The organism is Arthrobacter sp. TJ-263, assembly GCF_058269155.1.
In genome coordinates, this window is the sequence record NZ_JBZCNE010000002.1 from 166,820 (window position 1) to 224,303 (window position 57,484).

50 protein-coding genes (1 of these 50 only partly in view) are annotated in these 57,484 nt (G+C 71.1%); 23 read left to right on the top strand and 27 right to left on the bottom strand.

Features of this window, described 5'->3' with window-relative positions; genetic code table 11:
* Positions 1–3: 3 nt before the first annotated feature.
* Positions 4–645 carry a VOC family protein gene (locus AC4D2F_RS11440; RefSeq protein ID WP_104168328.1) on the top strand — a complete coding sequence of 214 codons (642 nt, stop codon included), beginning with the start codon at positions 4–6 and terminating at the stop codon, positions 643–645.
* A 7-nt stretch (positions 646–652) separates the two neighbouring features.
* On the opposite strand, the gene AC4D2F_RS11445 is transcribed toward AC4D2F_RS11440, so the two are convergent.
* The gene (locus AC4D2F_RS11445) at positions 653–1,456 is read right to left on the bottom strand and encodes a CPBP family intramembrane glutamic endopeptidase (protein WP_490910671.1); all 804 of its coding nucleotides are present in this window, start codon (positions 1,454–1,456) and stop codon (positions 653–655) included.
* A gap of 190 nt (positions 1,457–1,646) precedes the next feature.
* Between AC4D2F_RS11445 and AC4D2F_RS11450 the strand changes: the two genes are divergently transcribed.
* From AC4D2F_RS11450 to AC4D2F_RS11475, 6 genes are all read left to right on the top strand, one after another.
* Positions 1,647–1,931 carry a DUF1540 domain-containing protein gene (locus tag AC4D2F_RS11450; RefSeq protein WP_104168330.1) on the top strand — a complete coding sequence of 95 codons (285 nt, stop codon included), beginning with the start codon at positions 1,647–1,649 and terminating at the stop codon, positions 1,929–1,931.
* 363 nt (positions 1,932–2,294) lie between these two features.
* Entirely contained in the window at positions 2,295–2,996 is a 702-nt protein-coding gene (locus AC4D2F_RS11455) for an ATP-binding cassette domain-containing protein (RefSeq protein ID WP_490911095.1), read from the top strand.
* A complete protein-coding gene (locus tag AC4D2F_RS11460) occupies positions 2,993–3,796 on the top strand; it encodes an ABC transporter ATP-binding protein (protein ID WP_490910672.1) in 804 nt (267 codons plus the stop codon). Before AC4D2F_RS11455 ends, AC4D2F_RS11460 begins: the two co-directional genes overlap by 4 nt.
* A gap of 32 nt (positions 3,797–3,828) precedes the next feature.
* The gene (locus AC4D2F_RS11465) at positions 3,829–5,121 is read left to right on the top strand and encodes an MFS transporter (protein ID WP_490910673.1); all 1,293 of its coding nucleotides are present in this window, start codon (positions 3,829–3,831) and stop codon (positions 5,119–5,121) included.
* Positions 5,118–6,644, top strand: a complete 1,527-nt coding sequence (locus AC4D2F_RS11470) for an ABC transporter substrate-binding protein (protein WP_490910674.1) — start codon at positions 5,118–5,120, stop codon at positions 6,642–6,644. The genes AC4D2F_RS11465 and AC4D2F_RS11470 overlap by 4 nt, the downstream gene beginning before the upstream one ends.
* Positions 6,641–8,434, top strand: coding sequence for an ABC transporter permease subunit (locus AC4D2F_RS11475; RefSeq protein ID WP_490910675.1), 1,794 nt, complete (start codon positions 6,641–6,643; stop codon positions 8,432–8,434). Before AC4D2F_RS11470 ends, AC4D2F_RS11475 begins: the two co-directional genes overlap by 4 nt.
* 212 nt (positions 8,435–8,646) lie before the next feature.
* Here AC4D2F_RS11475 and hutI read toward each other — a convergent pair whose 3' ends face one another.
* Genes hutI through AC4D2F_RS11500 form a run of 5 tightly spaced genes read right to left on the bottom strand, consistent with a single transcriptional unit; the run spans position 8,647 to position 14,900 of the window.
* A complete protein-coding gene (gene hutI, locus AC4D2F_RS11480; RefSeq protein WP_490910676.1) occupies positions 8,647–9,849 on the bottom strand; it encodes an imidazolonepropionase in 1,203 nt (400 codons plus the stop codon).
* On the bottom strand, positions 9,849–11,294 hold the full coding sequence (locus tag AC4D2F_RS11485; RefSeq protein ID WP_490910677.1) for a formimidoylglutamate deiminase: 1,446 nt from the start codon (positions 11,292–11,294) through the stop codon (positions 9,849–9,851). Before AC4D2F_RS11485 ends, hutI begins: the two co-directional genes overlap by 1 nt.
* Positions 11,291–12,508 (bottom strand): allantoate amidohydrolase, encoded by a 1,218-nt coding sequence (locus AC4D2F_RS11490; RefSeq protein WP_104168337.1) that lies wholly within the window; start codon positions 12,506–12,508, stop codon positions 11,291–11,293. Before AC4D2F_RS11490 ends, AC4D2F_RS11485 begins: the two co-directional genes overlap by 4 nt.
* A gap of 29 nt (positions 12,509–12,537) precedes the next feature.
* Positions 12,538–14,214, bottom strand: a complete 1,677-nt coding sequence (hutU, locus tag AC4D2F_RS11495) for a urocanate hydratase (RefSeq protein WP_490910678.1) — start codon at positions 14,212–14,214, stop codon at positions 12,538–12,540.
* Positions 14,211–14,900, bottom strand: coding sequence for an IclR family transcriptional regulator (locus AC4D2F_RS11500; protein WP_490910679.1), 690 nt, complete (start codon positions 14,898–14,900; stop codon positions 14,211–14,213). Before AC4D2F_RS11500 ends, hutU begins: the two co-directional genes overlap by 4 nt.
* 101 nt (positions 14,901–15,001) lie before the next feature.
* Here AC4D2F_RS11500 and hutH point away from each other — a divergent pair, with 101 nt between their 5' ends.
* Together hutH and AC4D2F_RS11510 are read left to right on the top strand one after the other, a co-directional pair.
* Positions 15,002–16,585, top strand: a complete 1,584-nt coding sequence (gene hutH / locus AC4D2F_RS11505; RefSeq protein ID WP_490910680.1) for a histidine ammonia-lyase — start codon at positions 15,002–15,004, stop codon at positions 16,583–16,585.
* A gap of 46 nt (positions 16,586–16,631) precedes the next feature.
* Complete coding sequence (locus tag AC4D2F_RS11510) at positions 16,632–17,477, top strand: siderophore-interacting protein (protein WP_490910681.1); 846 nt, start codon at positions 16,632–16,634, stop codon at positions 17,475–17,477.
* 27 nt (positions 17,478–17,504) lie between these two features.
* Here the strand turns inward: AC4D2F_RS11510 and AC4D2F_RS11515 are convergent, their stop codons facing one another.
* The 11 genes from AC4D2F_RS11515 to AC4D2F_RS11565 form a co-directional block, all read right to left on the bottom strand.
* Positions 17,505–18,698 (bottom strand): cation:proton antiporter, encoded by a 1,194-nt coding sequence (locus AC4D2F_RS11515; protein ID WP_104168342.1) that lies wholly within the window; start codon positions 18,696–18,698, stop codon positions 17,505–17,507.
* Positions 18,699–18,707: 9 nt separating this feature from the next.
* Positions 18,708–19,190 carry a cation:proton antiporter regulatory subunit gene (locus AC4D2F_RS11520; protein ID WP_104168343.1) on the bottom strand — a complete coding sequence of 161 codons (483 nt, stop codon included), beginning with the start codon at positions 19,188–19,190 and terminating at the stop codon, positions 18,708–18,710.
* A gap of 123 nt (positions 19,191–19,313) precedes the next feature.
* Complete coding sequence (locus tag AC4D2F_RS11525) at positions 19,314–20,411, bottom strand: NAD(P)/FAD-dependent oxidoreductase (protein WP_490910682.1); 1,098 nt, start codon at positions 20,409–20,411, stop codon at positions 19,314–19,316.
* 64 nt (positions 20,412–20,475) lie between these two features.
* Entirely contained in the window at positions 20,476–21,714 is a 1,239-nt protein-coding gene (locus tag AC4D2F_RS11530; protein WP_490910683.1) for a glycine C-acetyltransferase, read from the bottom strand.
* A gap of 14 nt (positions 21,715–21,728) precedes the next feature.
* Positions 21,729–22,772 carry an L-threonine 3-dehydrogenase gene (gene tdh, locus AC4D2F_RS11535; protein WP_490910684.1) on the bottom strand — a complete coding sequence of 348 codons (1,044 nt, stop codon included), beginning with the start codon at positions 22,770–22,772 and terminating at the stop codon, positions 21,729–21,731.
* 179 nt (positions 22,773–22,951) lie between these two features.
* Positions 22,952–23,857, bottom strand: a complete 906-nt coding sequence (locus tag AC4D2F_RS11540) for an aminoglycoside phosphotransferase family protein (protein ID WP_490910685.1) — start codon at positions 23,855–23,857, stop codon at positions 22,952–22,954.
* A gap of 103 nt (positions 23,858–23,960) precedes the next feature.
* Positions 23,961–25,475, bottom strand: coding sequence for an Asp-tRNA(Asn)/Glu-tRNA(Gln) amidotransferase subunit GatB (gene gatB / locus AC4D2F_RS11545; RefSeq protein ID WP_490910686.1), 1,515 nt, complete (start codon positions 25,473–25,475; stop codon positions 23,961–23,963).
* Entirely contained in the window at positions 25,475–26,980 is a 1,506-nt protein-coding gene (gatA, locus tag AC4D2F_RS11550) for an Asp-tRNA(Asn)/Glu-tRNA(Gln) amidotransferase subunit GatA (protein WP_490910687.1), read from the bottom strand. The genes gatB and gatA overlap by 1 nt, the downstream gene beginning before the upstream one ends.
* Positions 26,981–26,983: 3 nt before the next feature.
* Positions 26,984–27,280 carry an Asp-tRNA(Asn)/Glu-tRNA(Gln) amidotransferase subunit GatC gene (gatC, locus tag AC4D2F_RS11555; RefSeq protein WP_104168350.1) on the bottom strand — a complete coding sequence of 99 codons (297 nt, stop codon included), beginning with the start codon at positions 27,278–27,280 and terminating at the stop codon, positions 26,984–26,986.
* Between the two features lie 108 nt (positions 27,281–27,388).
* The gene (locus tag AC4D2F_RS11560; RefSeq protein WP_104168351.1) at positions 27,389–27,922 is read right to left on the bottom strand and encodes a GNAT family N-acetyltransferase; all 534 of its coding nucleotides are present in this window, start codon (positions 27,920–27,922) and stop codon (positions 27,389–27,391) included.
* A 74-nt stretch (positions 27,923–27,996) separates the two neighbouring features.
* Positions 27,997–28,467: an Hsp20/alpha crystallin family protein gene (locus AC4D2F_RS11565; protein WP_490910688.1), complete on the bottom strand. Its 471-nt coding sequence runs from the start codon at positions 28,465–28,467 to the stop codon at positions 27,997–27,999.
* Between the two features lie 194 nt (positions 28,468–28,661).
* Here AC4D2F_RS11565 and AC4D2F_RS11570 point away from each other — a divergent pair, with 194 nt between their 5' ends.
* Complete coding sequence (locus AC4D2F_RS11570) at positions 28,662–30,119, top strand: peptidase M16 family protein (protein WP_490910689.1); 1,458 nt, start codon at positions 28,662–28,664, stop codon at positions 30,117–30,119.
* A 488-nt stretch (positions 30,120–30,607) separates the two neighbouring features.
* Here AC4D2F_RS11570 and AC4D2F_RS11575 read toward each other — a convergent pair whose 3' ends face one another.
* A complete protein-coding gene (locus AC4D2F_RS11575) occupies positions 30,608–30,838 on the bottom strand; it encodes a hypothetical protein (RefSeq protein ID WP_490910690.1) in 231 nt (76 codons plus the stop codon).
* A 105-nt stretch (positions 30,839–30,943) separates the two neighbouring features.
* Here AC4D2F_RS11575 and AC4D2F_RS11580 point away from each other — a divergent pair, with 105 nt between their 5' ends.
* Together AC4D2F_RS11580 and AC4D2F_RS11585 are read left to right on the top strand one after the other, a co-directional pair.
* Positions 30,944–32,371, top strand: a complete 1,428-nt coding sequence (locus AC4D2F_RS11580; RefSeq protein ID WP_490910691.1) for an HNH endonuclease — start codon at positions 30,944–30,946, stop codon at positions 32,369–32,371.
* A gap of 379 nt (positions 32,372–32,750) precedes the next feature.
* Positions 32,751–34,256 carry a glycosyltransferase family 39 protein gene (locus AC4D2F_RS11585; RefSeq protein WP_490910692.1) on the top strand — a complete coding sequence of 502 codons (1,506 nt, stop codon included), beginning with the start codon at positions 32,751–32,753 and terminating at the stop codon, positions 34,254–34,256.
* A gap of 45 nt (positions 34,257–34,301) precedes the next feature.
* Here the strand turns inward: AC4D2F_RS11585 and AC4D2F_RS11590 are convergent, their stop codons facing one another.
* From AC4D2F_RS11590 to AC4D2F_RS11625, 8 genes are all read right to left on the bottom strand, one after another.
* Positions 34,302–34,766, bottom strand: coding sequence for a DUF2087 domain-containing protein (locus AC4D2F_RS11590; protein WP_490910693.1), 465 nt, complete (start codon positions 34,764–34,766; stop codon positions 34,302–34,304).
* Positions 34,763–35,722 carry an inositol monophosphatase family protein gene (locus tag AC4D2F_RS11595; protein ID WP_490910694.1) on the bottom strand — a complete coding sequence of 320 codons (960 nt, stop codon included), beginning with the start codon at positions 35,720–35,722 and terminating at the stop codon, positions 34,763–34,765. Before AC4D2F_RS11595 ends, AC4D2F_RS11590 begins: the two co-directional genes overlap by 4 nt.
* Entirely contained in the window at positions 35,719–38,046 is a 2,328-nt protein-coding gene (gene ligA, locus AC4D2F_RS11600; RefSeq protein ID WP_490910695.1) for an NAD-dependent DNA ligase LigA, read from the bottom strand. Before ligA ends, AC4D2F_RS11595 begins: the two co-directional genes overlap by 4 nt.
* Positions 38,047–38,052: 6 nt before the next feature.
* Entirely contained in the window at positions 38,053–39,012 is a 960-nt protein-coding gene (locus AC4D2F_RS11605) for a PP2C family protein-serine/threonine phosphatase (RefSeq protein WP_490910696.1), read from the bottom strand.
* Between the two features lie 137 nt (positions 39,013–39,149).
* Positions 39,150–40,391 (bottom strand): adenylate/guanylate cyclase domain-containing protein, encoded by a 1,242-nt coding sequence (locus AC4D2F_RS11610; protein WP_490910697.1) that lies wholly within the window; start codon positions 40,389–40,391, stop codon positions 39,150–39,152.
* Entirely contained in the window at positions 40,388–40,984 is a 597-nt protein-coding gene (locus AC4D2F_RS11615) for a PH domain-containing protein (RefSeq protein WP_490910698.1), read from the bottom strand. Before AC4D2F_RS11615 ends, AC4D2F_RS11610 begins: the two co-directional genes overlap by 4 nt.
* Before the next feature lie 3 nt (positions 40,985–40,987).
* Positions 40,988–41,869, bottom strand: a complete 882-nt coding sequence (locus tag AC4D2F_RS11620) for a biotin--[acetyl-CoA-carboxylase] ligase (RefSeq protein ID WP_104168359.1) — start codon at positions 41,867–41,869, stop codon at positions 40,988–40,990.
* A gap of 41 nt (positions 41,870–41,910) precedes the next feature.
* Positions 41,911–42,771: an SDR family oxidoreductase gene (locus AC4D2F_RS11625; protein ID WP_490910699.1), complete on the bottom strand. Its 861-nt coding sequence runs from the start codon at positions 42,769–42,771 to the stop codon at positions 41,911–41,913.
* A gap of 251 nt (positions 42,772–43,022) precedes the next feature.
* On the opposite strand from AC4D2F_RS11625, the gene AC4D2F_RS11630 reads away from it, so the two are divergent.
* Positions 43,023–44,606 (top strand): acyl-CoA carboxylase subunit beta, encoded by a 1,584-nt coding sequence (locus AC4D2F_RS11630; RefSeq protein ID WP_490911096.1) that lies wholly within the window; start codon positions 43,023–43,025, stop codon positions 44,604–44,606.
* Positions 44,603–44,854, top strand: a complete 252-nt coding sequence (locus tag AC4D2F_RS11635) for an acyl-CoA carboxylase epsilon subunit (RefSeq protein ID WP_104168361.1) — start codon at positions 44,603–44,605, stop codon at positions 44,852–44,854. The genes AC4D2F_RS11630 and AC4D2F_RS11635 overlap by 4 nt, the downstream gene beginning before the upstream one ends.
* Positions 44,855–44,884: 30 nt before the next feature.
* Here AC4D2F_RS11635 and AC4D2F_RS11640 read toward each other — a convergent pair whose 3' ends face one another.
* Complete coding sequence (locus tag AC4D2F_RS11640; RefSeq protein WP_490910700.1) at positions 44,885–46,054, bottom strand: serpin family protein; 1,170 nt, start codon at positions 46,052–46,054, stop codon at positions 44,885–44,887.
* A gap of 136 nt (positions 46,055–46,190) precedes the next feature.
* On the opposite strand from AC4D2F_RS11640, the gene AC4D2F_RS11645 reads away from it, so the two are divergent.
* From AC4D2F_RS11645 to AC4D2F_RS11685, 9 genes are all read left to right on the top strand, one after another.
* Positions 46,191–48,296 carry a copper-translocating P-type ATPase gene (locus tag AC4D2F_RS11645; RefSeq protein WP_490910701.1) on the top strand — a complete coding sequence of 702 codons (2,106 nt, stop codon included), beginning with the start codon at positions 46,191–46,193 and terminating at the stop codon, positions 48,294–48,296.
* A gap of 14 nt (positions 48,297–48,310) precedes the next feature.
* Positions 48,311–48,973, top strand: a complete 663-nt coding sequence (locus AC4D2F_RS11650; protein ID WP_490910702.1) for a DUF305 domain-containing protein — start codon at positions 48,311–48,313, stop codon at positions 48,971–48,973.
* Between the two features lie 93 nt (positions 48,974–49,066).
* Positions 49,067–50,782: a DUF885 domain-containing protein gene (locus AC4D2F_RS11655; protein WP_490910703.1), complete on the top strand. Its 1,716-nt coding sequence runs from the start codon at positions 49,067–49,069 to the stop codon at positions 50,780–50,782.
* A gap of 167 nt (positions 50,783–50,949) precedes the next feature.
* Entirely contained in the window at positions 50,950–52,365 is a 1,416-nt protein-coding gene (locus AC4D2F_RS11660) for a dicarboxylate/amino acid:cation symporter (protein WP_490910704.1), read from the top strand.
* A 178-nt stretch (positions 52,366–52,543) separates the two neighbouring features.
* The gene (locus AC4D2F_RS11665) at positions 52,544–53,089 is read left to right on the top strand and encodes an AMIN-like domain-containing (lipo)protein (protein WP_490911097.1); all 546 of its coding nucleotides are present in this window, start codon (positions 52,544–52,546) and stop codon (positions 53,087–53,089) included.
* Between the two features lie 103 nt (positions 53,090–53,192).
* Positions 53,193–53,825, top strand: a complete 633-nt coding sequence (locus tag AC4D2F_RS11670; protein ID WP_490910705.1) for a Maf family protein — start codon at positions 53,193–53,195, stop codon at positions 53,823–53,825.
* 108 nt (positions 53,826–53,933) lie between these two features.
* Positions 53,934–55,775, top strand: coding sequence for an acetyl/propionyl/methylcrotonyl-CoA carboxylase subunit alpha (locus AC4D2F_RS11675; RefSeq protein WP_490910706.1), 1,842 nt, complete (start codon positions 53,934–53,936; stop codon positions 55,773–55,775).
* A gap of 91 nt (positions 55,776–55,866) precedes the next feature.
* Positions 55,867–56,799 (top strand): NADP-dependent oxidoreductase, encoded by a 933-nt coding sequence (locus AC4D2F_RS11680; RefSeq protein WP_490910707.1) that lies wholly within the window; start codon positions 55,867–55,869, stop codon positions 56,797–56,799.
* Between the two features lie 614 nt (positions 56,800–57,413).
* On the top strand, positions 57,414–57,484 hold the 5' end (the start) of the coding sequence (locus tag AC4D2F_RS11685) for a DUF3060 domain-containing protein (RefSeq protein WP_181033673.1). The gene runs 253 nt beyond the window's last position; the window shows 71 of its 324 coding nt (coding positions 1–71); its start codon is at positions 57,414–57,416; the stop codon falls past the right edge of the window.

The following is a 57,484-nucleotide window of genomic DNA, read 5'->3' on the forward strand; positions in this document are numbered from 1 at the left end:
CGCATGCGCCTGGACCATGTATCTTATGCCTGCGAACCCGATGGACTTGCCGCGACGGCCGATCGAATCTCGGCCAAGCTCGGCGTGGAGCCGGTGAAGGGTGGTGTGCACCCCCGCTTCGGCACCCGCAACATGATCTTCCCCCTGGTCAACGGCCAGTATCTGGAGGTCGTCGAGGTGCTGAACCACCCGGCGTCGGACAAGGCTCCGTTCGGCCAGGCCGTCCGCGCCCGCTCCGAGGCCGGCGGAGGCTGGATGGGCTGGTGCGTCGCCGTCGACGATCTGGCACCGTTCGAGGAGCGCCTCGGGCGCAGCGCGGTGCCCGGCAACCGGAAGTTCCCGGACGGCCAGGAGCTCACCTGGCAGCAGATCGGCATCAAGGGACTCATCGCGGACCCCCAGGTCCCCTACCTGCTCCGCTGGGACGACGGCACGGAGGACCTCCACCCCTCGAAGGCCCGCCCCGCCTCGGTGAAGCTGGACTGCCTCACCATCGCCGGCTCGTCCGAGCGGGTGACCGACTGGCTCGGGACGGACGTCGAGAGGACGCTCGACGGCGTGCAGGTCCAGTGGATCGCCCCCAACGGGACGCCCGGGGTCATGTCGGTGACGTTCGAGACCGACAGCGGTCGCGTCGAGATCTAGGCTCCGGTCACGTGCCGATCCCCAGGGCCGGCCCGAGCAGCGCGTAGCCGACGAAGCCCGTGATGTCGATGAGCGCGTGGGCGATCACGAGCGGCATGACCCGTCGTGTCCGCGTGTAGAACCAGGCGAACAGCAGGCCCATCAGCACGTTCCCGATGAACGGCCCGAACCCCTGGTAGAGGTGGTAGCTGCCCCGGATGAGGGCACTCGTGATGATGATTGCGGGGGTGGACCAGCCGAGGTCCCGCAGGCGGATGAACAGGTACCCGACCACGATGACCTCCTCGAGCACCGCGTGCCGGAGCGCGGACAGCACGAGTACCGGGATGGTCCACCAGTAGTCGTCGAGCGCGGCCGGCACGAGCGCCGTCGTGATGCCGAGCGCGCGGCCTCCCGCGTACACCCCGAGCGTTCCGACGGCGATGATCGCGGCGAGCCCCACCCCGAAACCGACGGTGCGCAGCGGCTGCTCGAAGGTGAGGCCCAGGCGCCGGACGGCCGAGACGCCGGGACCGCTGAGCAGGAACAGGACCAGGGCCACGGGCATCAGCGCGAAGAGGATGTCCAGGAGCTGGTAGGCGAGGTCGAAGTACTCGCGCTCGTTCAGCACCGGGTTCAGGGTGGTGGTCTGGCCCGCGAGGGGTCCCCGCGTGAGCTTGTCCGCGAGGCTCACGACGGCGTACACGCCGGACTGCCCCAGGGAGAGCCCGAAGACGATCAGCAGTTCTGCGGTGATCCGCCGCCTCGGGAGCGGATCCACGGAACCTCCCGCTGCGGACGGGGCGGTGGAGGACGAGGACTCGGCAGTCATGACGCTATCCTGCCAGCGGGAAGGACGGCCTGTCCCCGGATCCCGTCGTCGTCGGTCAGGCGATAGAGATGCGCCACCCCGAGCCGCGGATTACGTCACCCGATTGGGTCTTTTTGATCGCCTCCATCAGGCCTACCGTGGACGCAGGATGCAGCCCGGCCGGGCAGCTGAACCAGGGAGGACCTTCGTCATGAGCACACAAGTTGCAGAATGCAGTGTCGCCAGTTGTTCCTTCAACGACCATTCCCATTGCAACGCAGCCGCCATCACAGTAGGCGGAGAAGAGGACCACGCAGCGTGCGCCACCTTCATCGACATCGGTGTCCACGGCGGCCTGCCCAAGGTCCTGGCCGGCGTCGGAGCGTGCCAGCGCACCGAATGCGCCCACAACGATCATCTGATGTGCAACGCGCCCGAAGTCCGCGTTGGCCCAGGACCCGACAACGCCGACTGCCTCACCTACAGCCACCGGTAGCGCGAATCACCCTCCGGCAACTCGGTCAGTCCCATCACTGCGGCGGCGTGCCTGACCCCTCGCGCCTGTCCCGCAGGAATCGTCCGATGGCCGCACCCGCTCTGCCTGCCGTGCCCATCCCGCCACGAGCCGGCACCAGGTGGGATTCCTCCTGTCGTTGACGCGGTGGCCGTCTGCAGGCAGATCGCTGGTGTCCGGGGCAGGACGTTACCCGGCTCGAGTGACCGACCCGGTTTTGAGAACCATACTCATCTCGTTATCGTTGGTGAGAACGGTAGTCAATAACGGGAGGGTGGGTGTGGGGTGGATCTTGCCCTCAGTGGTCTGTCCGTGCGGATCGGGGACCGGCGGATCATCAGGGATGTGACCCTGGCGGTTGCTCCTGGTGAAGCAGTGGCCTTGATCGGGGCTTCCGGGTCGGGCAAGTCGATGACTGCCGCGGCCATCACGGGATCCCTCCCGCGAAGCGCACACGTCACCGGTCGCTTGGAAATTCGGGGTCGGGACGTTCGTCCTGCCACGAGGCTCCGCCCGGAGGTGGCCGCGGTGCGTCAGGACTCCCTGACTGCTCTTCATCCGTTGGTGCGGATCGATCGGCAACTCGTGCCCGTTCTCCTTCGATCAGGTGCCGCCACGACCCGGGAAGCGGCGACCGGCCGTGTTGCGTCGATGCTCGAGGAGGTCGGTTTCGCCGACCCACTGCGGGTCCTGCGCAGCTTCCCGATGGAACTCTCCGGCGGACAGAGGCAACGCGTCTGCATCGTTCAGGCGCTGGCCTGTCGTGCCTCGTTCCTGGTTGCGGATGAACCGACGACGGCCCTCGACGTCGTGTCACAGCAGCTCGTGCTCTCGGCGTTGCGGACAGCAGCCCGAGCCGGCACCGGCATCCTGCTCATCACCCATGACGTCCCGGCGGCCGCTTCCCTGTGTTCCCGGGCAGTGGTCATCGATGACGGGATGGTCGTCGGTGAGGGTTCCTTCGTCGACCTCGCCGGCAGTACCGCGCATGCGCTGATGCAGTCCGTACGGCATGCGCCCGGCGGGGAAAGCATCACGGCCGCATGACTTCCACTCCTACCGGGACGCTCACGGCACGGGAACTACGGCTCTCCCTGTCGCGTCCCGGGCGGTCCTTCAGCAGAAGTGTGCCCACGGGCATCCTCCACGGGGTGTCGCTGCAGGTCTCCAGCGGCAGCAGCATGGGACTTGTCGGCAGCTCCGGCTCCGGGAAGTCGACGCTTCTGCGCACACTGCTGGCCCTCGAGACACCGGACTCCGGATCGGTGACCCTGCAGGACCAGGCGATCCGGCCCGGGTCGCTGAAGTCGCTCCGCTGGTACCGGCAACAGGTGCAGTACGTACCCCAGGATCCCGCGAGCAGTCTCGATCCCAGGATGACCGTCGACCAGCTCCTGCGTGAACCCCTGGTGTGCCTCGGCGTCGACGGACAGCACACCACCCGGATCCGCGATGCACTGTCCCGGGTCGAGCTTCCCGCGGCGGCTTCCGGGAAGCGGCCCTCCGAATTGTCCGGCGGGCAGAACCAGCGTGTGGCGATCGCCCGCGCCCTCGTGGTCTCCCCGATGATCCTCCTCGCGGACGAGCCGGTGAGCGGGCTGGACCTGCCGTTACGCAACCAGGTGCTCGATGTCCTGAACATGCTGATCAGCGATCAGGAGATGGGGCTGCTGTTCGTATCCCATGACCTCGACGCGATCGCCACCGTGTGCGCCAGGACCGCGGTCCTCGCCGATGGCCGGATCGTGGAAGAAGGACCCACCGAGCGGATCCTCGATGATCCGCAGCACGAGGCGACCCGCGCACTCAATGCCGCACGACTGTCGCGGGGTGCTGTTACTCGATGACCCCCTCCTTTCCTCCGAGGACCCACACCTCGGTGTCCTTGCTTCTGCCCACCCAACTGGTGTTCAACATCGGTTTCTACGCGGTCGTCCCCTTCCTCGCCCTCGTCATGAGCGAGGACCTCGGTCTTGGCGCCGCGGCGGTCGGCCTCGTCCTGGGTGCGCGCACCTTCAGCCAGCAGGGCATGTTCCTCCTCGGCGGGGTCATCGCCGACTGTTGGGGGCCACGCCGCAGCATCCTCACCGGCTGCGCCATCCGCGCCGCCGGATACTTCGGGCTCGCGGCCTCCGACAGCTTCTGGCCCTTCCTGCTCAGCGCCGTGCTCACTGGTGTTGGCGGTGCTTTCTTCTCACCGGCCATCGAAGGGCTCGTCGGCACGCTCGATCGTGCCCGCACCTCAGCGACCACGACAGACAGCGGAGGACAAGGCACCCCGCCGCGGAACGTGTTCGCCTGGCTCGTGCTGTTCGGGGAGGTCGGCGCTGTCGCCGGGCCTCTCATCGGCCTCGGTCTTCTGTCCTTCGGGTTTCCCGTGGTCGCAGTATCGGCCGGGGGCCTCTTCCTCATCGTCGGCATGGCGCTGTGGCTCCTCCTGCCACACCACGCCGGCTCGACCGGGAACGGTGCCGAACCCGAGCCTGACAACTCAGGGATACGCGGTGCCTTCGCCTGCCTGGAGGATCGCCGGTTCATCCTCTTCGCCGCGCTGTTCGGCGTGAACCTGCTGGCCTACAACCAGCTGTACTTCGCCCTCCCGCTCGAACTGGGTCGAGGCGGCGCCGGGACACTGGCCAACCTGTTCGCCGTTGCCTCGGCCCTGACCATCGCGTTGCAGCTGCCGATGTCCGCCCTGGCAACCCGCCTCGGCCCGGCTGCTGCTCTGTGCGCCGGCTTCACCTGCATCGCGGCGGGATTCGCGGCGATCGTCCTCCTCGGAAGTGCCGGACTGCATCTTGTGCCAGGGCTTCCCGTCCTGACCGGACCGGTCGCTCTCGTCACGCTTCTCAGCCTGGGGCACATGCTCGTCGGACCCGCCGGGCTGCAGCAGGTCCACCGGTTCGCAGGCCACCGGCGATTGGGCGCCTACTACGGCCTCCTCGCCAGCTGCGGTGGCATCGCCGTGCTGATAGGTAACGGCCTGACCGGTGTCCTCCGCGACACCCTCGGCAGCACCTCCAGCTGGGTGCTCCTCATCCTCCTGGCCCTCGTCAGCGCGACGCTGCTTCCCCGCTTCCTTCCCGCCACCTCCGTGCATCCCGGACGTCCTGCACGTCCCGTTCTTCCGCCCGTTCTTCCGTCCGTTCTAGATCAGAAGGTTCAGTCATGACCCACCGCCACTCCCTTGCCCTTGTCGCTGTCTCGACCATCAGTTGCCTGGCCCTGACGAGCTGCTTCTCGACCGGGCCTTCCGAGTCGGCCCCTGCTACGGACGAGGCAGATGGCGGCCGTCTTTCGATCGTCCATATGCAGCCACCCCGCTCGGGCCTCACCCCGCTCAGCGACGATGCGTTCAAGCTCTCACGCTGGTCCGCAGCCGAGACGCTCGTCATTCTCGATGACCTGGGAGAGGCCCAGCCCTCCCTGGCGTCGGAGTGGGAACAGACCGCTGCGACGGAATGGACGTTCACCATCCGCGACGGGGTGCGCTTCCACGACGGCACCCCGCTGACCGCCGAGGACGTCGCCCGGTCCCTGACCGCGGCCGCGGGCGCGTCACCCACCCCGCGGATCCTGGACGGCGTCGACCTGGCCGCTGCGGCCACCGATGAGATGACGGTGACCGTCACAACGGCGGTCGAGGACCCGCTCGTGCCGCAGCGCCTGTCCAGCCCCCAACTCTCCATCCTGGCCGCCAGCGCCTACGACGGCGACACCGTTGACTCGCTGGGTACCGGCACCGGCCCGTTCGTCCTCACCGCGGTGGACGGCACCTCCAGTGCGACCCTGGACCGGAACAAGGACTACTGGGGGGAACTCGCTGCCTCGTCCGGCATCGACGTCCAGTTCGTGCCGGACGGCACCGCCCGCGCCGCGGCCCTGCGTGCAGGCACCGCTGACGTCGTCGAGTCCATCCCGGTCAGCCAGGTCGCGCAGATCGACGAGGACTTGGTCTTCGAGGTACCGATGCCGCGCACGAACACCCTGTACCTGAACACGGAATCGGGCCCGTTCGCGGACCCCGCCGTGCGTGCCGCCGCCCGGGAGGCCATCGACCGGGCGACCATCGTCGCGAACGTGTACGAGGGCCGTGCGGACGTCGCCGAAGGACTCCTCGGCCCCGCCCTGCCCTGGGCTGCGGAGGAACGCGACGACGCCTACCAGGGAATTCTCGAGGGCCGGCCCGAGCCGGCACCGGTCGACGGGGTGCGGATCAGCCTGGGCACGTTCACGGATCGTGCCGAACTCCCCGAGGTCGCCGTGCAACTCGAGCAGCAGCTCGAAACCGCCGGCTTCGTCGTCGAACAGGACGTGCGCGAGTACCAGTTCATCGAGGCCGACGCCCTGGACGGGGCCTTCGACGCCTTCATCCTCTCCCGGGCCACCGTCCTCGACTCCGGGGATCCCGTGGCCTACATGCACAGCGACTTCGCCTGCGAAGGGTCCTTCAACATTTCCCAGTTCTGCGACCCGGCCGTCGACGAAGCCCTGCAGAAAGCCGCCGCCACCCCGGCGGGCGCCGAACGGCGGGAGGCGATCATCGCCGCCGAGGCGGAGATCCTTGCTCGGGATGCCGCGATCCCGATGCTGCACGAGCGCGTCATCCAGGGCGAAGCGGCAGGCGTGGACGGCGCGGCCCGGGACCCCCGGGAGCGGTCGCTGGTGACCGGCGACACCCGCGTCGAGCAGTGACGCGTTTCCCTCCCAGGGTGTTCCCGGCCAGTGCCATCCTGGTCGGCCTGTCCCGGGCGGGGGCCCTGCTCTCCGTCATCATGGTGATCGGGATGCTGCCCTGGCTCTCCGGACAGAGCCCTGAATACACGGTCCTGCGCGCCCGGTACACCGACCTGGAAGCAACACCGGCGGCATTGGCGATGGTCCGTGCCGAACTCGGCCTGGACCGGGGCCCGCTCCTGGCCTTCCTCGACTGGTTCGCCGGGATCCTCACCGGGGACTTCGGCCGATCCTGGATCTCCAACTCCCCGGTGCTGCCGGGAACCCTCACAGCCCTCGCTGTGTCCGTGACGCTCATGATCTGCGCCGGTGTGATCGCACTGCTGATTGCCGGGTTGTTCGCACTGCCCTCGCTCCTGCGCGGCTCCCGGGGTGAGCGGCGGCGAGGGGCCGGGCTCCTCGCGACGACGGCGACCTCCCTGCCCGATTTCCTGCTGGCCTCCCTGTTCCTGGTCATCGGCGCCGTCTGGTTACGCTGGTTCCCGCCGTCGGGGTGGCTGGGACTGCACTACGCGGTCCTGCCGTCCCTCGCCCTGGGCCTGCCGGCCGGAGGGCTGATGGGCAAACTCCTGGCCGACGCCATCAGCTCCGCCGGCGATGAACAGTGGGTGTCCGCGTGGCTGTCGGCCGGTCTTTCTCGCCGCCAGATCGCTGCCGGTCTCCTGCGGCGGGCGTTGCCGACAGTCTCCAGCCAGGCGGCCCTGGTCGTCGTCGGGCTCACCGGCGGGGCGGTCGCCGTCGAACGGGTCTTCGCCATCCCCGGAATCGGCAGGGCCACCCTCGGTGCCGCCACGTCGCAGGACATCCCCGTGCTGCAGGCCGGCGTCCTCGCCCTCCTCGTCCTGGCGATCATGGCCGGCATCGCCGCGGCACTGATCCGCACGGCGCTCCTCGGGCCGGCCGGACGGCTGGGCGTGATCCCCGTCGCCGTCGTCCCTCCCGTCTTCCACCGGCGAGACCTCGTCGTGCCCCTCGGGGCAACGACACTGCTCGGCCTGATCACCATCGCCGGGATCCTCCGCGACCCGTTCGCCTCAGCCCACCCGCGCCTCGACCCGCCGAGCTGGGCTCTACCGTTCGGGGCCGATGCCAGCGGCCGCGACCTGCTCGCCCGCGTAGGACACGGCACCGTGACCACCGTGGGCACCGCCCTCGTCGTCGTCCTCGTGTCCCTGCTGATCGGCATCCTGATCGGTTCCCTGCCACGCCTGGGAACAGGGCCGCTCGAGGTCGCCAACGCCGCCCCTCCCGTCATCGCGGGGATCATCGTCGCCGCGATCTCCGGGGCATCCATTGGAGGCGCCGCCCTCGCTGTCGCCCTGGTGAGCTGGGCGCCCCTGGCAGCGCACACCTCCGCCCTGACCCTGCAGGCCCGCAGCCTGCCCTTCGTCACCGTCCTCCCGGTCCTCGGCGTCGGGCCGGCCCGGATCCTGCTCCGGCACATCCTCCCGCACATCCTCGGACCCCTGGTCCGGCACGCGATGCTCCGCCTCCCCGGAACGGCCCTCGCCCTCGCGGCGCTGGGCTTCCTCGGACTCGGAGCCAACCCGCCCAGCCCCGACTGGGGCCTGGTGCTCGCCGAAGGCATGGCCTACGTCGAACGGGCGCCCTGGACGGTCTTCGCTCCGGCCTCGGCCCTGATCCTCGCGTCCGTCCTGGCCGTCTCGACGTCCGGACTCACCCTCCCCGCAACCTCACGCCGCCGGACGAGGGCGGCCATCGAGGCCGGCGCACCCGTAGCAGCCTGATCCCGGTGACCCACCGGCTCAGAGGACGAGGGCCCCATTTTCCTGCGTGCATGGTCGGATGCATACGCGTTCATGTATTGGTATGACGGATGACGCTCAACTCGAGAAGGTAGCGGAGCTGTTCAAGGCGCTCGGCACGGTATCCCGGTTGAGGATCCTGACGACCCTTGCCGGCAGTGCGGGGTCGGTGAGGAGTCCCAGCGTCAGCCCTCCTACCGAAGGCGCGTGCCCGCCCGCCAGACGGCGTGCACGAGCGGCATCCCGGGCCGGTACGCCAGGTGCGTGGCCGACGGCGCGTTCAGCAGCTGCAGGTCCGCGCGGTGCCCGACGGCGAGGGACCCGACGGCGCGCAGGCCGTCGGCGTCGCGTCCCGTGTGACGACGCAGCGCCAGCGCCCCGCCGTGGGTGGCGGCACGGACCGCCTCGTGGACCGTCAGCCCCATCTGCAGGACGGCGGTGGCGACGCAGAAGGCCATGGAGCTCGTGTAGGAGGTGCCGGGATTGCAGTTGCTCGCCAGGGCGATCCGGGCACCGGCGTCGAGCAGCCGCCGGGCGGGGGCGAACGGCTGGCGCGTCGACAGATCGCAGGCCGGCAGGCACGTGGCGACGGTACCCGGTGCCTCGTCCGCGCCCGATCCCGACCACGTGCCCGCGAGCGCGTCGACGTCGGCGTCGGAGAGGTGGTTCACGTGGTCGACGCTGGCGGCGCCGAACTCGACGGCGAGCGCCACGCCGGCGCCCGGGCCGAGCTGGTTGCCGTGCACGCGCAGGCCGAGGCCCGCGGCGGCGCAGGCCGCGAGGACGCGGCGTGACTGGTCCGGGGTGAAGGCGCCGGTCTCGCAGAAGACGTCGGCCCAGCGCACGTACGGGCGGACGGCGTCGAGCATCGGCCCGCACACGAGATCCGTGTAGTCCTCGGCGTCCTCCCCGGCGGGCACGAGGTGCGCGCCGAGGAAGGTGACCTCGTCCACCACGCCGGCCGCGATCCGCGCGCTGCGCGCCTCCTGCGCGACGTCGAGCCCGTAGCCCGTCTTCGTCTCGAGGTACGTGGTGCCGCCCGCGGCGGCCTCCGCGGCGCGGGCCAGCAGGAGCCGCGTGAGGTCGTAGTCCCCCGCGGCGCGCGTGGCCTCCACGGTGACTGCGATGCCGCCCGCGGCGTACGACTCCCCCGCCATGCGGGCCTCGAACTCCGCCGTCCGGTCCCCGGCGAACACGAGGTGCGTGTGGCTGTCGACCCAGCCGGGCAGTCCCGCGCGGCCCCCGGCATCGTAGGCCTCGTCCGCTGCGGGCGCGCGGGTGGCCGGGCCGATCCAGCTGATCCGCTCCCCCTCGAGGACCAGGGCGGCGTCCCGCAGGACGGCGCCGTCGGCGTCCTGCGTCATGAGTTCGCCGATGTTGGTGATGAGGACGGACATCAGGACCGGCCCCCGGGAGGTGCGGCGATGGAGGGTGCGGCGTCGGAGGGTGCGGCGTCGGGGTGTGCTGCGTCGAGGCGGGCGATGGCCGCGACCAGCAGTGGCCCGGGATCTCCGAGCGTCGTGTGCACGCCCTCCCGCGCCCTGAGGACACCACCGACGACGACGCCCGTAACGTCCTGAGCCGTCGCCGTCGAGGCGAGCTGCTCCCGGGAGGATCCGGCGGTGCGTGCACTGTGCGGGTCGACCGCCATGAGATCGGCCGGGTGGCCCGGACCGAAGCCCGCGCCGGGACGGCCCTGGGCCCGCGCGCCGCCGAGGGACGCGATGCCGTGCAGCCGCTCCGGGGCGAAGTGCCCCCGCCGCCCGGTGCGCAGGCGCTCCCCGAGCTCGAGGGCCCGCATCTCCAGCCACGGGTCGACGGCGGCGTGCTGGTCGGTGCCGAGGGCGAGCTGCGCTCCGGCCTCCCGGAAGTCCCCGGCCGGCCCGAGCCCGTCGGCGAGATCCGCCTCCGTGGTGGGGCAGAACACGATCACCGCTCCGGCGTCGGCGAGGGTCGCGATGTCGCGGTCGGTGACGTGGGTGGCATGGACGGCGGACAGGCGGTCGGTCACGAGGCCGTGCCGGTGGAGCAGCGCCGTCGGGGTGCGGCCGGTCGCCCGGAGGCACTCCTCGTTCTCGGCGGGCTGCTCGGACAGGTGGATGTGCAGGGGCAGGTCCGGCGGCAGCCGACGAGCGATCACGGCGAGGTCCTGCTCCGGCACCGCGCGGACCGAATGGATGGCTGCGCCGACCGTGACCTGGCGTGCGGGGTAGCGCGAGGAGATCGCTGTACGCAAGGACGCCAGCCGTGCGAGCCACCGCTCCGCGGTCCCGTCGGAGAAACGGCGCTGGCCCGCCGCGAGGGGTGTCCCGAAGCCGCCGGCGAGGTAGCACGTGTCGAGCAGCGTCAGGCGGATGCCCGCACGGACGGCGGCCCGGGCGAGGGCCAGCTCCATGGCATGCGGTCCGTCGTCGTCCCCCTGCCCGTACGGCGTGCCGTCGGGGCGGTGGTGCACGTAGTGGAATTCGGCGACACTCGTCCACCCCGTCACCACCATCTCGGCGTACACCGCGGCGGCGAGCTCCTCGTACAGTGCGGGCGTGAGGGCACCCGCCGCGCGGTACATCGTCTCCCGCCAGGTCCAGAACGTCCCGCCGCTCCCGTGGGTGCGCCCGCGCAGCGCGCGGTGGAACGCGTGCGAATGCGCGTTGGCGGCGGCGGGGAACACCACGCCGCGGAGGACGACGTCGCCCTCCCGCGCCGGTACGCCCGCGAGCACGCCGAGCACCAGGCCGTCGTCGTCCACCTCGACGCGCACGGCGTCGCGGATCCCGTCGGCTCCCAGCCACGCGTGCTCGCACCAGACGGCGCGGACGGCCCGATCGGTGCGGGGTCCGGTCACAGCAGGTCGTCGAGGACGTCCGCGAGCGCGGTGGCCCCGGCGTCCGCGTCGTCGCGCTCCACGAACTCCTCGGGCGAATGGCTGACGCCGGTGGGATTGCGGACGAACAGCATGGCGGTGGGCGCGATGGCGCCGAGGATGCCGGCATCGTGCCCGGCGCCCGTCGGCAGGGTCGGTGCGCCGGGAAAGGAGCGGCCGAGGGCGTTGCCGAGCGTGCGCTGGAGCGCACCGTCGAAATGGACCGTGCCGCTGCGCGATTCCTCGGTCAGGGTGGTCCGGCAGCCCTCGAACGCGCAGATCTTCTGGGCCTGGCCGTGGATCCTCTCGATGAGCGACGCCGTGACGGCGTCCTCCTCGTGGCGCACGTCCAGCCACAGGTCCACGCGGGAGGCGATGACGTTCGTCCCGCCCGGCACGGGCTGCAGGCGTCCCACCGTCGCGCGGGCGCCGTCCTGCTCCGCGGCGGCCTTCCGGACGGCGAGGACCACCTGGGCGGCGGCGACCATGGGGTCGGCGCGGTCGGCCATGAGCGTGGTGCCCGCGTGGTTGCCCTGGCCGGTGATGGACAGGCGCCAGCGGCCGTGGCCCAGCATCGTGGAGCCGATGGCCACGGCGGAGTCGAGATCGATCAGGCCTCGCCCCTGCTCGACGTGAAGTTCCACGAAGTCCCCGATGCGCCGGATCGCCTCCTCGTCGCGGCCCAGGTGCGTGGGGTCGACCCCCGCGGCGCGGGAGGCCTCGGCGAAGGTGGTGCCGTCCGCGTCCGTCAGGGACCGGACGGCATCAGGGTCGAGCGTGCCGGTGAGCAGGCGCGATCCCAGGCAGGAGACCCCGAAGCGGGACCCCTCCTCCTCGGGGAACACGGCGATCGCGAGGGAGCGCTGCGGGGTCGCCCCGCGCTCGCGCAGCAGGTCCACGGCCACGAGAGCGGAGGCGACGCCGAGCGGGCCGTCGTAGGCGCCGCCGCCGGGCACCGAGTCGAGGTGGCTTCCGGTGACGAGCGCGCCGTCCCGGCTGTCCGTGGCGTCCCACCACGCCCAGAGGATGCCGTTGCGGTCCGTCTCGACGGCCAGCCCGCGGGCCTGGGCCTCGGCGCTGAACCATTCGCGCAGCGAGGACTCGGCGGGGGTGTGCACGCCGCGCGAGTAGCCCCCGCGGGTGGCGTCGCGGCCGATGTCACTGATGGAGTCGAGGACGGAGGAGACGGTCTGCACGGGGGTACCTTCCGATCGGGGACGGGTCTTCAGGATTGCATGGGGATGCGGACGCCGTACTCCGCCGCGACCTCGCGGGCGCGCCCGTACCCGGCGTCGACGTGGCGGATCACGCCCGTCCCGGGATCGTTGGTGAGGAGCCGCTCGAGCTTCTGCGCCGCGAGGTCGGTCCCGTCGGCGACGGAGACCTGCCCGGCGTGGATGGAGCGGCCGATCCCGACGCCGCCGCCGTGGTGGATGGACACCCAGGTGGCCCCGGAGGCGGTGTTCAGCAGGGCGTTCAGCAGGGGCCAGTCGGCGACGGCGTCGGAGCCGTCCGCCATCGCCTCGGTCTCCCGGTAGGGCGAGGCGACGGACCCGGAGTCGAGGTGGTCGCGGCCGATGACGATCGGGGCCGAGACCCTCCCCTCCGCGACGAGCCGGTTGAGGAGCAGGCCCGCCTTCGCGCGGTCCCCGTAGCCGAGCCAGCAGATCCGGGCGGGCAGGCCCTCGAACTCCACGTGCTCGGCCGCGGCGTCGAGCCAGCGGTGCAGGTGCCCGTTGTCCGGGAACAGCTCCTTGAGGGCGGCGTCGGTGACGGCGATGTCCGCCGGATCCCCCGAGAGCGCGACCCAGCGGAACGGGCCGAGCCCCTCGCAGAACAGGGGTCGGATATAGGCGGGGACGAACCCCGGGAAGGCGAACGCACGGCCGTAGCCGCCCTTCCGGGCCTCGTCGCGGATCGAGTTGCCGTAGTCGAAGACCTCCGCTCCGGCGTCGAGGAATCCGACCATCGCCTCGACCTGCAGGGCCATCGACGCCTGGGCCTTCTTCGTGAAGCCGTCCGGGTCCGCGTCGGCCTCACGCTCCCACTCGTCGACGGCGATCCCCTCGGGCAGATAGCTGAGCGGGTCGTGGGCGGAGGTCTGGTCGGTGACGATGTCGACGTCGAGCCCCCGCCGGAGCAGTTCCGGGAACACGGTGGCCGCGTTGCCGACGACGCCCACGGACAGCGCCCGCTGCTCGCGTTTCGCGGCTAGGACCTGCGCGACGGCGTCGTCGAGCGTGTCCGCGACGGTGTCCAGGTAGCGTTTCGCGACGCGGCGGCGCAGGCGCGCCTCACTGACGTCCACGATGAGGACGGCTCCCCCGTTGAGCGTGACGGCGAGGGGCTGGGCGCCGCCCATGCCGCCACAGCCCCCGGTCAGGGTGAGGGTGCCGGCGAGGCTGCCGCCGAACCGTGTGCGGGCGATCGCCGCGAACGTCTCGAAGGTGCCCTGCAGGATGCCCTGCGTGCCGATGTAGATCCAGGAGCCCGCGGTCATCTGCCCGTACATCATGAGGCCCTCCGCCTCGAGGCGCCGGAACTCGGGCCATGTCGCCCAGTCCCCCACGAGGTTGGAGTTGGCGAGCAGCACGCGCGGCGCCCACGGGTGGGTGCGGAACACCCCGACGGGCTTGCCGGACTGGACGAGCAGCGTCTCGTCGTCCTCGAGCTCCGTGAGGGTGCGGACGATGGCGTCGTAGGCGTCCCAGCTGCGGGCCGCCCGGCCGGTCCCGCCGTACACCACCAGGTCCTCGGGCCGTTCGGCGACCTCGGGATCGAGGTTGTTCATGAGCATCCGCAGCGGCGCCTCGGTCTGCCAGCTCTTCGCGGTCAGGCGGGTGCCGCGCGCGGCCCGGATGGACCGGGAGGGATCGTGGGTCGCGGAGGTGGGGGTGGTCATGCCGGTTCTCCTGTCAGGTCCTCGGGCACCGGGACGGCGCCCGCACCGGGCTCCGTCAGGAGAGCCGCGGCCTCCTGTGCCACGAGCAAACCGATGCGGTGGGCCTCCGCCTCGGTGATGCGGTAGCTGGGGACGACGACGCTGAGCGCCGCGACCGTCCGGCCGCCCGGCGAGAGAGGCGCCGCGATGGCCGTGACATCCTTCTCGACGCCGTCGCGCACGACGACGAAGCCGCCGTCCGGGGGCCCACCCGTGAGCACAGCACCGACGGCGGTCTGCGCGAGCGGGATGCTGCGCCCCACCCAGCTGGCGTGGCGCACCGAGTGGGTGCCCTCGCGCATCGCGAGGTAGACGCCCTCGCCGTCGTGCGAGGGGACGCTGAGGTAGGCCGACTCGCCGGTCCGCTCCACGAGGCGATCCAGGGCGGGCTCCGCGAGGGAGACCAGGGATTCGTGGCCGAGGGCCTGCGCGCCGAGCTGCACCACGCGGAGGCCGGGCCGGTAGGCGCCGAGGGCGTCCCGGCGGACGAACCCCGTCCCTTCGAGGGTGCGCAGGAGCCGCAGCGCCGTCGACGCCGACAGGTCGGCCTCCCGGGCCGCGTCCGCGAGTGTCAGCGAGCCGGCCCCGCAGACCGCCCCGAGTAGCACGAGGGCCCGCTCGACGGTGCGGGTCGATGATTCGGCCATGCTCGCTCCTTGCTTTCGTGGTCGACGTATATTTCACTTATTGAAACTCCATTTTCACTCAATGGCAAGTGCGGCAGGCGCCGCGGGAACCGAGGCACAGTGTGAACCAGCAGACCGTGATCGTGGGCACCGGCCCGCTGTCCCCCGCCGACGTCGTCGCGGTGGCGCGGGACGGCGCCCGGGTGGATCTGGCGCCCGAGGCCCTCGCCGCGATGGCCGGATCCCGAGCGGTGGTCGACGCGCTCGTGGACGACGGCACGCCGCACTACGGGGTCTCGACCGGCTTCGGTGCCCTGGCCACCCGGCACATCCCGCTGGACCAGCGCACCCGGCTGCAGCGCAGCCTCATCCGCAGCCACGCGGCGTCCTCGGGGGCCGAGGTGGATCGCGAGGTGGTGCGCGGCCTGATGCTCGGCCGCCTCTCCACCCTCGCCACGGGCCGTACCGGGGTGCGCCCGCTCGTCGCGTCCACCTACGCCGCCCTGCTGAACGCCGGCATCACACCGGTGGTCGGCGAGTACGGTTCGCTGGGCTGCTCGGGCGATCTCGCGCCGCTCTCCCACGTGGCCCTGGCGCTGATGGGCGAGGGGCAGGTACGGGACCGCGCCGGGCACCTGGTGGAGGCGGCCGAGGCGCTCGCCGCCGCAGGCATCGCCCCGGTCGAGCTGCGCGAGAAGGAGGGGCTGGCCCTCATCAACGGTACGGACGGGATGCTCGGGATGCTCGTCCTCGCCGCCGCGGACCTGCACCGGCTCCTCACGACGGCGGATCTCGCCGCGGCCATGAGCGTGGAGGGGCTGCTGGGTACCGACGCCGTGTTCGCCGAGGATCTCCACGCCCTGCGCCCGCACCCGGGCCAGCTGGCGTCCGCCGCGAACATCCGCGCCCTGCTGGCGGGGTCCCCGCTGCTCGCCGACCAGTTCACGTCCGAGACCGGCCGGCACCGGTTCACCCGCGTCCAGGACGCGTATTCTCTGCGCTGCGCGCCCCAGGTCCACGGAGCCGCCCGCGCCACCCTCGCGCACGCCGACGCCGTCGCCGCGATCGAGCTGGGGTCCGCGATCGACAACCCGGTCATCACCCCCGACGGCAGGATCGAGTCCAACGGCAACTTCCACGGGGCGCCGGTGGGCTACGTGCTGGACTTCCTCGCGATCGCCGTCGCGGACGTCGCCTCCATGAGCGAGCGCCGCACGGACCGCTTCCTCGACACGTCCCGCAGCCACGGGCTCAACGCCTTCCTCGCCCACGATCCCGGCGTCGACTCCGGCCACATGATCGCCCAGTACACGCAGGCCGGCATCGTGTCCGAGCTCAAGCGCCTCGCCGCGCCGGCATCCGTGGACTCCATCCCCTCCTCGGCCATGCAGGAGGACCACGTCTCGATGGGCTGGGCCGCGGGTCTGAAGCTGCGCCGGGCCGTCGACGGCCTCACGCGCGTCCTCGCGATCGAGATCCTCACCGCAGCACGCGCCCTGGACATGCGCGGGGGCGGGGCGGGCACGGGCGCGGTCGGGCGCAGTTCCGCGCCGATCACCGCCGTCCGGGCCCGGCTCCGGCAGGACGTCGAGGGCCCCGGCACCGACCGCTACCTGGCCCCGGAGATCGAGGCCGCCCGGCGGCTGGTGGACGACGGCTCCCTGCTCGCCGCAGCCCGGAGGGCAGTCCCGGGGTCCCTCCAGTAGGGCTTGTTAGGGTGGGCTGACCACCCCGAGAAAGAGGCGCCGCCCCATGTCCTCCCCCGTCCCCGTGCCCTCCGTCAAACCCCCGCGCCCCCAGGCGGTCCTCACCGTGCTCGAGACGCAGTGGCTGAGCCCCCACCTGGTGCGGGTCGTGGCGGGTGGTCCCGGCTTCCGGGACCTGCAGGACTGCGACGCGACGGACAGGTACGCCAAACTGCTGTTCACCAAACCCCACCTCGGGCTGACCCCGCCCTACGACCTCGCGGCCCTCAAGCACGCCTTGCCCGCGGGCGACCGACCCGTGAAGCGGACCTACACCGTGCGGTGGCTCGACGCCGCGGCGGAGCGCCTGGCCATCGACTTCGTGGTGCACGGGGACTCCGGCATCGCCGGCCCGTGGGCGGCGCAGGCCGCCCCGGGCGATCCCCTGGTCCTCATGGGCCCCTCCGGCAAGTGGTCGCCGGACCCGGACGCCGACTGGCACCTCTTCGCGGGGGACGACTCCGCGCTGCCCGCGATCGCCGCCGGCCTCGAGGCCCTGCACCCGGCCGCCGTCGGACACGCCTACCTCGAGGTGGACACCGCCGCCGACGTACTCGCGCTCGCCGCCCCCGCGGGGGTGGAGCTGCACTGGCTGACGCGGGACGGCCGGGAACCGGGCACGACGACGCTGCTCGCGGACGCCGTCGCCGCCGGACCATGGCCCGAGGGACGCGTCGACGCCTTCGTCCACGGGGAGCGCGGCGCCATGAAGGCCCTGCGGGACATCCTGTTCCGGGACAGGGGGCTCACCCGCGCGCAGGTCTCGCTCTCCGGCTACTGGGCGTACGGCCGCGAGGAGGACACCTTCCAGGCGGAGAAGCGTGAGCCGATCGGCAAGATCCTCGACGACTGACCCCGGGTACGTGCGGCCCGGTGCGCCTCAGGCGACCGGCACCGCGCGGGGGCCCCGCCTCGGGAACCGTTCCAGGAGTTCCATCGCGGGCTCGGCGATACGCGCCAGTACGGGCCCGAGCACGGCCATGATCAGCACGTACGTCGTCGCCAGGGCGGCGATCTCAGGGATCACGGAGCCGGAGGCCACCGCGAGCCCGGCGATGACGATCGAGAACTCCCCGCGCGCCACGAGGGCCGTGCCGGCCCGGGCCCGGCCGAGGCGCCCGATGCCCTGGCGGCGGGCCGCCCACCAGCCGGTCGCGATCTTCGTCGCCGTCGTGACGAGCGCGAGGAGCAACGCGACCCCGAGGACCGGGGGGATCGACGCCGGGTCGGTATTGAGCCCGAAGACCACGAAGAAGATGGCGGCGAAGAGGTCCCGCAGCGGTTCGAGGAGGCGGGCCGCGTTCTCCGCCGTCGCGCCGGAGATCGCGATGCCGAGGAGGAACGCCCCCACGGCCGCCGAGACCTGCAGGGCGGAGGCCACACCCGCGACGAGCAGGGCCGCCCCGATGAGCGTCAGGAGGAAGACCTCGCGGTCCTTGCTGTCGACGACCGCGGAGACCGCGTTCCCCCAGCGCAGCGCGACGACGAGCACGAGGGTGACGACGAGGAGGGAGACGCCGACCGTCCCGAGTCCGCCGGCGAAGCTGAGCCCCGCCAGCACCGCGGTCAGGACGGGCAGGTAGACGGCCATCGCGAGGTCCTCGAAGACGAGGATCGCGAGGACGGTGGGCGTCTCCCGGTTGCCGAGGCGGCCGAGATCGCTCATCACCTTCGCGGCGATACCCGAGGAGGAGATGTACGTGACGCCGCCCATCACGAGGGCCGCGACCGGCCCCCAGCCCAGGATGACCGCGACGAGGGCGCCCGGCGTGAAGTTCAGGACGAGGTCCACGATCCCCGCCATCCAGGACTGCCGCATCCCGGTGACGAGTTCCTTGGCCGTGTACTCCAGGCCGAGCAGCAGCAGGAGGAGGATGACGCCGATCTCACCGGCCACCTCGCTGAATTCCATGACCCCGTCGAGCTCGAGGAAGCCACCCTGCCCGAAGAACAGGCCACCGAGGAGGTACAGCGGGATGGGCGAGAGTCCGATCCGGCCCGCAAGCCGCCCGAGGACCCCGAGGAACAGGAGAATCGCGCCGAGTTCGATCAGGGTGAGGGCGGTCGTGTGCATAGACGGCGATCAGCCGTTGCGCAGGATGTCCGCTGCGGTGTCCAGGCCCTCCGAGGTCCCCACCACCACCAGCAGGTCGCCGCCGGCGAGCGTGAAGTCGGGGGCGGGTGAGGCCTGGACCTGGCCGGAGCGGAGCACGGCGACGAGGGATGCGCCGGAGCGCGACCGCATCCTGGTGTCACCGAGGGTGCGGCCGTCGAAGGGCGATCCGTGGTCGATGTAGAACTGGCGCGTCGAGACCCCGGGGAGGTCCCGGTGCTCCTCCGTCAGCTGGGCGACGAGCTGCCGGGACCCGAGGAGGCTGCCGATCGTCGCCGCCTCGTCCGGGGTCAGCGGGATGGAGGCGACGCAGGCGTCCGGGTCATTGGCCTTGGAGATGATGAGGTCGAGCTCGCCGTCGCGCTGCGCGACGATGCCGACCCTCCGGCCGGACCCGGTGACGATCTCACGCCGCACCCCGATGCCGGGAAGGCGCGTTTCGATGACGTTCATGCGATCATCCTAGACCTGCGTGGACTGCTCGCCGGCGGGCAGGGCGCTGGTTGCGCGGCCCGTTCGCTGAGGGCGTCGAGGCCTCGTTCGGCGCCGACGGATCGGGCTCCGGATGGATGGTCCTCAGGCCGGACGGAGCGCGGCGGCCGCGGCGCCCACGCGGTCCGGGGCGACGCCGAGATCGGCCGGATCGGCGCCGGTGAGGAGGACGGCGGCCAGTTCGGCGATGCCCGACGACGTCTGGAACCCGTACCCGCCCTGCCCCGCGAGCCAGAAGAACCCGGGGTGGCCGGGATCGAACCCCACGACCGGCACGGTGGAGTCCCGCTGGGTCCGCAGCCCCGTCCAGGATCGGTGGACGGCCGTGATCCCGAGGGTCGTCACGGCTCCGAGCCGCTCGATGAGGCGCTCGACGTCGCCCGGGTGCGGTTGGGCGTCCCCCGCCTCCGCCGGTTCCGATTCGGCGGGCGAGATGAGGACGCCGTCGGCGTCCGGGCGGTAGTAGAAGGACTCGTCGGCCGCCGCGACCATCGGGGACCCTGCCCGCGGCGCGTTGCCCGCCGCCACGATCGCCGCGGTCCGTCGGTGCGGCACGAGTCCCTGGGGCGCGACGCCGCACAGCGTCGCGACGCCGTCGGCCCAGGCTCCCGCCGCGTCGACCACGACCCCCGCGGTGATCGGCCGGTAGCCGGCGCGGACGCTCCACGCGGAGCCGTCGTAGCGGGCCTCGGTGACCTGCGCCCCGGTGAGGATGATGACGCCGTCGTCGCTCGCGCTCCGCCGGTGGTACTCGAGCAGCAGGTCCGTGTCCGTCCCCACGCAGTCCGTGTCGATGGCGGCGGCCGCGAAGGCCTCGGGGCGCAGCTGCGGGCAGAGGTCGAGGGCCTGGGCGTGGGTGAGGCGGTGCATCGCGGCGCTGGCCCGCGCGTCGACGTCGGCCTCGGATCCGATCAGGAGGAAGGACCGCGGCACGGTCAGGGGGAGCCCCGTGGAGGACTGCACGCCGCCCAGCAGCTCGAGGGTGCGCCGGGTCAGGTCCAGGACGGGCTCGGGGCCGTAGCTGGGGATCAGTTGCCGCGCCGAGCGGGAGGAGGTGTGGTAGCCGAGGGTCGGCTCGGCTTCCACGAGGACCACGCTGGAGAAGGGGGCCAGCGCGGAGGCCAGCGAGAGGCCGGCGATCCCGCCGCCGATGATCAGGACGTCGCACTCGAGGGAGCTCATCCCGTCATCCTAGGCTCGCCCTCCCCCAGCCGGCGCCTCCGTTCCGTGCCCTTCCCGTTGTTCCTCAGCCGACGTGTGCGCCCGGGGCGTCGCCGACGTCGACCGGGCTCGCGGCCACCTCGGCGCGGGCGGCGACGAACGCCTGCACGCAGGCCTCGATGTCCTCCGCCGTGTGCGCTGCCGAGAGCTGCACACGGATCCGGGCGGCGCCCTTCGGGACCACGGGGTAGCTGAAGGCCGTCACGAAGACGCCCTGCGCGAGCATGGCGTCGGCCGTGCGGGCCGCGAGGACGGCGTCGCCGAACATGACCGGGACGATCGCGTGCTCCCCTTCCAGCAGGTCGAAGCCCTCCTCCGTCATGCGGCGGCGGAACAGCGCGGCATTGGCGGTCAGTGTGGACCGCAGGTCGGTGCTGTTCTGCACCAGGTCCAGGGCGGTCAGGGTCGCGGCGACGATCGATGGTGCGAGCGAGTTCGAGAACAGGTAGGGGCGCGCGCGCTGCCGCAGGAGGGCGACGATCTCGGCGCGGGCGGCCACGTAGCCGCCGGACGCCCCGCCGAGCGCCTTGCCGAACGTGCCCGTGAAGATGTCCACCCGGTCGGCGACCCCGGCGTGCTCGGGCGTCCCGGCGCCGGTGGCACCCATGAACCCGACGGCGTGCGAGTCGTCCACCATGACCATCGCGTCGTAGCGCTCGGCGAGGTCGCAGATGGCCTCGAGGGGGGCGAGGTAGCCGTCCATGGAGAAGACGCCGTCGGTGACGACCAGGCGCCGTCGTGCCCCCGACGCCTCCTGCAGCTTCGCCTCGAGGTCCGCCATGTCGCGGTTGGCGTAGCGGAGGCGCTGCGCCTTCGACAGCCGGATGCCGTCGATGATGGACGCGTGGTTCAGGGCGTCGGAGATGACGGCGTCCTCCGGTCCCAGGAGCGATTCGAACACGCCGCCGTTCGCGTCGAAGCAGGAGGAGAACAGGATGGTGTCCTCGGTGCCGAGGAACCGCGAGACGCGGCGTTCGAGTTCGAGGTGCAGGTCCTGGGTGCCGCAGATGAAGCGCACGGACGCCATGCCGAAGCCGCGCTCGTCCAGGGCGGTCTTGGCCGCGGCGATGATCTCCGGGTGGTCGGCGAGGCCGAGGTAGTTGTTGGCGCAGAAGTTCAGCACCCGGGCGTCGTCGGCCCCCAGCGCGCCGGCCGTGATGTGGCTGGACTGCGGCGAGGAGATGCGGCGCTCGTGCTTGAACAGGCCTGCACTGCGGATCTCGTCGAGTTCTCCGGCGAGCTGGTCGCGGACTGCTGAATACATGGTGTTCCTGCCTCCTAGAAGGTGGTCCAGTCGAGGACCACTTTGCCGCTCGCGCCGCTGCGCGCTGTTGCGAAGCCCTGCAGCCACTCCCGGGCGGGCAGGCAGTCGGTGACCACGGACGAGACGGCCTCGCGCAGGGTCCCGTTGGACTGCAGCATGGCGCTCATCGCGTACCAGGTCTCGAACATCTCCCGGCCGTAGATGCCCTTGAGGGTCAGCATATGCGTGACCACCTTCCCCCAGTCGATGGAGATCGGGCCTGCCGGCAGGCCGAGCATGGCGATGCGCCCGCCGTGGTTCATGTTGTCGATCATCTCGGGCAGTGCCGTGGCATGACCGGACATCTCCATCCCGACGTCGAAGCCCTCCTTCATGCCGAGCTCGCGCTGCGCGTCGGCGACGCGCCTCCGGCTGACGTCGATGGCGAGGTCCGCCCCGACGCCGCGGGCGAGGGCGAGCCGCGGCGCGGAGACGTCGGTGATGGCGATCTTGCGGGCACCGGCATGACGGGCGACGGCAACCGCCATCAGGCCGATGGGGCCGGCCCCGGTGATCAGCACGTCCTCCCCGACGAGCGGGAAGCTGAGCGCGGTGTGGACGGCGTTGCCGAAGGGGTCGAAGACGGCGCCGAGCTCGGGCGTGACGGTCGCGTCGTGCACCCAGACGTTGGTCTCGGGTACGACGACGAACTCGGCGAACGCGCCGTCGCGCTGGACGCCGACGCTCGAGGTGCGGATGCACATCTGGCGGCGGCCGGCGCGGCAGTTGCGGCAGATCCCGCAGACGATGTGGCCTTCACCGGAGACGCGGTCCCCGATGCGGACGTCCCGGATGCCCTCGCCGAGGGCGACGACCTCGCCGTAGAACTCGTGGCCAGGGATCAGGGGACCGTCGATCATGCCCTGCGCCCAGGGATCCCAGCTCTCGATGTGGAGGTCCGTGCCGCAGATGCCGGTGGTGATGACCCGGATCTTGACCTCACCCCACCCGGCGTCGGGTTCGGGCCGGTCGACGAGCTCGAAGCCGGGGTGTGCCCCGGATTTGTACAGCGCCTTCACTGAACGGTTCCTTCCATGCCGCGCCTGTCCCCGACGGATCGCGTCGGGGCCGTGCGGTACGAGTGCGAGGGCGGAATGTGCCCGGAGCAACAGTAGCAGCGGCGTGCGGCGGCGGGCCGTCATCGTGGGTGCGCCGTCGCGGCGGGTGGGCAGGGCCGGATGGACCCCCCGCGGGCAGGCTACGGCGCGTCGTCGAGGACGGCGGCCAGGGTCTCGACGCCGAGGCGGAGGAACGCCGGGGAGTCGTCGGAGGATGCCGCCATGGCGCTCCCCATGCTCAGCGCCCAGCCCCTGGCCCGATCCCAGGTCGCGGCGTCGATCGGGCGCAGCCCCTCGAGTGCCGTGCGGAACGCGGACCGACCGACGGCGTCGAAGTGCAGCCACGCCGCCGCGAGATCCATCGCGGGATCCCCGGAGCACAGGTCACCGAAGTCGACGACGCCCTCCAGCCCGCCGTCGGGCGCGAGGACGACGTTGGCCGGATGCAGGTCACCGTGCAGCCAGAGCGACTCCCCCGACCACCTCGGTGCCGCGAGGGCGGAGTCCCAGACGCGCTGCAGGGAATCCGCAGGTGCGCCGGGGATCTCCGGGAGCGACGCCAGCCGCGGACGGACGACGCCGTCGCGGGCTGCCAGCGGGCCGCCACGCCCCACGGGGCTGACGGGGGCGTCGGCGGGCGCGGGTCGGTGGAAGTCCGCGAGGAAGCGCGCGAGCGGGACGGCGGCAGGAGAGCGCCCGGCCCGCGGGACCGTGATGCCGCTCGCCCCGTCGATCCATCGGGAGACGGACCAGTGCCACGGGTATCCGGCACCGGGTCGGCCGATCCGCACGGGCGCCGACGTCGCGACGGACAGGGGCGCGCTGAGACCCGGCAGCCATTGCTGCTCCGCGACCATGAGCGCGTCGGCGACGGCGCGCCGGGGCAGGCGCGCCACGAGGTCCTCCCCCACCCGGAACAGCGTGTTGTCCCAGCCGCCGTCCACGAACCGCACCGGCAGGTGCGCCAGATCCGGCATCTGGAGGCCGAGCAGGGCGACGACGAGGGACGCCGCGACGTCGACCTCCGCCTGGGGCCTCACGGCCACGTGGACCTCCTCGGTACGCAGGACCGGAGCGACGGGGCGGACCCGCGGGAACGTCGCCCCCGGGTCTACCCCGCGCTCCGCCCCGGCAGCCTGGCGTCAGGGGCTAGCCCTCGACGCCGAGGCGCTGCAGGATGAGCTCGCGCACGCGGCCGGCGTCGGCCTGCCCGCGGGTGGCCTTCATGACGCCGCCCACGATCGCGCCGACGGCCTGGACCTTGCCGCCGCGGATCTTGTCCGCGACGTCGGGCTGGGCCGCGAGGGCGCCGTCGATCGCCTCGAGCAGCGGGCCGTCGTCGGACACGACGGCGAGGCCGCGCTTCTCGACGACTTCCGCGGGCGTGCCCTCGCCGGCGAGGACGCCGTCGAGCACGCCGCGGGAGAGCTTGTCGTTGATCTTGCCGGTCTCGATGAGCGCGTTGAGCTCGACGATCAGCTCGGGCGTGACGCCGAGCTCGGCGGGCTCGACGTCGGCCAGCTTGGCGCGGCGGGAGATCTCGCCCATCCACCACTTGCGGGCGACGGCGGCGCTGACGCCGGCGGCGATGGTGTCCTCGATCGAGGACATGACCCCGGCGTTGACGACGTCGCGGAACTCGGCGTCGGAGTAGCCCCAGTCGGCCTGGAGGCGCTTGCGCCGCTCGGCCGGCGGCTCGGGGAGTTCGGCGCGGAGCTTCTCGATCCACGCGTCGTTCGTCACGACCGGCACGAGGTCCGGCTCGGGGAAGTAGCGGTAGTCGTCGGCGTCGGACTTGGGGCGCCCCGACGTCGTCGAGCGCGTGTCCTCGTGCCAGTGGCGCGTCTCCTGCTGGATCGGCGTGCCCGAGTCGAGGACGGCGGCGTGCCGCTGGATCTCGTAGCGGACGGCGTGCTCGACGGCGCGCAGCGAGTTCACGTTCTTGGTCTCGGTGCGCGTGCCGAACTTCTCCTGGCCCTTCGGCTTGAGGGAGACGTTCGCGTCGCACCGCACGTTGCCGCGCTCCATGCGGGCGTCCGAGACGCCGAGGTTCTTGACGATCTCGCGGATGGCGGCCACGTAGGCCTTCGCGAGCTCGGGGGCACGCGAGCCGGCGCCGACGATCGGCTTCGTGACGATCTCGATGAGGGGCACGCCCGCGCGGTTGTAGTCCACGAGGGAGAACTCGGCGCCCTGGATGCGGCCCGTCGCGCCCCCCATGTGGGTGAGCTTGCCGGCGTCCTCCTCCATGTGGGCGCGCTCGATCTCCACCGTGAAGACGGTGCCGTCGGCGAGCTCGATGTCGATGCTGCCGTCGTAGGCGATCGGGTCCTCGAACTGGGAGGTCTGGAAGTTCTTCGGGGTGTCCGGGTAGAAGTAGTTCTTCCGCGCGAAGTAGCACTTCTCGGCGATCCTGCAGTTGAGCGCCAGGCCGATCTTGATCGCGGACTCGACGGCGACGCCGTTGACGACGGGCAGGACGCCGGGCAGGCCGAGGTCCACCGGGGTCACGTTGGTGTTGGGCACGTCCCCGAACGCGTTGGGCGCGGAGGAGAACATCTTCGTCCGCGTGTTGAGCTCCACGTGGACCTCGAACCCGAGCACGGGATCGTACTTCTCCATGGCCTCGTCGAAGGACAGGACCTCATCGGTTACAGCAGTCATTACTTACCACCTGTGATCTCGGGGGCCTGGGCCAGCATCGGCCCGCCCCACGTGGCTTCGAGCAGCGATTCGAGGACGGCGCCCACGCGGTAGAGGCGCGCGTCCTTGCGGGCGGGGGCGAGGAGCTGGATGCCGACGGGCAGCCCGTCCTCGTCCGCGAGGCCACCGGGCAGGGACAGCCCGGGGACGCCGGCCAGGTTCGCCGGGATGGTGGCGACGTCGTTCAGGTACATCGCCAGCGGGTCGTTGAGCTTCTCGCCCAGCTTGAACGCCGTGGTCGGGGCGGTCGGCGAGATCAGGACGTCGGCCTGCTCGAACGCGGCGGCGAAGTCGCGCTGGATGAGCGTGCGCACCTTCTGCGCCGACCCGTAGTAGGCGTCGTAGTAGCCGGCGCTCAGAGCGTAGGTGCCGAGGATGATGCGGCGCTTGACCTCGTCGCCGAAGCCTGCCGCGCGGGTGGCGCCCATGACGCGCTCGATCGTGGGCATGCCCTCGGGCACCACGCGCAGGCCGAAGCGCACGCCGTCGTACTTGGCCAGGTTGCTGGAGGCCTCCGACGGCATGATCAGGTAGTAGGCGCCGAGCGCGTACCGGAAGTTGGGGCAGGAGACCTCGACGATCTCGGCGCCCGCCGAGCGCAGCAGCTCGAGCGACTCGTGGAAGCGCGTGAGGACGCCGGCCTGGTAGCCCTCGCCCTGCAGCTCCTTGATGACACCGATGCGCATGCCGTCGACCTGGCCGAGGCGGGCGGCCTCGACGAGTGCGCCCACCGGGTCGGTGAGCGACGTCGAATCGTGGGGATCGTGTCCGCCGATGACCTCGTGCAGCAGGGCGCTGTCGAGGACCGTGCGGGACACCGGGCCGATCTGGTCGAGCGAGGACGCCATGGCGATCGCCCCGTAGCGGGAGACACCGCCGTAGGTGGGCTTCACGCCGACCGTGCCGGTGACGGCGCCGGGCTGGCGGATGGAGCCGCCGGTGTCGGTGCCGAGCGCCAGCGGTGCCTCGAACGCGGCGACGGCGGCCGCGGACCCGCCGCCGGACCCGCCGGGGATGCGGTCGAGGTCCCAGGGGTTGCGGGTGGGTCCGAACGCGGAGTGCTCGGTGGAGGAGCCCATGGCGAACTCGTCGAGGTTCGTCTTGCCGAGGATCGGCATCCTCGCGGCGCGGAGCTTGCGGACCACGGTGGCGTCGTAGGGGCTCTGCCAGCCCTCGAGGATCTTCGACCCGGCCGTGGTGGGCTGGCCCTTGGTGACGATCAGGTCCTTCACGGCGATGGGGACGCCGGCGAGCGGGTGCAGCGTGTCGCCGTCGGTACGTGCCTTGTCGACGCCGGCGGCGACGAGCAGCGCCTCGTCGGTGTTGACGTGCAGGAACGCGTTGATCGCGCCGTCCACGGCGTCGATGCGGTCCAGGTAGGCCTGCGTCGCCTCGACGGCGGAGATCTCCTTCGCGGCGAGCTTCTGCGCGAGGGCATCGGCGGAGAGGTGGATCAGGTCTGTCATGGGTTACTCCCCGTCCAGGATTGCCGGGACCTTGAAGCGGCCGTCGGCGTTGTCGGGAGCGCCGAGGAGGGCTTCCTCGTTGCTGAGGGTCTCCCCCACGACGTCGTCGCGGAACACGTTGCTCAGCGGGATCGGGTGGCTCGTCGCGGGGACGTCGTCGCCGGCGACCTCGCTCACGCTCTTGATGGAATCGACGATGACCGCGAGTTCCCCGGCCATGCGGTCGAGCTCGTCGTCGGTCATGTCGATGTGGGCGAGCCGCGCAAGATGCGCGACGTCGTCCCGGTTGATCTCAGCCATGGATCTCCCCTGGAAGTCGGAGGTGGGTATCTTCCTCCAGTCTAGTGCTGGCGCGCTCGGCGCCCGGCATCAGCGGAGACCGGACCCGACGACGGCGGACGCGTGCGCCTACAGGGACAGGCGGAAGACCCAGAGCAGGATGTCCTCGTTGGGGACCTCCCAGTCGCGGCCCGGCACGCGGACGAAGCCCATCGACTCGTAGAGGCGGTGCGCCCGCACCATGTCGGAGCCGCTCGTGAGGCTCACGGCCTCGATGCCCGGCAGGGTGCGCGCGTGCTCGATGATGCGCTCCACCATGGCGCGGCCGATGCCGCCGCGCTGCACGGCCGGGTCCACCGCGAGCATCCGGAACTCCAGCTCCCCCTCGACGGCGATGTCGGTGTACCGCTGGCCCGCGAAGGTGAGGGCGACCGACCCGACGACGACGCCGTCGCGCTCGGCCACCCAGACCTCGGCGTGCTCGGCGCGGTGCTCGATATCGGAGAGCACGGCCATGTAGGGGTGCGCCTCGTCAGCGAAGTACCCGGCCTCGAGGTAGGCGCCGCGCGTGATGCGGCGGACGTCGTCGTAGTCCCCGGGCTGGATGGGCCGGATGGTGATGCGGGCGTCCGAGAGGGCGTCCCCGGAGGGTGCGTTGGTCACCGGCTCATCTTGCCACGCGTCGACGCCGCCGGGACGCCGCCGGCCCGGCGGACGCCGATCCTTTCCGGGCCGGGTCAGGCGCGGGTGATGGGGAGTTTCCTCGGGCCCTCGCGCTTCGTACTGTCCGGCAGCGGCGTCCGCACGTCCAGCACGCCGTCGGCGTAGGTGGCCCGGATGCCCTCGTCCTTCACGCCGTCGGGGAGCACGATGTCGCGGCGGAAGGATCCGTACCGGAACTCGGACCGGTACCGGTCCTTGTCCTTGTGCTCCTCGTTCTCCTCGCGCTGGGCGCGGATCCGCAGGAAGCCGTTCTCGATGCTCACTTCGATGTCCTGGTCGGGATCGAGTCCCGGCATCTCCGCGCGGACCACCATGTCCGTCCCGTCGACGAATTCCTCGACCCGGATCGAGGCCGGCCCGGACGACGACGACTCGAACAGCCGCTCCATCGAATCCAGCAGGTCCATGGGGGACCTGGTGCCCGCGTTGAAGGGGAAGCTCCGCCGGCTGGAGCCGAACGGAGGCCAGCGCCGCGCATCAGTCATGACGAACTCCAGACACTCGATGGGATCGGCCCGATCAGGGGCAGCTCCTTCCGAGTAGACACCGAGGCCGCCGGCGCCGACAGGGACGAAAGACCCCCCGTTCCGTCCGGTGAGCGGCCGCCGGTCGGGCAGCTGTCCGCCCCATTCCTCGTGTCGCGCCGAAGAGCGACTGTGACCGTCCTAGGATCAGGCGCATGACACTCAACAGGGCCGAGGTCGACGGCATACCGGTCTTCTGGGTCGAGGGTCCTCCTCCGTTGAGCGCCGAACTCGTGTTCCGTGTCGGCGTCCGGGACGAGTCGCTGGTGACGTCGGGCATCACCCATCTCGCCGAACACCTCGTGATGGCTGGAGCACCCTCGCCCCGGTACGACCACAATGCGACCGTGGAACTGAGCTTCACCTCGTTCGAGGCGACCGGCCGTCCGGAGCAGGTGATCGCGTTCCTCAGGGACATCTGCGCAAGCATCCGCACTCCCGACGTGAGCTCGCTGGACATCGAGAAGAAGGTGCTGGTTGCAGAAGCGTCCTCGGTCGTCGAACCCGCGGTCGCGGAGCATCTACTGCGCAGGTACGGGCTCTCCTCACTCGGCCTTGCAGGGGTCGATCAGCCGGCGCTGAACAGCATCGATGACAGTGCTGTCATGGCAGCCATCAGCAAGTACTTCACCAGCGGCAATGCCGCACTGGCGCTCACAGGCCCTCCTCCTCCGGGCCTTTCACTGGTCCTGCCTCCAGGCGAAGCACAGCCCCCGCGCGCCGCCCGTCCGATCGCGAGCCTCCCGACGCCACTCTGGTTCGAGTTGGGCGGGCCTCCCCTCGCCCTGTCCTTCGAGTTCGAATCCGGCTCCGAACTGGCGAGGAACAGCGCGTCCGTCATCGCGCAGGTCGCGTGCCAGCGTGCACTCGACCTTCTGCGCAGGAAACGAGGAATCATCTACGACGTCGGCCATCACGTCCTGGAGGCCGGAGGGGGGCGAGGCGTCGTCTGCCTCACCGCCGATCCGCGGAAGGAGGACGCAGAACTGGCGCTGCGCGAGCTCCGAAGCATCCTCGATGACCTCAGCTCCCACGGGCCCGATGAACTGGAACTGCGGCAACTCACGGACGACATCACGGATTTCGCCGCCGATCCTCGCTCAGCGGCCGTCGCCGCCACGGATGCCGCGCGACGCTATCTACTCGGCGAGCAGCTCATCAGCCCGGAGCAGATGGTCACCGACACCGCCGCGGTGACCCGGCAGTCGGCGCAGAACGCACTCTCCCTCCTCGACCTGACGCTCATGGTCGGCATGCCCGAGGGAACATCCACGTCGGATCCGTCCCTCCGAATGCTCGGCGGCGAGAACCATGAGCCGGTGTCCGGGCGATCCTTCAAGCGCAGCCTCCGGGGCTCCTTCCAGGGTGTCCCGTCGAAGGCTCGTCTCGTGGTCGGCGATGACGGCGTCAGCCTCGTGGACCAGGCGGTCACGACGATCTTCTGGGACGACGTCCGCGGACTCGAGTACACGCCTTACGGGATCACTCTTCACGGCGTCGACGCCGTATCACTGGAATTGCAGCAATCGTGGTTTGCCAGAGGCCATGAAGCTCTCGCGCTCATCGAGGACCGCGTCGACAGCGCCCTCACCTATCGGGTCGACATCGGCTGATCGGTCCTCCCGTCCTCGATGTCGGTGTCCTGCCCGACCTCGAACGGCATCGCGTGGATGGTTTCACCCGCCACGGTCGCCGTGGTGGCGATGAGCTCGAGTTCCCTTGGTGTCCTCCGGGGTCAGGCCGATCTCCGTGAGGGTGGCGGGAAGTCCCACCCTCGTCGCGAACTCGATGAAATCCCGGATGTCGTGCGTCGGGGCGCCCTCGAGGATGAGCTGGGTCAGAGAGCCGAGGAGGTGGGCTAGTCCCTTGGGACGCCTGCATCTCAGGGACCAGAGCCACGGCCTTCATAAGCTCCTGCTCGGGTTCCTTCAAGCGATCGGTAGCCTCAACCGTCCGCCTCGGATGCTCGCCTCAGGACGAGTGGAGGACGAGCGCCGCCACCGGCAACCGGCGGGACTTCACCGTGCACCGGCAGGCCGTGACGACCTCAGAATGTCGGTGGTGGTTGGGAGAATTCAGTATGGCCAGCAGCTCGAACGCTTCACCTGAAACCACCGATCCTGGTGGTGCTTCGCGGCGTGGCGCTGTCCCGTCCGCTGCGGTTCATGCTGACTCTGTGCAGGATCTGATCGATCTGGTGGCGTCCCTTCCAGCGGGCCCCGGGAGTGCTGAATTCATCCAGCAGCTGCGCGAACAGATTCATCGGTTCAGCGCCACCGTGACCGGTGGTGCTGCGCACCAAGGCGCTCCCATGTTCGGTGGGGCTGAGCATCAGGGCGACGTTTCGGCTACTGCCGGCCTGGCCACGTCCTCGGCAGACCACGTCGCACCTGCTGCTGTCCCTGCCTCTTCGTCGGCGGCTCGGGTGCGGGAGTTGATGGAGGAGATGCTCTCGCTTCCCATGGGTGCCGGTGGTGCGGAGCTGATCGATGAGATGCGGTCCTTGGAGGATTACACGTCGGCGATCGCCGCCCGGCAGGCCCGGATCGCGGTCGCGTTCGACCTGGATGAGCGCCGGTCCCAGGCGGCGGCTGGTGTGCCGGTGGCGGAGCGGGGCAAGGGGGTGGCGGCGCAGGTGGCTTTGGCCCGGCGAGAGTCGCCCGCCCGGGGCGGACGGTTGCTCGGGTTCGCGCGGGCTCTGGTGACGGAGATGCCGCACACGATGGCCGCCCTCGAAACCGGGTTGTTGAACGAGTGGCGGGCCACCCTCCTGGTGCGGGAGACCGTCTGCCTCTCCGCCGCGGACCGGTGCGCGGTCGACGAGGACCTGGCCGCCCACACGGGTGCCTTCGACGGGGCCGGGGACCGGCAGATCGTCGCCGCGGCGCGGGCGGCGGCGTACCGGCGGGACCCGCGCTCGGTGACCCAGCGGGCGAGTCACGCGGCGGCGGACCGGCGGGTGAGTCTGCGGCCGGCCCCGGACACCATGACGTATCTGACCGCCCTGCTGCCGGTCGCCCAGGGGGTGGCGATGCACGCGGAACTGACCCGGCACGCCGACACCCGCCGGGCGGCGGGGGATCCCCGGAGTCGGGGTCAGCTGATGGCCGATGCGCTGGTGGAGCGGACCACGGGCACCCCGGGTGGGTTCTCCCGGGTCGGGGTGCAGCTGGTCATGACGGACCGGACCCTGTTCCAGGGCGATGCTGAGCCGGCCCGCCTGCCGGGCTACGGGATCGTCCCGGCCGGCTGGGCGCGGGACCTCCTCACCACCGGGCCGGCCTCCGAGCGGGCCTCCGGCCCGTCAGCAGATCACCGGCGGGCATTCGAGGTCTGGCTGCGGCGCCTCTATACCGCCCCGGGTAGCGGGGAGCTGGTGGCCGTCGAGTCGAGGGCCCGGCTCTTCACGGCCGGGCAGCGCCGCTTCATCGAGGCCCGCGACCATCTGTGCCGGGCCCCGTACTGCGATGCGCCGATCCGCCACTACGACCACATCATCCCCTGGCACAAGGACGGGTCCACGAGCCTGTCCAACGGGGCCGGACTCTGTGAAGCGTGCAACCACACCAAGGAACTCACCGGCTGGCACACAAGGCCACGCTCTAGCCCAGGGAGCCGGCACGTCATCGAGATCAGCACGCCCACCGGCCACACCTACCACTCCACCGCACCACCCCTGCCCGACAGCAGCCCGAACGAACGCGAGCACGGACGCAAACACGGACGCGAGCACTCGCGGGAAATCGGGAGACACCCACTCCCGCCGACACCGCCCGCAGCGTCGAGTTTCGCGCCTGAGGATCACAACACCCCGGCATACCCTTCCACGCGGGCCTCCCGACGGGCAGAACTGCTCTTCGCCTGATTTTGCAGGGAGGACGCCTGACCGACCCGCCCAGCACGAAGGCAGGATAGATCGCCCGACGGTCCATCGGCCCTGCGCCTATTGATCGACATCGGGCCGTGACGCCCAGTCGACCTGGAGTCCAGGCGTCCGTGGCCTGCAGCCCCACCCACTAGCTTCCGCGGGCGGGACCGGCACCGCCGAGGCAGAGGACGGGACCGTCCCCGTCGAGAGAGAAGACTGGGCAACGCCCTCTGGTGTGGTGACGACCAGGGTGCAACACTGCAAGCTTCCTGCTAAGCCCGCCCTGACATCCGCCAAGCACGCGACGAAGGGGAGATCGTATGCCTGCTGTCCACCCGCGCCCACTCTGTCGACGGCACCGACGTGAGCCGCCCCGATGAGCGGTGACCGGACGGCACGGCCCGCGATGTACCGGGCGGCGCCGACGCGCGCCCTGCCACCCTTCGCGGGTCGCACGGTGGCGGTCCCGGCAGCGGTGCTCTGCCTGCTGCTCACGCTCGTGTCCGGAAGTTACGGCTATCACCGGGACGAACTGTACTTTCGGATGCTTCCCCCGGCGTGGGGGTACATCGACCAGCCGCCCCTGACGCCGTGGCTGGTCCGATCCTTCGGCCTCATCGCGGACGAGGTGTGGGCCGTCCGGATCCCTGCGACCCTCTCGACCCTCCTGGCACTCGTGGTCGTGGTCCTGATTACGCGGGAGTTCGGCGGCGCGGCGTACGCACAGGGTTTGTGCGCGTGGGGGTTCGGCTTCGGCGTGGTCCCCCTGCTCTTCGGTCACGTGATGCTGACCGCCTCCGTGGACCTCGTGTTCTGGCCCGCCGTCGTCCTGTGCGTGGTCCGGGCAGTCCTTCGGGATGCGCCCGCGTGGTGGCTGGCGGCCGGGATCGTCGCCGGCCTGGCCACCTACAACAAGCTGCTGATCGCGGGCCTGCTGATGTCGCTCCTGGCCGGGCTGCTCGTCGCCGGCCCCCGCCGGCTGCTCGCGACGCCGTGGCCATGGCTCGGCGGCGCCCTCACCCTGGCCGTGGCGGCGCCCAACGTCCTGTTCCAGTGGGCCCATGACTGGCCGCAGCTGTCCATGGGGGCGGCCCTGAACGAGAACAACGCCGCGGACACCCGCGTGGACATGTGGTGGTTCCTGTTCGTCACCCTCGGCCCGCCGCTGGCGTTGGTCTGGTGCCTCGGCTGGTGGCACCTGCTGCGCCGCGCTGAATGGAGACAGGTGCGCTTCATCGCCGCCGCGTTCGTGGTGCTCCTGGCCCTCGCCTTCCTGGCCGGAGGACAGATCTACTACCCGGCCGGGCTCGTCGTCGTGCTCTTCGCCGTCGGGTGTGTCCCCGCCGCCGCGATCATGCGCTCCCGGGGGCGACGCCGCACGGTGTGGGCGGTGGTGGCCGTCAACGCGGTCGTCTCCATGGCGATCACCCTCCCGGTCATCCCCGTGGGTGTCCTGGGCCGGACCCCGGTCCCGGAGATCAACCAGCTGGCGCGCGATCAGGTGGGCTGGCCCGCGTATGTCGACCAGATCGGCGACGTCGTCGCGAGTCTTCCCGACCCGTCCGACGCCACCCTCATCGCCAGCAATTACGGTGAGGCCGGGGCCCTGCACCGGTACGGGCCCGCCCGCGGACTGCCCCCCGCGCACAGCGGCCACAACGAGCTGTACTACCTCTCCACGCCTCCTGAGGATGCGCGCACCGTGATCGTGATCGGCGGGCAGGCCGGGCTGGCGTCGACCCTGTTCGTGTCCTGTGAGGAGGTGGCCCGCCTGGACAACGGGCTCGACGTCGACAACGAGGAACAGGGGCAGCCCGTCCTCGTGTGCGAGCGGACCCGGCCGTGGTCGGAGCTCTGGCCGCGGTTCCGGCACCTGGACTGACGGCACCTGGGCCGACGGCACCCCGACCGAACGCCTGGCCGTGTCTCAGGGAGCCTCTGTGACCCGTCGATAGCCCGTCCCGTCCGGATAGCGCTCCAGATACCCGTGGTCCACGAGCGCGCGGCGCAGCGTCGGTATGTCGTGCGTGACGGTCGCCAGCAGACGGTTGACCTCGGGTTCGCCGAGTTCCATGTCGGCCGGGAGGAGCCTCCCGGCGAGGTGCGCCAGCAGGGCGGTGCGGTCCTGCCCGGCGCGCGGCAGGCCGTCGATCCGCCCGTCCCGGAAGAACCGGTCCACCCCTTTCGGGGTGGGCGCCGCGGCGGCGAGCACGTCCGTGAAGAGCCCCTCCGCGACGGCGTGTTCCGGCGTCAGCAGTCCGGCGTCGACCAGCCGCTGCAGCTCCTTCGGTGTGGCGTCGAGCGGCTGCCCGAGCACGGCCCGGGCATACAGTTCGCGGGAGCGTCCGCCGGCGAGGGTGGACAGCACCTTCTGCCAGGACGGAGCGGTCATGCCCGGCCCTCACCGGGCGTGGAACCGGGCACAGACCCGGGCGCGGAACCGGGCACAGACCCGGGCGCGGAACCGGGCACAGACCCGGGCGCGGAACCGGGCACAGACCCGGTGAGGGAGCCGATGAACGCGGCGGGTGCGGCCGCGGTGACCTCCGCCAGCCGCTCGGCCTCGGTAGGGCCGCCGTCGAGCAGGGGTCGGAGCGCCGGCCGGTGGACGGACAGGCCGGCCTCCTCGGCGATCAGGGCGCCGGCCGCGTAGTCGTGCTCGTGCAGGCCGCGTTCCACGAAGGCGTCGAGCGTGCTGTCGGCCACGAGGCACAGGTCCAGGGCCGCCGAGCCGAGGCGGCGGACGTCCCCGTAGCCCTCGAGGAGCGTCCCGAGGGCGACGACCTGCTCCGCCCGGATGGCGGCGTCGTAGGAGAATCCGGTGCCGAGGAGCCGTCCCTGCCTGGTGCGCGGGCCCCCGAGGCGCCGCACGGCCCCGTGGTCGCTCAGCCAGGCTCCCCCGCCGCGGGACGCCCAGTAGATGCGGTGCAGCGCGGGCGCGTGGACGACGCCGGCGAGCCAGGTGCCGTCGGGGCCGGCGGCGGCCACGGACGTGCCGTAGTAGACGATGTTGCGGATGAAGTTGGTGGTGCCGTCGAGGGGATCGATCGACCAGCGGACGCCGTCGCCGCCCGGGGTGGACCCGCCGGGCACCGTGGTGCCGAGCTCCTCGCCCGTGATCGCGTCGTGCGGCCGCGCGCCCGCGATGACGGTCCGGACCGCGTGTTCCGCGGCGACGTCGAACGCGGTCACCCAGTCGCTGTCCGAGCTCTTGCTGGTGGCGTCCAGCGCCTCGGGATCACGCCGGGCCAGCACGGCGGCGCCTGCCGCGGCGGCCTGCCGGGCCAGATGGAGGAGCACCTCCGGGGCGGGTGCCCGGGCGTCGCCGGTCCCGGGCGCGGCGGTCATCGGACGGTCCGTCCGTCCGGATCCGTGCCGGCCCCGGCCTCGAGCTCCTCGGCCAGCTCGGTGTCCTCGCTCTCGTCGCCGTCGTTCCCGGCCGGTCCGCCGTCGTCGGGCTCCCCATTTGCGGGGCCGTTCTCGAGGAGGGCGATGAAGCCCTCCTCGTCGAGGACCGGGATGCCGAGCGTCTCGGCCTTCTCCAGCTTGGTGCCGGCGTTCTCCCCGGCCACCACGTAGCTCGTGTTCTTCGACACCGAGCCGGCGGCCTTGCCGCCGCGCGTGATGATCGCTTCCTTCGCCTCGTCGCGGTTGTACCGCTCGAGGGACCCCGTCACGACGACGGTGAGGCCCTCGAGGGTGCGCGGCGTGCTCTCGTCGACGTCGTCCTCCATGCGGACCCCGGCCGCGGCCCACCGGTCCACGATCTCGCGGTGCCAGTCCTCCGCGAACCACTCGGTGAGCGCGACGGCGATGGTGGGGCCGACGCCGTCGACGCCGGCGAGCTCCTCCTCGCTCGCGGCGCGGATCCGCTCCATGGATCCGAAGGCCGTGGCGAGGGCGCGCGACGCGGTGGGGCCGACGTGCCGGATGGAGAGCGCCACGAGCACGCGCCACAGCGGCTGCGTCTTCGCCTTCTCCAGTTCGGTGAAGAGCTTCCGGGTGGTGGCACTGGGTTCGGAGGGCTTCTTCGCGGTGCCCTTGGAGTAGAAGTAGGGCACGAGTTCGCGGCCCGTGACGACGCCCTTGACCTTCTTGTCCCGCTCGATCCTGACGTCCGCCAGCTTCTCCGGGGTGAGGTCGAAGATGTCGGCCTCGGTGGTGATGGGCGGTACCGAGGGCTCGGCGGGCTGCGTGAGGGCGATGGCCGCCTCCCAGCCGAGGGCCTCGATGTCGAAGGCGCCGCGGCCTGCGAGGTGGAACACGCGCTCGCGCAGCTGCGAGGGGCACGAGCGGGCGTTGGGGCAGCGGATGTCGACGTCGCCCTCCTTCGCCGGCTGCAGCGGGGTCCCGCAGGACGGGCACTCGGTGGGCATCACGAACTCGCGGACAGGCGGGTCCTGCTTGTCGCGCAGGGCCATGACCGGGCCCACGATCTCCGGGATGACGTCGCCCGCCTTCCGGAGCACCACGATGTCGCCGATCATCACACCCTTGGCCTTGACCACCTCCTGGTTGTGCAGCGTGGCCATCCCCACCGTGGACCCGGCGACCTTGACCGGCTCCATCAGCCCGAACGGCGTGACGCGGCCCGTCCGGCCGACGTTCACGAGGATGTCGAGCAGCTTCGTGTTCACCTCCTCGGGCGGGTACTTGTACGCCACCGACCAGCGAGGCACGCGGGAGGTGTGGCCGAGGGCGCGCTGCAGCGCGAAGCTGTCCACCTTGACCACGATGCCGTCGATCTCGTGGAGCAGGTCGTGGCGGTGGTCGCCGTGGTGCGCGATGAAGTCGACGACCTCGGCCTGGCTATGGAGCACCCGGTAGTAGGGGGACGTCGGCAGGCCCCACCCCTTCAGCAGCTCGTAGGTCTCCGACTGCGTCCCGGCCGACAGCCCCGTCCGGGCACCGATGCCGTGCACGTACATGTCCAGCGGCCTCTCCGCCGTCATGGTCGGGTCCTTCTGGCGCAGGGAGCCGGCGGCGGCGTTCCGCGGGTTGGCGAAGGGCGCTTTCCCCGCGGCCACCATGCGCTCGTTGAGCTGGCCGAATTCCTTGGTGGGGAAGAACACCTCGCCGCGGATCTCCACCTCCTCGGGGTGGTCCGTGCCCGCGAGGTGCCGGGGGATGGAGGCGATCGTGAGGACGTTGTGGGTGATGTCCTCGCCCGTGACGCCGTCACCGCGCGTCGCGGCGCGCACCAGTTCCCCGTTGCGGTAGAGCAGGTTCACGGCGAGGCCGTCGATCTTGAGTTCCGTCAGCCACTCGACGGTCGCGCCGGGGCTGCGCTGCTCGACGCCGGCGCTCGCGCGATCCAGCCAGGCCGTCAGCTCGTCGAGGGAGAAGACGTCCTCGAGGCTGTACATGCGGGCCAGGTGGTTCACGGGGGTGAACGCCGCGGACACCTCGCCGCCCACCTCCTGCGTCGGCGAATCGTTCGCGACGAGCTCCGGGTGGAGCGCCTCGAGCTCCTCGAGGCGGCGGAACAGGGCGTCGAACTCGGCATCGGAGATGGTGGGCGCGGCGTCCTGGTAGTACGCGGCACGGTGCACACGGACGTCCTCGGCGAGCTGCGCGTACTCCTCACGGAGCTCGTCGCTGGGGGGGCCGCCCTGCCCGGCGGGGGTGGCGTCTACCGATGCACTCTCGAGTCCTGGGGTCACTTTCCTCATCCTGCCCTACGGCTCCGACACCGGCCAGCGGTCGCCGTCCGCGACGAACCGGCCACCCGCAGCGGCACCGGAGCGCGGCCTGTCCCCGTCCCGATCCGGGCCGTCGGGATCCGAGGCGTCGGGATCCGAGGCGTCGGGATCGGAGGCGTCGACGACGATCACGGTCACGTTGTCGCGGGCTCCGGACCGGAGGGCCGCCGCGATCAGCTCGTCGCACGCCTCCTGCGGGTCCGGGACGGTGGCCAGGATCGTGTAGATGTCCTCGTCGGTCACTTCGCCGCTCAATCCGTCCGAGCAGAGCAGGATGCGGTCGCGGTCCTCGACCGGCATCAGCCAGAAGTCCGGGTCGGCGTCGTCCCCGGTCCCCAGGGCGCGGGTCACCACATGCCGGCGGTGGTGGGTCCTGGCCTCGTCCTCGGTGATGCTCCCGAGGTCCACGAGTTCCTGGACCTCGGAGTGGTCCACGGAGATCTGCCCGAAGGTGCCGCTGCTCAACCGGTACGCCCGGGAGTCCCCCACGTTGAAGAACAGCCAGGAGGGGGCACCGGCCTCCTCGACGAGCACGACGCCCGTCAGGGTGGTGCCCGCGTGCCCGCCGGCCTCGCTCCGGATGCGCTGGTCGGCCTGCTGGATGATCTCCTCGAGGTCGGTCGCCGTGAGCTTGGGCATGCGCGTCCCCGCGAGGCTGCTGCCCTCCAGGGTGCGCACGACGACGCTGCTGGCCACCTCGCCGGCCTCATGTCCGCCCATCCCGTCCGCGACGGCGAAGACCGGCTCGACGGCGAGGAAGGAGTCCTCGTTCAGTTCACGGCGCAGCCCGCGGTCGGTGCCGAAGCCGTAGGTCAGCCGGACACCGAGACCGGGTGCCGTCCCGGCGTCCTGCTGCCGGGGGGCGGAACCGGAGATGCCCTCGGAGGTGGGCCCGACGTCGACGGCGTGTGAGCCGTTCGCCCGCGGTTCGCTCATGCCGTTCCTCGCGACGTGCGGAGGGGACGGGCCGGGGTGAGGGGCATGCAGCCCTGCTGGTCAGTCATGTCCCCATTCTGCCCTCTGCCCGCTCGGAGACGCCGAAGCGCCGCCGCAGGACCCGCGAGGTCGTGAAGTCAGTCGAGGATGATCCCCGTGCCGGTCCCCCGCGCGAGGGTCACGGGCTGCACCTCCCCGAAGCCGCGGACCTGCCGCGGCTCGTGCGGCACGAGGACGAACCTCTCGTTGGCGGAGAGCGTCGCGGCGGTGCCGGAATCCACGAGGACCTCGCCCGGTTCCGCGAGCGCGGTGAGGCGCGCCGCGAGGTTGACCGTCGGCCCGTAGATGTCGCCGAGCCGCGAGAGCACGCGGCCCCACACGAGGGAGCAGCGGGCGGCGGGGAGGAATTCGTCCTCGGAGAAGGCCTTGGCCAGGGCCAGCGAGATCTCGGCCCCGGCCTCCGGCGACTCGGCGATGTAGAGGACCTCGTCGCCGATCGTCTTCACGAGCCGGCCGCCGCCCACGGAGATGATCTCGGCGCTCTTGTTCTCGAACCGCTGCACGAGCTGCGCGAGCGTCCGCTCGTTCATCTGCCGGGACAGGCTCGTGTAGGACACGAGGTCGGCGAAGCCCACGGCGCGCGCGAGCGGCAGCGGGGCGTCCTGCTCGTCCCCGGCGCGGCCCGTCTCGCTCGAGGCCAGGCCTGATTCGGCGCGGAGCGCCAGCCGCTGGACCGCGGCGTTCATCTGGCGGCGCCACGCGTAGACCAGCGTCTTCTCGAGCGGATCGATGAGGTCCGGCAGTTCGGACACGAGGGTCTTCCGCGCGTCGGCGTCGGAGAGCCCGCGCTGCGCCACCATCTCCTCCACGATCGCCTCGATCTGCCAGACGACCATGCGGTCCGTCATCTGGCCGACGGCCCGCGTGATCGAGATGGCGGCGTCCTCGGTGAGCTGCTCCTGGCGCACCAGGTCGATGATCGTGGTGAGGGCGCCGAGGTCCTTCTCGGTGAAGGCGACGTCGTCGTCCCCGATGTTGGGGAAGCCCATGGCGCGCCACAGCTTGCGGGCGGACAGCAGGGACACGCCCGCGCCCGCCGCGATGTCGCGGCGCTTGAGGGTGCGCTCGGCCCCGAGGAGTTCGCGCTCCAGGCGGCGGATCGTCTCACGGTCCAGTTCGATCGGCGCCCCGCTCGACGGAGCATCCTCCGGGCCGCCTCCGGTCGCCATGTCGGACTGGAGCTGCCACACGGCCTTCGGTGACGTCGAGGCTGCGGCGTCGGGGGCGTTCCCGGTCTGCCCGGACGCCCGGATGGCCTCGCCTGCGGCGCCCTCCGGGTCTTCGGGCTGCCCGGCCTCACGGCGGTGCTCGACTGTCACGGTTGCGTGTCCCTCCATTCCTGCTGCACCCGGGGCGTCCCGCCGCGGGCGTACTGCGGATCGATTTCCATGTCTACTCCGTCGAACATGCGGGTGAGCGGGAGCTCGCCGATCGCCTGGACCACGTAGTCCTTGAACGTTGCGATCTGCGGAACGTGCCGGTAGGCGTGCGCCCGGTCGAATCCGAGGTCCGCGATGAGCGTCCCGCTGCCCACCATCCGCTGCATCAGCCCCTGGTTCGTCTGGAGCTGCGAGATCGCCGACAGGTTGATCTGGTGCTCGGTGCGCCGCCCCGTCCCCGACCGGTGGATGAGGCGCATGCTCGTGAGGACGTACCGGTTGCCGGCCCACCGGAGCAGTGGCCGCCCCACCACCCACAGGAACACCAGCACCGCGACGCCGAACACCACCGGCAGGAGCACGGGCTGCCACTCGGCCACGCCGGCGGGGAGATCGGGCCGGGCGAGGTAGCCGAGCCCGAAACTCCCGACGGCGAGGAGGAGGAACCCAGCGACGACCGGCCCGGCGAGCGGCAGGGGGTTGGGCCGGGTACGGACGAGGACACGCTCCCCGGGCAGCAGCCTGATCCGCACGGGCTACACCTGCGGGCGCACGTGCACCACGTCGCCGGCGGAGATGGTGTGGCGCTCGCCGTCGTCGTCGCGCACCACGAGCCCGCCGTGCGCGTCGAGGGACAGGGCGCGTCCGGCCACCACGACGCCGCCGGGCAGCTCCGCGCGGACGTCCCGGCCGAGCGTCGCCATGCGGGCGCCGATGCGCTCCAGCAGCGACGGCCCGGAGTCCCATGCCGCGCCGGCGTCGCCGTCGACGTCGCAGAAGGCACGGTAGTGGTCGGCGAACGTGCGCAGGAAGGACTTCAGCAGGACGTTGCGGTCCGTGGTCCCGGCGTACTCGAGGAGCAGGCTCGTGGCGGTGGGGACGGGGAGCTCGTCGTCGGTGAGGCTGACGTTCAGCCCCACCCCGACGACGACGGCGGGCGGCTCGGCGCCCGCCCCCGGCACGAACTGGGCCAGGACACCGGCGAGCTTCCGCCCGTCCACGGTGACGTCGTTGGGCCACTTCAGCTGCGGGGAGATCTTGGTGCGTTCCTCGACACTCTCCGCGACCGCGAGTGCGGCGAGCAGGGAGAGCCACGAGTAGGCGCCGGTGGGGACGGGCCGGCCGTGCCGGTTGAAGGGGCGCAGGAGCACGCTCACGAAGAGCGAGGAGCGTTCCGGTGCCACCCAGCTGCGGTCCAGCCGGCCGCGCCCCGCGGTCTGCGTCTCCGCCGCGAGCACGCTGAGGTCCGGCCACCCGGCCGCCTCCACCTGGGCGTGCTCTACGAGGTCGGTGTTGGTGGACCCGGTCGTGGCCACGACGTCGAGCCGCGAGAACGGACCGGCCGGCATGCACAGGGCTGTCCTCAGCGCGCCGAGGTTCAGGCCGGGGCGCTCGAGATTGGAGTAGGGGGAGGACATGACATCGATCCTATCCGGCCCCGCGTGCACCGGCCGGGGCGTCAGAGGAAGATGTCGGGGACCAGCCGGTCCTCCGGGACGCCGAGGCTGTACCGGGTCAGGTCGGTGACGCCTTCCTCGCGCAGCACCTGCTCGTCCGTGTAGAAGTTCCCGGTGCAGCTGCGCGACGGACGGACGAGGACGGCGTGGGCGGCGTCGGCGACGATCTCCGGGCTGCGGGCCGCCTGTACGAGGCGGCTCCCGCCGGGCATGTTGCGGATGGCCGCGGTGTCGATCAGGGTGGCGGGCCACAGCGAGTTGACGGCCACGCCGTCGTCCTCGAGCTCCTCCGCGAGGCCGAGGGTGGTCAGGCTCATCCCGTACTTCGCCATGGTGTAGGCGAGGTGCAGGCCCGCCCACTTCGGCGCGAGGTTCAGGGGCGGGGAGAGCGTCAGGATGTGCGGGTTCGGCGAGGCCCGGAGCGCCTCGAGCGCGAACTTGCTGAGCATGAAGGTGCCCCGCACGTTGATGTCGGCCATGAGGTCGTACCGCTTCATGTCCACGTCGGGTGTCTTCGACAGGTCGATCGCGGAGGCGTTGTTCACGACGACGTCGATGCCGCCGAACGCCTCGACGGTCGCGTCCACGGCGGAGGCGACGTCGTCGTCGTTCCGTACGTCCCCCACGATCGGCAGGGCCATCCCGCCCGCGGCCTCGATCTGCTCCGCGGCGGTGTACACGGTGCCCTCGAGCTTCGGGTGAGGCTCCCCGGTCTTGGCCATGATGGCCACGTTCGCGCCGTCACGGGCGGCGCGGAGGGCGATGGCCAGGCCGATGCCCCGGCTTCCGCCGGACATGAGGATGGTGCGTCCGGCGAGCGTGGCCGGGGCCTGTGGTTCCTGCGCTTCGTTGCGTTCGGTCATGGCTCCACCATAAGCAGCGGTGAGCCCCGGACGGCCCGCGACGCACCGATGTTACCCGCGGGTAACATCGGTGGCCCGGCTAAGCGATGACGGCGGAAACTGTAGACGTCCTACAACGGCGCGCCCCCGGATCCTCACTAGACTGAGGGAAACGCGCCGTCCGTTGTCGGAAACCTCCAGTCACGGCTGGGGCTCCCCCGGTGGCGCCCGCCCTCCTCGACCCGCCGACCGGAGTATTCATGCATCAGGACCTGCAGCCCGACCTCACCACGACGGCCGGGAAGCTCGCCGACTTCCGGAGGCGCAAGGAGCTCTCGGAGCAGCCCTCGGGACCCGAGGCGATCGAGCGGCAGCACGCCCGGGGCAAGAACACGGCGCGCGAGCGCATCGACCTGCTCGTGGACGAGGGCTCCTTCGTCGAGTTCGACGCCCTCGCGGTGCACCGCTCCACGGCCTTCGGCATGGAGAGGAAGAAGCCCCTGGGCGACGGCGTCGTGTCCGGGTACGCGACCGTCGACGGCCGGCTGGTCGCCGTCTACAGCCAGGACTTCACCGTCTACGGCGGTTCGCTGAGCCAGGTGAACGGGGAGAAGATCGTCAAGGTGCAGGAGTTCGCACTGCGCAACGGCTGCCCCGTGATCGGCATCAACGACGGCGGGGGCGCCCGCATCCAGGAGGGCGTGGCGTCGCTGGCGATGTTCGCGGACATCTTCCGCAACAACGTCCATGCTTCGGGGGTGGTCCCGCAGATCTCCCTGATCATGGGCCCGTGCGCCGGCGGGGCGGCCTACTCCCCCGCGCTCACCGACTTCGTGGTCATGGTGGACAGGACCTCGCACATGTTCATCACGGGCCCGGACGTCATCAAGACCGTGACCGGCGAGGACGTGGACATGGAGACCCTCGGCGGGGCGCGCCAGCACAACACGACGACGGGCACCTCCGCGTATCTCGCCACGGACGAGGCGGACGCCATCGGCTTCGTCCGCGAACTCCTCGACTTCCTGCCCTCCAACAATCTCGCGGAGGCCCCGCTGACGGCGTTCGTCGAGGAACCCGAGGAGACGGACGAGGACCTCGCGCTCGACACCCTGATCCCCGACGCCGCGAACCAGCCCTACGACATGCACGCCGTCATCGAAGCGGTCGTGGACGACGCCCACTTCCTCGAGATGCAGGCGCTGTACGCGCCGAACATCATCACCGGCTACGCCCGCGTGGAGGGCCACACCATCGGCATCGTCGCCAACCAGCCCCTGCAGTTCGCCGGGACGCTCGACATCAACGCCTCGGAGAAGGCCGCGCGCTTCGTGCGCCACTGCGACGCCTTCAACATCCCCCTCCTGACCCTCGTCGACGTGCCGGGCTTCCTGCCCGGCAAGGACCAGGAGTTCCAGGGCATCATCCGCCGCGGCGCGAAGCTGCTCTACGCCTACGCCGAGGCGACGGTCCCCAAGCTGACGGTCATCACGCGCAAGGCCTACGGCGGCGCGTACATCGTCATGGGGTCCAAGAAGCTCGGCGCGGACCTCAACCTCGCCTGGCCCACCGCGCAGATCGGGGTGATGGGCGCGCAGGGAGCCGTCAACATCCTGTACCGGGGGCACCTGTCGGCCGTCGCCGAGGCCGGCGGGGACGTCGAGGCCGCACGCGCCGACGTCGTCCAGCAGTACGAGGAGGAACTGCTCAACCCGTACCAGGCGGCCGCCCTCGGCTACGTGGACGCCGTCATCGCGCCGTCCGAGACGCGCCTGCAGATCGTGCGCGGCCTCCGTGCCCTGCGCGACAAGCGCTCGGCCAATCCCGCCAAGAAGCACGGGAACATCCCGCTGTGACCGGCCACGACCCGCTCGACGACGCCTCCGGCGACAGCCCGGCGGCGGACGACGCCGTGGTCCTCTCGGTGGTGTCCGGCAACCCCACCGACGAGGAACTCGCGGCGCTCACCGCCGTCGTCGCCGCCCTGCAGGGAAGCGGCACCGGGTACGACGCCCGGAACCATGGGCGGTCCTGGGTGCGGCGGGCACTGCTGCGGCTGGGTCCGACGCCGGGCCCCGGATCCTGGCGGCGCAGCGTCCGCTGACCCCCACCGTGCGGCGGACGCCCGGCCTCGTCAGCGCGGATCGGCGACCGTGCCGAGGAAGAGCGGCAGCCCCGTGTCCTCGTGGATGATCTGGTAGCCGAACGGCCGGTCGAAGGCGATGCTGACCTCGGGAGGCACCGGAGCGCTCGTCATCATGGCCAGCTGGGTGACGGCCGCGGCGATGGTGCCCTTCTCGGCCACCGTGATGGTCGCGGCCTGGGCAGCCCCCGAGACGCGGAGCCCGGGATGGATGGCGTCGAAGTCGGCGCCCGGACCTACGGTCTCCGCCAGCCCCAGACCCGCCAGCACCCCGATCAGGTCCAGATGGAGGCTGTGCTCCCACGTCGGCAGCGAGAGATCCACGCGGATGCTCTCCGCCGCGTCGAGTCCGTCCGCGATGCCGGCCAGCTCCTGTTCGTCCCAGGCGGGCGGGACCCCCTCGGCAGGCAGGACGAGCCGCAGGAAGAAACCGCCCCCGTAGGGCAGGTCGATGCCCTGCCAGTCGGGCCCCACGGCGTACCGGACCCAGCGGTAGCCGTGCATCGTCGGGACGAGGACCCGCGTGCCGGTGACCAGGGTGAAGGGGTCCTGGCCCGTTCCGGAGGCATCGAACGGTTCATCCCAGGCCGCGGCGAAGTACACGGCGTTCAGCATCGACAGCCCGGTGTCCGCGCCGACCGCCAGCGGGGCCCTGGCGACGCGGCCGCCGGTCTCCCTCCACACCCAGTCGTCGATCAGCCCCGGCGTGGCGGGGTCCGCGAAGTCCACCGGGTGGACCCCCGCACCGTAGTACCGGGCGAGCGTGGCGAGGAACGCCTCCCCGATCTCCCCGCCCTCGGGGACGAAGACCGCGTTGGCGAGGTGCACGAGGGGCTGCCCGGGCAGATCCTCCTCGTCGACGCTGACGGGGTCGCCGTCGAAGTACTGCACCGTCGCGAGGAGCGCGTTCATCGCCGCGTGGTGCTCGTCCGGGAGCCCCAGGACCGCGTCCATCTCAGCCGCCGTCGTCGAGCCCGCGCCGGCGCGCAGCATCGACAGGGCATAGAGCGCGCTGACCGGGCTGGAGACCTGGTTGGTGTCGGGGCGCGCGGTGAGGGCCACCCCGAGCCGGAAGGCCGAGCGTCGGAGGGCCTCCTCGGCGTCGGCATACCGTCCCGGTTCGACGACGATGCGCGCCACAGGCGCCCTGAACTGCTTCATGGAAATCCCCCTCGCGTGATTCCCCCACGGTAGGCGCGGGCCCGGGAATTGACCATGGGGCGGGAAGCGGAACCCGCCCTTGACGTATACCCCTGGGGGGTATATGTTTACGGGCATCGGAGAAGGAGAGGACATCATGGACAGGAATCGATCCACCACAGCTCCGCCACCTGCGGAACACGAGGGTCATGGCGTGGACGAGGATCACCAGGTCCACTCCCAGGGCGAGCACGCCGGCCATTCCACGGCGATGTTCAGGCAGCGTTTCTGGATCAGCCTCACCCTCGCGATCCCCGTCCTGGCGTTCAGCCCCATGTTCACCATGCTCCTGGGGTCCATGCCGCCCGAGTTCCCCGGCTCGGCGTGGATCGCCCCGATCCTGGGCACGGTGATCTTCGTCTACGGCGGCACCCCGTTCCTGAAGGGCGGGGTGGCGGAGCTGAGATCCCGGCAGCCGGGCATGATGCTGCTGATCGCGATGGCGATCAGCGTCGCGTTCGCCGCCTCGTGGATCACCACCCTCGGCATCGGCGGGTTCGACCTCGATTTCTGGTGGGAGCTCGCCCTGCTGATCGTGATCATGCTGCTCGGGCACTGGATGGAGATGCGGGCCCTCGGGTCGGCCGCCGGAGCCCTCGACGCCCTGGCCGCACTGCTCCCCGACGAGGCGGACCGGGTCACCGCTGCCGGGGTCGAGACCGTGCCGGTCAGCACCCTGGCGACGGGCGACGTCCTCCTGGTCCGTTCCGGCGCACGCGTCCCGGCGGACGGGAGGATCGTCGACGGGACCGCGGAGTTCGACGAATCGATGATCACCGGGGAGTCCCGCACCGTCTCCCGCACGATCGGCGAGACGGTCGTCGCCGGCACCGTGGCGACCGACACCGCGGTCCGTATGGAGGTGACCGCCGTCGGCTCCGAGACCACGCTCGCCGGCATCCAGCGCCTGGTCGCCGAGGCACAGGCATCCTCCTCGAAGGCCCAGGCCCTCGCGGACCGGGCCGCCGCACTGCTGTTCTACTTCGCGCTCGGCGCCGGCATCCTGACCTTCGTCGCCTGGATGCTCCTCGGGAGCCCGGACGATGCCGTGATCCGCACCGTCACGGTCCTCGTGATCGCCTGCCCGCACGCCCTGGGACTGGCGATCCCGCTGGTCATCGCGATCTCCACCGAACGCGCCGCGAAGGCCGGGGTGCTCATCAAGAACCGGATGGCCCTCGAACGCATGCGCACGGTCGACGTCGTGCTCTTCGACAAGACCGGAACCCTCACCGAGGGCCGCCCCGCGGTCACGGCAACCACTGCCGTCGACGGCGTCCCGGAGGGGGAACTGCTGGCCCTGGCCGCAGCCGCGGAAGCGGACAGCGAGCACCCCGTCGCCCGAGCCCTCGTCACCGCAGCGCAAGCGAACCCCGCCGCGGCGGATCTCGCCTACACCGGAACCGGCTTCAGTTCCCTGACCGGCCGCGGCGTCCGGGCGACCGTCGACGGCCATGACGTCGCGGTGGGCGGGCCCGCGATGCTCCGGGAACTCGGCCTCGGTACTCCGCCGGACATCGGGGGTACCGTCCGGGCATGGGTGGGCCGCGGCGCCTCCGTGCTGCACGTCATCAGCGACGGCGCCGTGATCGGTGCGGTGAGGCTCGAGGACAGGGTCCGCGAGGAATCCCGTGCCGCCGTGACGGCCCTGCAGTCCCGCGGGGTGAAGGTCGCGATGATCACCGGCGATGCACGCCAGGTGGCCGACGCCGTCGCAGCGGACCTGGGGATCGACGAGGTGTTCGCCGAGGTCCTGCCGCAGGACAAGGACTCGAAGGTCGCCGAACTGCAGGCGCGCGGCCTGAGGGTCGCGATGGTGGGGGACGGCGTCAATGACGCCCCAGCCCTCGCGCGCGCCGAGGTGGGCATCGCGATCGGGGCAGGCACGGATGTCGCCATGGAATCGGCGGGCGTGGTCCTGGCGGGGAACGACCCCCGATCAGTGCTGGCGATGATTGACCTGTCCCGCGCGAGCTACCGCAAGATGATCCAGAACCTCGTCTGGGCCACCGGCTACAACGTGGTGGCCGTGCCCCTCGCAGCAGGGGTGCTGGCCTTCGCGGGGATCCTCCTCTCCCCCGCTGCGGGCGCGGTCCTGATGAGCGTGTCCACGATCGTCGTAGCCCTGAACGCGCAGCTGCTGCGGCGGATCGACCTCCGCCCGGAGCGGATCCACACACCGTCGACCACCACCGAACACTGAAGGACCTGAACATCATGAAGCAGAACCTTTCCATGGCAGCACTGGGCCTCGCCGCCGCCCTCACCCTTTCCGCCTGCGTCACCACAGGCACCGACGCAGGCACCGGCGCAGGCTCGACGACGTCGCCGGCCAGCGCCGGCACCGTATCCGAGGAGCACAACCAGGCGGACGTGATGTTCTCCCGGATGATGATCCCCCACCACGAGCAGGCGGTGGAGATGAGCGAGCTGATGCTCGCCAAGGACGGCACCAGCCCCGAGATCAGCGACCTCGCGACACAGATCAGGGACGCACAGGCGCCCGAGATCGCCACCATGAAGGGCTGGCTGGAGACCTGGGACGACGCCATGGGTCCGGACAGCATGGAGAGCCACGACATGGGAGACATGGAAGGCATGGGCGACGGAGACGGCATGGGATCCGGGTCTGGCCCCATGGAAGGCATGGAGGGGATGCTCAACGAGGACGAGATGGCCGAGCTCGAGCGCGCCGAGGGCACCGAGGCCTCGCGCCTGTTCCTCGAGTCCATGACGGTCCACCACGAGGGCGCGATCGAGATGGCGCAGGACGAGATCGGGAACGGCGAGAATCCGGACGCGATCGAGCTGGCCGAGACCATCGTGACGACGCAGCAGGCCGAGATCGACGAGATGAAGGAGTTGCTCGCGTCCCCCTGATCCCGGGATCCGCCGGTGTGGCCGTCCGTCCGAGCCACACCGGCACCACCCACTCGGTAGCCTCCGGCAACGGTCTGCCGCTAGGCTCGGAACGTGACCCACGACACCCCAGCCCCCTCCCCGTCCTCCAGCGAGCAGCCCGCGCGGCAGGCCACGGCCATCGACGCCGTCGCCACGTCGTACTACGAGACCCTGCTCGAGCTGATGCCCAACTTCGCCACCGAGCTCGGCCTGCCCGGCCACGAGACGGAGTACCAGGACTACTCGCCCGCCGGGATCGAGGCCCTCGCCGAAGCCGCCCGCACCACCCTGCGCCGGCTCGAGGACCTGCAGCCGACCGACGACGTCGACGCCGTCACGCTGGACGCCATGCGGGAGAGGCTCGGACTGGACCTCGAGATCCACGACGCCGGGTTCGGCTACTCCGAGCTGAACAACATCGCCTGCCCCGCCCAGAACATCCGCGCCATCTTCGACCTCATGCCCACCGCCACCGCGGAGGAATGGGATCACATCGCCGGACGCATGGCGAACGTGCCCGGCGCGATCGACGGCTACATCTCCTCCCTCCGCGCCGGTCGCGAGCGCGGCCTGGTCGCCGCACGCCGCCAGGTCGCCATCGTGATCGAACAGTCCACCAAGTATGCGGAGGACGGCGGATTCTTCGACGCCCTCGGCGCGACCGCCACCGCAGACGACGGCGAGCTGCCCGAGGGTGTCCGCGACCGGCTGCGGTCCGGCGCCGAGGCCGCCCGCGGCGCCTACCGCACCCTTGCGTCCTTCCTGCAGGACGACCTCCTCCCCTCCGCCCCCGAGAAGGACGCCGTCGGCCGCGAGCACTACGCCCTGATGTCGCGTGTCTTCCTCGGGTCCGCCGTCGACCTCGAGGAGACGTACCGGTGGGGCGTCGAGGAGCTCGACCGCGTCATCGCCGAGCAGGAGGCGGTGGCGAACGAGATCCGGGAGGGCGCCTCGATCGAGGAGGCCATCCGCATCCTCGACGAGGATCCCGCCCGCCAGCTCCGGGGCACCGAGGCGCTGCAGGCCTGGATGCAGGGACTCTCCGACAGGGCGGTGGACGCCATGGCCGGGGTCCACTTCGACATCCCCGACGTGATGCGGCGCCTCGAGTGCAGGATCGCCCCGACCAACGAGGGCGGCATCTACTACACCGGCCCCAGCGACGACTTCTCGCGCCCCGGCCGCATGTGGTGGTCCGTGCCCGAGGGCGAGGATTCCTTCACCACCTGGAAGGAGACGACCACCGTCTACCACGAGGGGGTCCCGGGGCATCACCTGCAGGTCGCGACGGCGACGTACCAGCGCGCGCTGCTGAACCCCTGGCGCCGCAACGCCATCTGGGTGTCCGGGCAGGGCGAGGGCTGGGCCCTGTACGCCGAACGCCTCATGCAGGAACTCGGGTTCCTGTCCGATCCCGGTGACCGCCTCGGGATGCTCGACGCCCAGCGCATGCGCGCCGCGCGCGTGGTGTTCGACCTCGGCGTCCACCTCGAACTGGAGATCCCCGAGCGGTGGGGCGAAGGCACCTGGACGCCGGAGAAGGGCTACGACTTCCTGAGGAAGAACATCGCCATCAGCGAGGGGCAGCTCAGCTTCGAGTTCACGCGCTATCTCGGCTGGCCGGGGCAGGCGCCGTCCTACAAGATCGGCCAGCGGCTCTGGGAACAGATCCGCGACGAGGTCCGGGCGGCCGAAGGTGAGGCGTTCGACCTCCGCGCCTTCCACACACGGGCCCTCAACCTGGGCTCCGTGGGACTCGATACGCTGCGCCGCGCCCTGGTCTCCTGACGTAGACGTTCGTCACAGGCGGGCCGGGGCGCTCCCCCGGTCCGCCCGCGGCGGTGGCGGCATTCCGCGGAAGTCCCGCGGCATCGGCGACGACGGCGATTGGCTGCTCCGTAACATTCCGCAACTTCCGCTTCGCCTTGGTATACGGCATCCCTAGAGTTTCGGGCGTGTCTACTGAAACCAGCTCCCCGCCCACCCGGCGCAGGCTGCCCCGCTGGGCGACCTCCTTCGGACCGCAGATCATCGCAGCCCTGGTCGTCGGGCTGGCCCTCGGCCTCATCGCCAAGTACACGGGGCACACCCAGGAGACGCCCACCGGCCTCGGCACCACGCTCGCCACCCTCGGCTCGAGCTACGTGGCCCTGCTCCGCGCCGCCGTCGTCCCCCTGATCTTCACCGCCGTCGTGAGCTCCATCGCGAACCTCCGCGCCGTCACCAACGCTGCACGGCTCGCCGGCCAGACCCTGCTGTGGTTCGCCATCACCGCCCTGATCGCCGTGGTCATCGGCATCGGCCTCGGTGTCCTCTTCCAGCCCGGCGCCGGCACGGAGGCGACCCAGCCCGCCGAGTACACCGGCAACACGGGAAGCTGGTGGGCCTTCCTGACCGGGCTCATCCCCGCCAACTTCCTCGGCCTCCAGGCCTCCTCGGCCGTCGCCGAGTCGGGAGCCGTCACCACGGCCCTGAACTTCAACGTGCTGCAGGTCCTCGTGGTCGCCGTGGCCGTCGGCATCGCCGCCCTGAAGGTGGGCAAGCAGGCCGAACCGTTCCTCGCCGTCAACGCCTCCGCCCTGGCCGTCATCCAGAAGGTCCTCTGGTGGATCATCCGGATCGCCCCGCTCGGCACGATCGGCCTCATCGGCAACGCCGTGGCCGTCTACGGCTGGGACACCATCGGCTCGCTCGGGAAGTTCACCCTGGCCATCTACGTGGGCCTGGCCCTCGTGCTGTTCGCGGTGTACCCCGTGCTCGTCAAGGCGCACGGGCTGTCGGTCAGGCAGTACTTCTCCGGCGCCTGGCCCGCCATCCAGCTGGCCTTCGTCTCGCGCTCGTCGGTGGGCACGCTGCCACTCACGCAGCGCGTGACGGAGCGGAACCTCGGAGTACCCCGCGGGTACGCGTCGTTCGCCGTGCCCCTGGGCGCGACGACGAAGATGGACGGCTGCGCGGCCATCTACCCGGCGATCGCCGCGATCTTCGTGGCCCAGTTCTTCGGGATCGACCTCAGCCTCACCCAGTACCTGCTGATCGCTCTCGTCTCCGTGCTCGGCTCCGCGGCGACCGCCGGGACCACCGGCGCCGTCGTCATGCTGACGCTCACGCTCTCCACGCTGGGACTGCCCCTGGCCGGCGTCGGCCTGCTCCTCGCCGTCGACCCCATCCTCGACATGGGTCGCACCGCCGTGAACGTGGCGGGCCAGGCCCTTGTCCCGACGATCGTCGCCCGGCGCGAGGGCCTGCTGGACCTCGACCTCTACAACGCCCAGCGCACCGGCGACCCGTTCGCCGATGACAGCGTGACCGACGCAGCCGACGCGGCCGCCGCCCCCAACGACGGCATCTCGGCGTCCGTGACCCGCTAGGTCCCGCCCGCTGCAGCGACGGCCCGCCCCCGGCATCCGCCCGGGAGCGGGCCGACCTGCGTCTGCGCTAACGATTCGGCGCCGTTCCGGGCGGTGACGGCGCTTTCCACCGGATACGGGAGGACGATTGACCTCCCTATCCAGTTCGACCAGGTGGTGCGCCGTGAACAAATCGCGCATGACGGGGAAGCTCTCCGCCACACTCGCCGCTCTCGCCCTCGCAGCAGGCCTCGGCCTCGCAGGGGGACCTCCGGCATCCGCCGCATACTGCGGCATCACATGGGGCTCGACGGCGAAAGTCGCCTCCGCGATGTCCCCGGCTCCCGTCACCAACGTCCGCGCGGGCCGACACGCGTGCTTCGACCGGCTGGTCATCGACGCGCGGGGACGCGGAGTCGGATACGACGTCCGGTACGTCTCCCAGTTCACCGGCATCGGGTCCGGGCTGCCGATCGCCCTCGGTGGCGGCGCGCGCCTGTCCGTGTCGGTGCACGCTCCGGCCTACAACAGCGCAGGGCAGGCCGCCTATCAGCCCGCCAACCCCAGGAGGGTCGTGAACGTCGCGGGCTACACCACCTTCCGCCAGGTCGCATTCGGCGGAAGCTACGAGGGATATACGAGCTTGGGGATCGGGGTGAGGGCACGCCTTCCCATGCGGGTCTTCGTGGTACCCGGCCCCGGTGCCGGGTCGAGGGTGGTGATCGACGTCGCGCACCGCTGGTGACGATCCTGCCGGTCGCGCCCCCGGAAGGTGACGCGGCCGGCGGCTCCCGCCGGTGGACCCGCGCGGTGGAACCGGGTGCCGCAGAGGCACCTAGGCTTGGTGCATGACCCTCCGCCTGATCCTCGCATCGAAGTCCCCTGCCCGCACCCGACTCCTCGACGACGCCGGCATCCGGCACTCGGTGCTCGTCTCCGACGTCGACGAGCCCGCCGTCGTCGCCGCCTACGGCGACCTCGACGCGCACGACACCTCGCTGCTGCTGGGGCGCGCCAAGGCCGAGGCCGTCGCGGCACTGGAGGAGGCGGACGACGCCCTCGTCCTCGGGTGCGACTCCGTGTTCGAGTTCGACGGCGAGGCGCACGGAAAGCCCTACGAACCGGCGGTCGCGATCGAACGCATCAGCCGCATGCGCGGCCGCTCCGGCGTCCTGCACACGGGCCACTGGCTCGTGGACACGCGCGCCGGCGGCTCCGGGGCGACCGTCGGGGCGGTCTCCTCGGCGACCGTCCACTTCGGCGCGATGTCCGACGCCGAGGTGGAGGCGTACGTGGCCAGCGGCGAGCCCCTGCACTGCGCCGGATCCTTCACGATCGACGGCTTGGGCGGCGCCTTCATCGAGCGCGTCGACGGCGATCCGCACGCCGTGGTCGGGCTCAGCATCTCCACGCTCCGCGCGCTCCTGCTCTCGGCCGGCGTCTCCGTGACGGACCTCTGGTCGCCTGCGGCCTCCTTGTAGGTTCCCTACAAAGGATCACCGCACAACACTCCCGTTCGGCACGATCCATGGGCGAAAGCCACCAAACCGGGCTAGGCTCCCACGAGAGAAGAAGGAGCCCCACCCCCCATGAGCCAGTCCCCCCTCAGCCCGTCCGAGTCCACCCCTGCGAACGCCCACAGCGCCGGCACCGACCCCCGGCAGCACCGCCGGGTGACGAAGGTCCTGGTCGCCAACCGGGGGGAGATCGCCGTCCGGGTCATCCGCGCCGCCCGTGACGAGGGAATCGCGTCGGTCGCGGTGTATGCGGAGCCGGACCGCGACGCCCTGCACGTCCGCATGGCCGACGAGGCGTTCGCGCTCGGTGGGGAGACCGCCGCGGAATCCTATCTGGTCATGGACCGCATCCTGGAGGCCGCGGAGCGCAGCGGCGCCGACGCCATCCACCCCGGCTACGGCTTCCTGTCGGAGAACGCCGAGTTCGCGCAGCGGGTCCTCGACGCCGGCATCACGTGGGTCGGGCCCTCCCCGCACTCGATCGCGCAGCTCGGCGACAAGGTCCAGGCGCGGCACATCGCACAGCGCGTCGGCGCGCCGCTGGTCCCGGGCACCACGGACCCGGTGGAGTCCGTCCAGGAAGTCATCGACTTCGCCACCGAGTTCGGGCTGCCCATCGCGATCAAGGCGGCGTTCGGCGGAGGCGGACGCGGCATCAAGGTGGTCCGCAGCCACGAGGAGATCCCCGAGCTGTTCGACTCCGCCGTGCGCGAGGCGACGGCGGCCTTCGGCCGCGGTGAGTGCTTCGTGGAGCGATTCCTCGACGCCCCGCGCCACGTCGAGACGCAGTGCCTCGCGGACGCCCACGGAAACGTCGTCGTGGTCTCCACGCGCGACTGCTCCCTGCAGCGCCGCAACCAGAAGCTCGTGGAGGAAGCGCCCGCCCCCTTCCTCTCCGCCGCACAGAACACCCAGCTCTACGAGGCCTCCAAGGCCATCCTGCGCGAGGCGGCGTACCAGGGGGCGGGCACCTGCGAGTTCCTCGTGGGCCAGGACGGCACCATCTCCTTCCTCGAGGTGAACACGCGGCTCCAGGTGGAGCACCCCGTCTCCGAGGAGGTCACGGGCCTCGACCTCGTGCGCGAACAGTTCCGCATCGCCCGCGGTGAGGAACTCGGATACGGGGACCCCGAGGTCCGCGGCCACTCGTTCGAGTTCCGCATCAACGGCGAGGACGCCGGCCGCGGCTTCATGCCTGCACCCGGCACCGTGCAGACGCTCACCCTCCCGACCGGGCCGGGCATCCGCGTGGACTCCGGCATCGAAGCCGGCGAGGTGATCGGCGGCAACTTCGACTCCATGCTCGCCAAGCTGATCGTCAGCGGCGCCACCCGCGATCAGGCCCTGCAGCGCGCACGCCGGGCCCTCAGGGAGATGGTCGTGGAGGGCATGCCGACCGTGCTCCCGTTCCACGCCGCCGTCGTCGAGGATCCCGCGTTCGCGCCCGTCGACGGCCCCTTCTCGGTGCACACGCGCTGGATCGAGACGGAATTCACCAACACCATCGAGCCGTGGAAGGGGCCCGCCGAACCCACCGCGGACGACGATGTCCGCCAGCGCGTCACCGTGGAGGTCGGCGGGCGGCGCCTCGAGGTGGTGCTGCCCGCCGGGTTGGGCGCGACGCCGAACGGCAAGCCGGCCGCACCGGCGAAATCCAAGAAGTCCTCGCGCGCCCGGGCCGGCAAGACGGCCGTCAGCGGCGACGAGCTGACGTCCCCCATGCAGGGCACCATCGTGAAGGTCGCGGTGTCCGACGGCGACAAGGTGACCGAGGGCGATCTCATCATGGTGCTCGAGGCCATGAAGATGGAGCAGCCGCTCACGGCGCACAAATCGGGCAAGCTGTCCGGCCTGACGGCGAAGCCCGGCGACACCGTGTCCGCCGGCTCGGTCCTCGCCACCATCCGCGACTAGCCGTCCTGCCGTGGAATGACTCCGCCCTGATCTCCGTTCTGAAACTGTCGATAGTTTCCACAAGCCACAAATGTCACGGAGTTGGTTCGTCATGAAAGCAATCGGAATCACGGAGTTCGGCGGCCCCGAGGTCCTGACCGTTCAGGATCTTCCCGAGCCACATCCCGGTGAGAAGGAAGTACGCATCAGGGTCAGGGCTGCCGCCGTCAGCCCCACCGACACGAACGTCCGCACGGGCGCCTATGACATGAGCCGGTCCGAGCCGCCCTACATGCCAGGGATGGATGCCGCCGGTGTCATCGACGAAGTGGGCGACGGCAGCACGTGGTCCGTCGGCGACGCGGTCATGGCGATCGCGCTGCCCCTGGGGCACCACGGCGGCGCCTACGTCGAATACCTCGTGGCACCCGACGATTCGATCGCGCGGATTCCCGCGAACACCACGCTCGAGGAAGCCGCCACCCTTCCCATGAACGGCCTCACCGCCGTGCAGATCCTCGAACTCGCAGCACTGCAGCCCGGACAGGTCCTCGCCGTCACGGGTGGGGCCGGGACGCTGGGCAACTACACGATCCAGCTCGCCAAGCAGCAGGGCCTGGTCGTGATCACGGACGCAGCACCGAAGGATCGTCCCCTGGTGGAGGGTCTTGGAGCCGATCACGTCCTCGATCGGGGCGCGGACCTCTCCGAGCGCATCAGGGAGATCTTTCCCGACGGCGTCGACGCCGTTGCCGACACAGCGCTGCTGCACGGCGACGTCGTACCCGCGGTGCGCGATCAGGGAGTCTTCGTCTCGGTCCGGGGCTGGAAGGGCGATCGACCTACCCGCGACATCCGTTTCGAGGCTGTCTGGGTGTTCGACGAGTACCTCTCCGCCGCCAAGCTCGACGGCCTCCGCCAGGCGGTGGAGGACGGCATCCTCACGGCGCGCGTGGCAGACACACTGGCCGCCGAGGACGCCCCCGAAGCGCACCGTCGTCTCGAAGCAGGAGGCGTCCGCGGTCGGCTGGTGCTGACCTTCTAGATCGCCAGGGCTGGGAGCGCCGACTTCCCGACCTCACGTGGTGGTCGTGCTGGAGCACGACCACCACGTGCCTCTTCTCCCGGACGGCGCGATGTCGGCCACCGGCAGAACCGTGGGGCATGAATAAGTACGGACGTTCAAGCGCCTCCGATCGCCGTCGGATCCTCGCTCCGGAACCCGCCGGCCACTAGCCTTGCAAGTCCAGTGGTCCTCGCTGGTACGCCCGACCACGGATCGGCGCAAAAGGTTACTCGGCAGCCAGGGAGAGATCGATGAGTTTCCAGAACCACCCCGTGACGCGTGCAGGACTTCTCGCTGCAGCCATTCTGCTGCTGGCCGGATGCTCGGCGGAACCGAGCCCTGACCCCGGTACCACGGCGACGCAGACCGATGACGGCGGTGCGGCAACGAGTCCCGCAGCCGGTTCGTCGGCCAGTCCGTCTGCGAGATCGTCTGCCAGTTCGTCTGCCAGTTCGTTTGCCAGTGCCAGCCCTTCGGGTGCTGCCGGTGGGTCCGGGGCGTCAGCGACTCCCAGCGCAGGGGCCGGTACAACCACCATCACACTGCGAGCGGGCGACGAGCACACGATCACCAGCTCCACCACGCCGGTCACGGTGGAGTGCTCAAGTGGCGGCGACATCGACGTCGAGAGCAACAACGTGGAGGTGACCGTCACCGGTGACTG

Excerpts from the sequence above, each read along its gene's own strand:
- AC4D2F_RS11440 (WP_104168328.1), top strand. The coding sequence starts at position 4 with ATGCGCCTGGACCATGTATCTTATGCCTGCGAACCCGATGGACTTGCC.
- AC4D2F_RS11445 (WP_490910671.1), bottom strand. The coding sequence starts at position 1,456 with ATGACTGCCGAGTCCTCGTCCTCCACCGCCCCGTCCGCAGCGGGAGGT.
- AC4D2F_RS11450 (WP_104168330.1), top strand. The coding sequence starts at position 1,647 with ATGAGCACACAAGTTGCAGAATGCAGTGTCGCCAGTTGTTCCTTCAAC.
- AC4D2F_RS11460 (WP_490910672.1), top strand. The coding sequence starts at position 2,993 with ATGACTTCCACTCCTACCGGGACGCTCACGGCACGGGAACTACGGCTC.
- AC4D2F_RS11470 (WP_490910674.1), top strand. The coding sequence starts at position 5,118 with ATGACCCACCGCCACTCCCTTGCCCTTGTCGCTGTCTCGACCATCAGT.
- hutI (WP_490910676.1), bottom strand. The coding sequence starts at position 9,849 with ATGTCCGTCCTCATCACCAACATCGGCGAACTCATGACGCAGGACGCC.
- hutU (WP_490910678.1), bottom strand. The coding sequence starts at position 14,214 with ATGACCACCCCCACCTCCGCGACCCACGATCCCTCCCGGTCCATCCGG.
- AC4D2F_RS11500 (WP_490910679.1), bottom strand. The coding sequence starts at position 14,900 with ATGGCCGAATCATCGACCCGCACCGTCGAGCGGGCCCTCGTGCTACTC.
- AC4D2F_RS11510 (WP_490910681.1), top strand. The coding sequence starts at position 16,632 with ATGTCCTCCCCCGTCCCCGTGCCCTCCGTCAAACCCCCGCGCCCCCAG.
- AC4D2F_RS11515 (WP_104168342.1), bottom strand. The coding sequence starts at position 18,698 with ATGCACACGACCGCCCTCACCCTGATCGAACTCGGCGCGATTCTCCTG.
- AC4D2F_RS11520 (WP_104168343.1), bottom strand. The coding sequence starts at position 19,190 with ATGAACGTCATCGAAACGCGCCTTCCCGGCATCGGGGTGCGGCGTGAG.
- AC4D2F_RS11525 (WP_490910682.1), bottom strand. The coding sequence starts at position 20,411 with ATGAGCTCCCTCGAGTGCGACGTCCTGATCATCGGCGGCGGGATCGCC.
- AC4D2F_RS11530 (WP_490910683.1), bottom strand. The coding sequence starts at position 21,714 with ATGTATTCAGCAGTCCGCGACCAGCTCGCCGGAGAACTCGACGAGATC.
- gatB (WP_490910686.1), bottom strand. The coding sequence starts at position 25,475 with ATGACTGCTGTAACCGATGAGGTCCTGTCCTTCGACGAGGCCATGGAG.
- gatA (WP_490910687.1), bottom strand. The coding sequence starts at position 26,980 with ATGACAGACCTGATCCACCTCTCCGCCGATGCCCTCGCGCAGAAGCTC.
- gatC (WP_104168350.1), bottom strand. The coding sequence starts at position 27,280 with ATGGCTGAGATCAACCGGGACGACGTCGCGCATCTTGCGCGGCTCGCC.
- AC4D2F_RS11565 (WP_490910688.1), bottom strand. The coding sequence starts at position 28,467 with ATGACTGATGCGCGGCGCTGGCCTCCGTTCGGCTCCAGCCGGCGGAGC.
- AC4D2F_RS11570 (WP_490910689.1), top strand. The coding sequence starts at position 28,662 with ATGACACTCAACAGGGCCGAGGTCGACGGCATACCGGTCTTCTGGGTC.
- AC4D2F_RS11575 (WP_490910690.1), bottom strand. The coding sequence starts at position 30,838 with ATGCTCAGCCCCACCGAACATGGGAGCGCCTTGGTGCGCAGCACCACC.
- AC4D2F_RS11580 (WP_490910691.1), top strand. The coding sequence starts at position 30,944 with ATGGAGGAGATGCTCTCGCTTCCCATGGGTGCCGGTGGTGCGGAGCTG.
- AC4D2F_RS11585 (WP_490910692.1), top strand. The coding sequence starts at position 32,751 with ATGAGCGGTGACCGGACGGCACGGCCCGCGATGTACCGGGCGGCGCCG.
- AC4D2F_RS11590 (WP_490910693.1), bottom strand. The coding sequence starts at position 34,766 with ATGACCGCTCCGTCCTGGCAGAAGGTGCTGTCCACCCTCGCCGGCGGA.
- AC4D2F_RS11595 (WP_490910694.1), bottom strand. The coding sequence starts at position 35,722 with ATGACCGCCGCGCCCGGGACCGGCGACGCCCGGGCACCCGCCCCGGAG.
- ligA (WP_490910695.1), bottom strand. The coding sequence starts at position 38,046 with ATGAGGAAAGTGACCCCAGGACTCGAGAGTGCATCGGTAGACGCCACC.
- AC4D2F_RS11605 (WP_490910696.1), bottom strand. The coding sequence starts at position 39,012 with ATGAGCGAACCGCGGGCGAACGGCTCACACGCCGTCGACGTCGGGCCC.
- AC4D2F_RS11620 (WP_104168359.1), bottom strand. The coding sequence starts at position 41,869 with ATGTCCTCCCCCTACTCCAATCTCGAGCGCCCCGGCCTGAACCTCGGC.
- AC4D2F_RS11625 (WP_490910699.1), bottom strand. The coding sequence starts at position 42,771 with ATGACCGAACGCAACGAAGCGCAGGAACCACAGGCCCCGGCCACGCTC.
- AC4D2F_RS11640 (WP_490910700.1), bottom strand. The coding sequence starts at position 46,054 with ATGAAGCAGTTCAGGGCGCCTGTGGCGCGCATCGTCGTCGAACCGGGA.
- AC4D2F_RS11645 (WP_490910701.1), top strand. The coding sequence starts at position 46,191 with ATGGACAGGAATCGATCCACCACAGCTCCGCCACCTGCGGAACACGAG.
- AC4D2F_RS11650 (WP_490910702.1), top strand. The coding sequence starts at position 48,311 with ATGAAGCAGAACCTTTCCATGGCAGCACTGGGCCTCGCCGCCGCCCTC.
- AC4D2F_RS11665 (WP_490911097.1), top strand. The coding sequence starts at position 52,544 with ATGACGGGGAAGCTCTCCGCCACACTCGCCGCTCTCGCCCTCGCAGCA.
- AC4D2F_RS11670 (WP_490910705.1), top strand. The coding sequence starts at position 53,193 with ATGACCCTCCGCCTGATCCTCGCATCGAAGTCCCCTGCCCGCACCCGA.
- AC4D2F_RS11675 (WP_490910706.1), top strand. The coding sequence starts at position 53,934 with ATGAGCCAGTCCCCCCTCAGCCCGTCCGAGTCCACCCCTGCGAACGCC.
- AC4D2F_RS11680 (WP_490910707.1), top strand. The coding sequence starts at position 55,867 with ATGAAAGCAATCGGAATCACGGAGTTCGGCGGCCCCGAGGTCCTGACC.